Source organism: Corynebacterium sp. HMSC074H12, from assembly GCF_001813755.1.
GTDB lineage: Bacteria > Actinomycetota > Actinomycetes > Mycobacteriales > Mycobacteriaceae > Corynebacterium > Corynebacterium hiratae.
This window is the reverse complement of sequence record NZ_KV813889.1, coordinates 1-54,398: the sequence shown is the minus strand read 5'-3', so window position 1 is coordinate 54,398 and position 54,398 is coordinate 1. Positions and strand designations below refer to the sequence as shown.

Here is a 54,398-nt window from a genome sequence, read left to right as displayed (position 1 = left end):
ATCGTAGATATCGCACGCGAGAAGGCCCTGGAGCAGGGCATCGGCCTGAACGAAGAAGAGCTGCTGCAGGTCCTTCAGATCCCGGATGAGCAGCTGGAAGAGATTGCGGACATCGCGCATCAAACCCGCCTCAAGTGGTGCGGCCCGGACGTCTCCGTGGAAGGCATCATCTCCATCAAGACCGGCGGCTGCCCGGAGGACTGCCACTTCTGCTCGCAGTCGGGCCTTTTCGAGTCCCCCGTGCGTGCCGCGCGCCTCAACATCCCGGAGCTGGTGGAGGCCGCCAAGAAGACCGCCAAGACCGGCGCCACGGAGTTCTGCATTGTGGCGGCCGTTAAGGCCCCAGACGAGAACCTCCTGTCCCAGGTTGCCGAGGCCATCCCGGCCATCCTCGATGAAGTTGATATCGAAATCTCCCTATCCCTGGGAACCCTCACCCGCGAGCAGGCCCAGCGCCTCAAGGACATGGGCGCCCAGCGCTACAACCACAACCTGGAGACCTCCAAGTCCTTCTTCCCCAACGTCGTCACGACCCACACCTGGGAGGAGCGCAAAGAGACCCTCGAGAACGTCCGTGCAGTCGGCATGGAGATCTGCTCCGGCGGCATCATCGGAATGGGCGAATCACTAGAAGACCGCGCCGAGTTCGCCTACCAGCTGGCCCAGATCGAGCCCTGCGAGGTGCCGATGAACTTCCTCGACCCGCGCCCGGGCACACCATTCGCGAACTACCCGTTGGTCCCGCTCGGTGAGGCACTGCGCGCAGTGGCCGCATTCCGCCTGGCCATGCCGTCTGTAACCCTCCGTTTTGCGGGCGGCCGCGAGCTCTCCCTGGGTGATGACGGAACCGAAAAGGGGCTGCTCGGCGGCATCAACGCCATCATCGCCGGCAACTACCTGACCACTCTGGGCAAGCAGATTGAAAAGGACGTCGACATGCTCGGCCGCATCGATCTGCCCATCAAGGCGCTCTGATGAACAGCTCGACGGAGTTGGCCGCCGCCGTCCTTGCCGGCGATGAGCCGCTGTTCCACCCCAACACGGGGAAACCACTAAGCGAGGAATTCACCTTGCACCCGGCGGCCGCGGCGGGCCTGGACGTCCCGCGCTATTGCCAGCTGTGTGGGCGCCGCATGGTGGTGCAGGTGCGCCCGGATGGCTGGAACGCGCGCTGTTCGCGCCATGGCGAGCTCGACTCAGATCATCTCTACGAGGAGGCTCTCCCGTAAGCTGGGGCACCATGGATCCCGCCGTTGCCCACGCTCACCAGTCCGCGTTGCGCTCCATCTCCCGGGTCGTCGCCGAGATCGCTGAGCCGACTCCCCCACAACAAGCACTGGACGCCGTCACCGATCAACTGCGCCGCGGCAACGTCATGGTCCTCACCGGCGCGGGCGTATCCACGGAATCGGGCGTGCCCGACTACCGCGGCCCGCGCGGTTCCCTCAGCCGGCACCGCCCCATGACCTACCAGGAGTTCCTGCACGATCCGCAGGCCTCGCACCGCTATTGGGCGCGTGCTTTCGTCGGCTGGCGGGTCATGCAAGCTGCACACCCCAACCGCACGCACTACGCGTTGGTCGAACTCGAGCGCGCCGGGCTCCTCACGGGTGTCGTCACACAGAACGTGGACGGCCTGCACGAGGAAGCCGGGCAGCGCAACCTCATTGCCCTGCACGGGGACATGCAGCACGTGGTGTGCTTGAGTTGCGGGTACGAAGAACCACGCGCGGACTACGACGCCCGCGCCGCCACAGCCAACCCGACTTACCTGCAACGCTGGGCAGTCAACAAAGAGGACGTTAACCCTGACGGCGACGTTGCCCTCAGCCAAGAAGCGGTCGAAGAATTTGTCATGCCCGGCTGCGTGCGGTGCGGCTCACAGCGCCTCAAACCAGACGTGGTCTATTTCGGCGAGCCCGTTCCGACTTTTAAAAAGGACGCCGCCTACGCGATGGTCAACGCGTCTGACTCCCTGCTGGTAGCCGGCTCGTCGCTGGCGGTGATGAGCGGCTTCCGCTTCGTTCTGGAGGCAAAGAAACAGGGCAAGCGCGTGGCCACCATCAATGGAGGGCCAGGGCGCGCGGATGACCGCGTGGACACACTGTGGCGGACCCAGGTGGGGCCGGCTTTCGATGCGGTTCTCGACGAGCTGGAGCTCTAGAGCCGCTCCAGTTCCTCGAGGACAAACTGGCATACCCGTTTATCCATGGGCATATCCTCGTGGCGAATAATCGCAAGGCGCTCGATGTCCTGGATATAGACGTTGTGGACATTCGGGCCATTGAGGAAACAGGTGTTTGGTGGAACCACGATGGCGTCGGCGCGCGTGGCGATGCACGTATAGCTCACCCCGGGTTCGACCTCGCTGCCGCGGTTCGTGGCCTCAACAATCTCGCTGCCGGTGACCTGCTGCATGCCGGCGGGGCCAAACCAGCCGTCGATAAGCGAGCGCGCCACCTCCTCCTGCCTCTCGCTGCGAAAGAGGGGGCTGGCGATTCCACCCTGGGTCGTGCCGTGATTGGGAGAGCTGATACACACCACGTGCCGTACAAACTCCGCGCTATCGTGCATGCGCATCCAGTACCGAGCCAATAATCCACCCTGGGAGTGGCCCACGAGAATCACCTGCTCCGCGCCGGTGACGGTGCGGACGGCGTTGATGTAGGCGTCGAGCTGCCGAGCGGATTCCTGCAGGGGGCCAGTGGCGCGGGTCCCGTAGTCAGGGGCGAAGGTGGCCCAGCCAGCGGCGCGGAGCATGTCTGCGAGAACCTGCCATATCCCCTTGCTGTCGCAGGTTCCGTGGATCAAGACAACCGGCCAGGGGCGTTCGGCGGTAGGGCGCGCGGACCAGTCGTCTTCGTAGACGCCGCGTGGGCGTCTGCGGGCACCGAGGGGGAGTGGGGTCATGAAATTTCAGTTTACTCTTGACCCCTATCCAACTTTCGTACTAAGCTAAGGCTTGCCTAATACGGAACGGCGGTGAGCTCCACACCGTACGCGTTACCGGATTAGTCATGGGGATAGGGCCCGCCGCTTCACCGCGGCGGGCTTCTTTCATGGATACACTCGCGGGCATGACCGACCTGCAGCATGTCCACTCCGTCAACGAAGCGGTTGCTCGTCTCTGCGAGCTCTATGACAGTTCCTGTGCGCTGGCACGTGAAGCATTGGCCTCAGGGGACCACGATGCCTACCGCCACGTGGTGTACCCAAAGATCACCGTGCATGTACGCCAGTGGACGCCCATCGACCGCTCCGAGCCCTTCGGTTACGTGGACCAAGAGGGCCGCTACTCGGCGGTGATATCCAAACCATGGCTGATTCGTGATTACCTGACAGAGCAGCTCACGCGGCTCACCAACAACTACCTGTGCGATCTCTACGTCGGTCAATCGGATGAGCGCATCCCGCCGGAATATATTCGGGGGATTACACAGATTCCCCAGGACCGTGGCGACATCCCCCGGCCCACCCTCGATGCGGTGCATGACGGAATCGTGGACGGCGCTTGGAAGGCTTTCCACGGCAAGGAAAAACCACTGTTCCATTTTGGTGCGCAGCGCTTCGACATTGCCTGCGCCCGCATCGAGCACTACACCGGCATCGAGGTGGACACCGTGCAGAAGTACATCCTGTTCACCAACTACGCCATGCACACCACCGAGTTCGTCAAGTTCGGGCTGCGCGAATTGGCGCGGGAAGACTCCCGCTACACCGCGCTCGTGCTGCCCACGGGGGAGACCATCCACCCCAATGACGCGGTGCTTCTCGACGTCGACGAGCTCACCCTCACCTCCCGCTACCAGATGCCACGTTTTGATCTCATCACCGCCGGCGGCGATGGCATCACGATGATCAACATCGGTGTCGGCCCCTCCAATGCCAAAACCATCACGGACTGCTTGGCAGTCCTGCGCCCGGAGGCCTGGATCATGATCGGCCACTGCGCAGGGCTTGATGGCCGCATGCGCATCGGTGACCTCATCCTGGGCAATGCTTATCAGCGCGAAGACCACATCCTCGACGGCACCGTCACCACCAGCAACCCGATTCCCGCCATCCCGGAGATCCAGCGCATGCTGGAGGCCGCCGTCGACGAGGTCTATGGAAAAGACAATTCGCTCATGCGCACCGGCACGGTGCTCTCCACCGATGATCGCAACTGGGAATGGCGCACCTCCCGTGATCTGTGGGAGTGGCTGCGCCACTCCACCGCGGTGGCAGTAGATATGGAATCCTGCACCCTCGCCGCCAACGGCTACCGCTACCGCATCCCTTATGGCACGCTGCTGTCGGTCTCCGATCTCCCTCTGCATGCCGTGCCCAAGCTTCCCGCCCAAGCGCAGGCCTTTTATTCCAATTCGAAGGAGGCACACGTGATGTGCGCGGTGCGCGCGGTGGAGGCTTTGGCGGAAAATCCGGAGCGGCTGCGCACCCGCAAATTGCGCCGAACGGTAGGAGAGGTACCGTTTCGCTGAGGTTGATGATTAGACTGAGGGAAATGCACAATCTGGCGAAGGAGACCTAGACGATGAGCACCCCGGAGTGGTGGAACCCGGAACGCGAGAACCTGACGTGGGAGGTCTTCGGTGAGGCCAGTCGCTCCCTGTCCCAAGAAATCGTGGATTCGGGTTGGTTCCCCGACCTTATCGTGGGCGTGGCCCGCGGTGGATTGATCCCAGCCGGCGCTATTGGCTACGCCATCGGGGTCAAGGAGATGGGTGCTATCAACGTGGAGTTCTACACCGATATCGGTGAGACCCTCCCGGAGCCGATTCTCCTTAACCCGCAGCTGGACACTGATTCGCTCAAGGGCAAGAAGGTCCTCGTCGTTGATGACGTGGCGGATTCCGGCAAGACCCTCGACCTCGTGGTCAACCTGCTCGAGCAGACCGCGTCCGAGGTCAAGTCCGCGGTGATCTACACGAAGCCGACCACCATCTTTGAGCCGGACTTCTCGTGGAAGAAGACCGATCAGTGGATCAACTTCGCATGGTCCGTCCTGCCAGTCATCACCCGCGACGGCTCTTTCAAAGACGGCCACTAGTGTCGGAGCACGCAGCCGGGTCTTTCCGCGCGGCCTTTAGCTCGCCCGCCCGCTTCCGCAAGGAGGTGTTTGGCGGGCTTGCTGTTGCGCTCGCCCTCATCCCGGAAGTTTTAAGTTTCTCCATCCTCGCCGGACTCGACCCCAAGGTGGGGCTCTTCGCCTCCGTCATCATGGCGATGTCCATCGCCATCACCGGCGGGCGCCCGGCCATGATCTCTGCTGCAGCTGGCTCTGTCGCCGTGGTGATCGCACCACTTGCCCACGAGCATGGCCTGCAGTACGTGCTGCTGACCATCTGGATGGCGGGAATTCTCCAAGTAGTGATGGCAGTGCTGGGCGTCGCCAAGCTCATGCGTTTCATCCCCCGCAGCGTCATGCTGGGGTTTGTCAACGCCCTGGGCATCCTCATGTTCACGGCGCAGCTGAGCCACCTGTGGCAGGTGCCGTGGCTGGTCTACCCCCTTGTCGCGCTAGGCCTCGTCATCATGGTGGTGTGGCCGCGGATTACCACGGTGATCCCCGCCCCGCTCGTCGCGATTATCGTGGTTAGCGCACTCACTGTGATTTTCGGCTGGCAGGTTCCCAACGTCGCGGACCAAGGCGAGCTGCCGACCTCCCTGCCCGGTTTTGTTATTCCGGACTTACCTTGGACGAAGGAGACTATTCTCCTCTGCCTTCCCTATGCATTGGGCGTTGCACTCGTCGGCCTTATGGAATCCCTGCTGACCGCCAAGCTTGTCGACGACCTCACGGATACCCACTCCGATAAGACGCGCGAATCCGTGGGCCAGGGCATCGGCAACATGCTCGCCGCGGCCATCGGCGGCATGGGCGTGTGCGCAATGATCGGCCAGACCATGATTAACGTCAAGGAATCCCAGGCGCGCACGCGCTTGTCGACGTTCCTCGCCGGCGTCTTCCTCCTCATCCTCATCCTCGTGTTGGGCGATACCGTAGGAAAAATCCCCATGGCCGCGCTCGTGGCGGTCATGTTCATGGTGTCTTTCCACACCGTGGATTGGCACTCGGTGCGCACGATTCACCGCATGCCGTTGAGCGAAACCCTCGTCATGCTCGTGACGGTGATTGGCACCCTGGTGACAAATAACCTGGCGGTCGGTGTGATCCTCGGCGTCCTGACCGCCTCGATAGCCTTTGCACGCCGCGTGGCGCACCTGGTGTCGGTGGAGCTGGAGGGCAACGTCTACACCGTGCGCGGCCAGCTCTTCTTCGCCTCTTCGAACGACTTGGTCTACGCCTTCGATTACACCCTGCCGGTGGACAAAATCATCGTGGATTTCTCGGAGGCCGATATTTGGGATGCCTCGACCGTCGCGGTACTCGAGTCCGTGGAGAACAAGTACGCAAGCCGTGGCATAGCGGTGGAATTCCGCGGCCTCGATGGCGTTAGCCTCGCGCGCTACCAGAGGATTTCCGGTTTGAGTTAGGTAAACCTATCAGAAAAAGTCTTATGACGTGCGAGTTTGCTTAAGATCGCCTTGCTAGCGTGCCCGAATTTTTTCTGTATTGTGGGTAACACCAAACAGACGAAAGGAATCACTTTCATGGACGAGAAGCTGCAAACCCTCCTTAACGAGCAGGTCATCAACGAGCACGGCGCAGCCCTGATTTACACCCAGCTGGCCTACGAGATGGACAACCTGTCCTTCCCGGGCATGCGCGATTGGTTCTTCAAGCAGGCAGAGGAAGAGCGCGAGCACGCACAGAAATTTGCTGAGCACCTGCTGGACCGCGGCTACCGCGTCGAGCTGGGGGATATCCAGGTCGGCTCCGTCAAGGCCGCCACCCCGCTCGATGCCTTTGAGGCCTCCCTCGCGCATGAGCAGAAGGTCTCGGAGCAGATCCGGGAGATCGCCCGCACCGCGGATGCCGCCGGGGATCTCGATTCCCGCGCCCTCATCAACTGGTTCCTCGAGGAGCAGGTTGAGGAGGAGTCCACCGTGTCCGAGATCATTGACCAGCTCAAGCTGGTGGGCAATGACGGCTCGGGCCTGCTGCGCATCGATGGTTCGCTGGCGCAACGGTAACGAAGCCATATAGTTTGCACGAATTCTCCCACAGCCCCCTGCGGTTGGTGGGAGAATTTCTTTTATGACTACAACGCGCCTGATGCTCATTTGCGGTGCCCTGGCCGGCCTTGTGATCGCATTGGTCGGCGGCACGTGGCTGGCGGCAACGAACATGGCGCTGGGAACCTTCTTCTTTGCTCTTGCCGTCATGCTTGGTCCGTTTGCAGGACTTGCCCTCTTGTTGGGCGCGGCTGCGGCATCGACGGCGCTGAGCCGCTCCTTGTTTAGCGTGGGCGGCTTGTTCCTCGTGGGAGCGATCTCGACGTTGTGGGCCCACGGCACGCTGTCGCTTCCGCTTTTCGTGGCGGGCACCCTGACCGGCGCTATTGCGGTCTGGCTACACTGGGCGCATGGCCACTTTGCTCTTCGACCTCTACGGCGTGCTCATGCGGCCCGCTGGGAACGCTGAGCTGGAGGATTATCTCCGTCCCGAAAACCCGGAGCACTTTTGGTCGCTCTATGAGGAGTTTCGCCCAGCTTATAATTCTGGGCACCTGAGTGATTCGCAATATTGGGGGCGCATCCGCGCGCTGACTGAACTGGACTCCTTTGACGTCAGCCACGCGACCGAACTGGACACTGAGCGCCTGCTGGTTGCCGACTCACAGGTAGTTCGTGCGGTGCTAAACCTCATCGGTCAAGGCCACAGCGTCGGCATCCTGGCGAATGTGCCGGCGGTACTGGGAACCCGGATCCGCCAGACGCAGACCTGGCTTCAGGAATGCGCCGCCGTGACGCTGAGCTGCGATATCGGGGTAGCTAAACCAGACCCGGAGGCCTACCTCGTGGCCGTCGATGCCCTGGGCGCGCAGGCCAAGGACACGCACTTCTTCGATGATCGGCCCGACTTCGTCACTGGCGCGCAGCGCCTCGGGCTCAAGGCTCACCTTTTTACGGGCATCAATTCGATCCCTTTTTAGGCAGCTTTCGCCTCGCGGCCGAGCTCCAGCGGTACGCGCAGCAGTGGATCGAGCGCCACAGCGCGGGTGCAGGCGCGAACAATTTCGGTGTGCGAGGGGATCATGCGCAGCTCCACTGGGTGATCGGTGGCCTGGCGCACGGCGGAAGCAAAGAGCTTCGGGGCCGCCGGATCATCCGAGAAGGCGCCGCCGGCCACAACGAGAGTATCGGGCGTGTGCTCCGTCAACAGCTCAGCGGCGGTGGTGCCGAGGGAGCGCGCGCGATCGTCGAGAAGCGCTCGCGTTTCTTCATCAGCATTCGTCACCACGTCTGGGAACGAGTCTCCGCCGGTCTCATTAAGCATCGCCTGCGTGGCCAGGGCGTGAGCCCCGTCGATTTCGAGCTGCACAATTTCATCGCCGACTGTGAGCGCAGCACCGACGGAGTCATCCGCGTAGAGCACCATGACGGGCTTTTCCGCGCCCAGCTCCGCGGACTGCGTCTCGGATCCCAGGATGGCGGGGATGACGGAAGACACGACAACCGGAACGCCGAACTGGTACTCCAGACGACTAGCGATGTCCATCTCGTCCCAGCCCAGGTTGTGGGCAGTGATGCGTCCGGCCTCGTTGACGCTTCCGGACGTGGTCACGCCGACTGAAACTAAACGGAGATCCAGGCCGGTCATCAGGCGATTGACACCAGCGATGATGTGCTCGATGACATCGCTTGCACTCAAACGCGAAACCGGGGTAGCCACGTCTTCCTCGCGGAGGGTGCGCCCCTTGGTATCGAAGAAGGCGATGTGGGTAAAGGCGGTACCAACCGCAATGCCGGCGAGCATCCAGTTATTATCCGCTACCTCTAGGGGCACGGTGGGGCGCCCGCGCCCGCGGGACTGAGTCAAATCCGTGCGCTCGCGAATCAGCCCAGCACCCAGCAGCGCGGCGGTGGCGCGGGTAATCGTCGGCTGGGACAGCCCCGTGGCTTCGACAAGTTCACTGCGGGTCACAACGGGATTGAGTCGAATGATGTGGAGGCACTTCGCCGCCGGGGTGCGGGGGCGAGTGAACACGGGACCAGATTTAATCATGGCGCAAGTATAAATTCACCAGACCGCATTGTCTAATAGAAATTGGGATTCAGTAGACATCATAGTCTAGAAGTGTGCCTGCGTTAGAGTGGTGTTCATGGATTCTGTTGCTGTGTACTGCGGCTCCGCCGTCGGAAACTCTGAAGCCTATGGCCAAGCCGCACACCTTTTGGGGGAGGAGCTCGCGCGGCGCAACCTCACCCTGGTCTATGGCGGCGGTGACGTGGGCCTGATGGGCATCGTCGCGGATTCCTGCTTGGCAGCCGGCGGCACCGTCATCGGAGTAATCCCGCGGCAGCTCGTCGATTACGAGATGTCACACCAGCGGGTAACCAAGCTCGAGGTCGTGGACACCATGGCGCAGCGCAAGACGCGTATGGAGGAACTCGCGGATGCCTTCGTGTGCCTGCCGGGCGGCGTGGGAACTCTAGAGGAGCTCACCGAGGTGCTTACCCTGCAACAATTAGGCAACCTTGATGGCCCGGTGGGCCTAGTAGACGTCAACGGTTTCTGGCAGCCGTTTATAAACATGTACTCCGCAATGGTGCAGGAGGGGTTCGTTCAAAAACGCTTCCTCGACGCGCTCGTGGTCAGCCCGTTTCCAGCTGAAGTCCTGGATCAATTTGCATCATGGACGAGCCCGGGAAGTAAGTGGAGCAACAATTAGCTAACAACCTGGTAAATAAGGCGGCGCTGGGTTGGCCCAACCCCCTGGATCTTCGTTAGACTTCGCCCTTATGAGTTTTGACCAGAACGCAGAGCGCCAGCCTTCGCTGCTGGACGCGTCGTGCGATAACTTCGTCCACGACCTCGCGCAGCTCACGCCCACCGATGCCACCGCGTGGGGAATTCCCGGCTTCGATGGGGAGCTGGAGGATTTCTCCCCGGAGTACTACTCCTCCGTGGCGGATCGCACTCGTGAGATGATGGCGGATCTCGACGCCCTCGATGACACCACCGACGAGTCTGATGATGACGATGACTTCGATGAGGTGGACTACGTCACCGCCGCCGTCTTGCGCGACCGTCTCTGCCTGGATCTTGACCTACACCATGCCGGTGAGGACATCCGCTGCCTTAACAACATTGCCTCCCCGGTGCAGACCATCCGCGACACCCTCATGCTCATGCCGAAGGACACCCCGGAGCAGCTTGATGCGTTGCGCTCGCGCCTGTCGAAGGTGGCGGCCTCCCTCAACGGCTACAGGGAGTCCCTCACGGAGGCGGCGTCGCGTGGCATGGTGGCGCCGCAGCGCCAGATCTCCGATGTCTTCGTGCAATGCGAGCGGCTTGCCGACGCCGGCTCCATGCTCGAGGACCTTGGCGTTGAGGGCCCAGAGGTGGACGCGGCCAAGGAAGCCTTCGGCGAGTTCGCCGATTGGCTCTCAAACGAGCTGCAACCACAAGCACCATCGCAAGACGCGGTGGGTCGCGAGCGCTACGAGCGCTTCTCCAGGCTCTTCGTCGGCGATGTCGTGGACCTCGATGAGGCCTATGAGTGGGGCATGGACCAGGTGCGCTCCATCAAGGCGGAACAAGAAAAGATCGCCCACGAGCTCTATGGCTCCGACGTCACCGTGCGCGCAGCTATGCGCAAACTCAACGAGGAGGAGCGTTACCAGCTGCACGGCACCGACGCGTTAGTGGAGTGGATGCAGTCCACCGCGGACCGCGTCATCAAGGACCTCGACGGCACCGCCTTCGACATCCCGGAGGCGGTTAAAGAAATCGAGTGCTGCATTGACCCGGCCGGCACCGGCGGTATCTTCTACACCTCGCCGTCTGATGACTTCTCCCGCCCCGGCCGCATGTGGTGGTCCGTACCGGCTGGCCAGGAGCTTTTCCACACCTGGCAGGAACTAACCACCGTCCACCACGAGGGCGCGCCGGGCCACCATCTGCAGATTGGTGCCGCGCTGACCCAGCCGGATCTCAACCTATGGCGCCGTGCGGTGACGTGGAACTCCGGCCACGGTGAGGGCTGGGCTCTGTACGCTGAGGCACTCATGGCGGAGCTGGGATACATGGATGATCCGGGCTTCCGCATGGGGCTTCTCGACGCCCAACGCTTCCGCGCCGCCCGCGTCGTGGTGGACATCGGACTCCACTTGGGCAAGGCGTTGCCGGAGTGCACCGCGTCCGGTGTCTGGGACAAGTCCCACGTCAAGACCTTCATGCGTGAGAACACCGCGATGGACGATGCCAACCTCTCCTTCGAGGTCACCCGTTACCTGGGCTGGCCGGGCCAGGCGCCGTCTTATGCCTTGGGCCAGCGCCTGTGGCAGCAGACCCGCGACGCCGCAGTCGAACAGGGGATGGACGTACGTGATTTCCACTCCCAGGCATTGGCTCTGGGCTCAGTGCCGATGTCGATCCTGCGCGAGACGATTCTGGACTAGCTGTCAGACTCTTGGATTTATCCACACCTGACTCTTGGATTTATCCACTAGTGACTCTGTAATTTATCCATGTTTCGGACTAGGGTACCTGGTATGTACCTGCCGCGAATTGTTGATGCAGAAGTAGAAAGAGGCCTTCGCGTTGCCGGAGCCCTCTTCCTGAAAGGCCCCCGCGCGAGCGGCAAAACGTCGACGGCGCGCCAGTTTGCTAAGTCTGTCATTCAGCTTGACCGTGACACTCCTGAAGCAAACGTTGCTCGCATGCAACCGGCACTAGGGCTTCAAGGGGCGCGGCCCCGGCTTATCGATGAATGGCAGGTTGTTCCTGCTATCTGGAACGAAGTGCGTCATGCGGTCGATGACTCGCGAGAAAAGGGACAGTTCCTCCTCACGGGTTCCTCGACACCCGATGACGATGCCACCCGCCATTCGGGGGCTGGGCGTATTCGCTCGATTCAGTTGCGTACGTTGAGCCTGGCAGAGCGTGGAGATTTGGCTGAGCGCGTATCACTAGGCGCGATTATTTCCGGCAATCAGGATCCCACGGCTGGGACGGACGCCACCGTGGCGGATTATGCCCGCTGGATCGTTGCCGGTGGCTTCCCAGAGTTTTTCGACCTTGATCCTCTAGATGCCCAAGAGGGGATGGAGTCTTACCTCACGGAGATGAGCGAGCACGACTACCCGGAACTTGGGGGTCCGCGCCGCGATCCGCGCCGTTTCCAGTCTTTTCTTCGCGCCTACGCGGGGCTAGTTGCTCAACCGGCCACCGCTGCAGCGATTCGTAAACGCATTGGCGAGCTCAGCAGTGCTACTCCTATGCCGGCAGCAGAAACCGTCAACGTTATTCATGATTTTGCTACACGTTTGTTCCTAGTTGAAGACCAGCCCGCGTGGTCACCAAAGACGAGATCTAAGACAACCATGGTTCAGATGCCGAAGCGTCAGCTCGCGGATCCTGGCTTGGCAGCTGCATTGTTGGCGGTTGGGCCAGACAAACTGCTTGGTGATCTAGAGACTTTGGGCATTCTCTTTGAGGCGCAACTGGTGCACGATCTGCGCGTTTATGCTCAAGCATTAAGGGCACGAGGCGTCTTCCATCTGCGGGATATGAAGGGCCGCGAAGAAATTGACGCGATAGTGGAACTCAGGGATGGCTCGTGGGTGGGATTTGAAGCGAAACTTTCGCACAACGAGGTCGATGCCGCGGCGGCACATTTGTTAAGAGTGGCAGAGAAGGTCTCCTTGCCACCGGCCGCTCTCATCGTGGTTATTCCCAGCGGACCAGCTTTCCAACGGTCAGATGGAGTGTGGGTGGTTCCACTAGCGGCGCTTGCGGAATAGCCGCAAAATCTGCGGCAGGTAGCCGGCGATGACCAGCACGATGATGAGCCGGATAATCTGCACGGCCACCACGGCTGGGCCCGCGCCTCCTTCCGCAGACAGCGCAAGCACCGTCTCCAGCGCGCCGGGTGAGGTGGCGAGGTAAGCCTCGAAGTAGGTTATGTCCAGCCATGCGGTCAGAGGCAGTGCGGTCAATGCGCACACGCCGATCACGACAACGATAAAGAGGATCGTCGCCGGTAGCTGCTTGGCGAAGGCCCGCAGTGCCGGTACCGAAAGCCCACCACCGCAGACCCAGCCGATGGACATAAAGGCCATGATCTTGAACACGTAGAGCGGCTCCAGTGTGTGGCCGGCTGGAATAACCTGCGCAACCAGCACCGTCACGATGAGCGGCCCCAAAACAGCAGCAGCTGGCAAACGCACCAGCTTGCCCAGCTGTTCACCAACCACAGCGATGGCGAGAGTCAGCAGTACGATCCACCACGTGACCTCGCCGTCAACGCTCATGTCGACACCGTGACCAGCGGGGGCATCCAACAACGACACCACCAAAGGCAGCGACACCGACACCGCCAGAAGGCGCAGGTATTGCGTCAGCGCCACGTAGCGGTAGTCCGCGCCGAGCTCGCTAGCTAGTGCCGGCATGAGGGAGGCCCCGCCCGGCAGCATCGACAAAATACCCGTCTCCCAGGAAATATCCTTCGGCTGCGAACGATGCAGCAGAACACCGCCAGCGACGCCGATTAAAACAGTAATGAGTGACATCGTCACCGCGGCTGGCACAAAGCCGATGAGGGTGGAGGCAGGAACTAAGGTCAAAGGTATGCCCGCCATCATTCCGATGAATCCGCGGGCGACAGAATAAAAGTGCTCGTTAACGGCGAGTTCTTTGCCCGTCGTCAAGGCCATGGCTCCCGAGACCACGATGGCGCCGAGGATCCAGGCTGCGGGTACGTGAAGGTAGCTCAACAGCGCCCCGAGAGTTGCAGACCCCGGGGCCACGATGAGCCACCTCGCACGAACTGACATGCAATCGAGTTTAATGATGGGCATGGACTTTGGATTGAGCGGTTGGGCAATTCTTACCATGGGCGCTGCTGTGGCCGGGTGGGTAGACGCCGTCATTGGCGGCGGCGGGCTCGTGCTCATTCCGCTCATTCTGGCCGTGGCTCCGCAGCTCGCACCCGCGACGGCGCTGGCAACGAACAAGGTGGCGGCGGTGTCGGGAACGGCGTCGGCGGCCGTTACCTTAGTAAAGAAGGTGCGCCCACCGAAAGGCGAGCTTATTCGCATGGGACTCATCGCGCTCGTGTGCTCCGGCCTCGGCGCGGTGGCAGCCGCACTCATGGACAAGGACGTCATGCGCCCGGTCATCATCGTGCTCATGGTGGCCGTTGGTATCTTCGTGGCCTTTCGCCCGGATTTTGGCAGCGGTGACGGCCAGGGCCTGCGCGGCGGCTGGCGCACGTGGGCAGCACTGGGCGCTGTGGCTGCTATCGCCTTCTACGATGGCATCTTCGGACCCGGCACCGGCATGTTCCTCATCATGGCGTTTACCGCCATCTTCTCCCAGAATTTCCTCACCTCAGCGGCGATGGCGAAGGTGGTCAACACGTGTACCAACGTCGGCGCCCTCGTGGTGTTTATCGCGGGCGGCCACGTGGTGTGGGCGCTGGCCCTCGTCCTCGCGGTGGCCAATATTATCGGCGCGCAGCTAGGGGCGCGGACAGTGCTTGGCGGCGGCGCGAAGCTCATCCGCTATGCGCTGCTGGTACTCGTCGTGGTGATGAGCGTGTACCTGTCCTGGCAGCAGTGGGGCTGATTTCTACATTCGGTTCTTCGTCTTCGCCGTAGCCACCGCGTTCCACGGATCTTCTGTCCACGGGTGTTTGGGATAGCGCCCGCGCATGTCGGCGCGCACGCCGGCATAAGGCCCAGCCCAGAAGCTCGCTAGGTCATCGGTGACGGCGAGCGGGCGGCCGGCGGGGGAGAGCAGGTGAAACTGTACGCGGTGGCCGCAGTATTCGGGGGATTCGGCCAAGCCGAAGCATTCTTGCAACTTGATGGAGACCACGGGGCGCTCGCCGGACCAATCGATGCGCGCGTCGCGCCCTGAGGGCACCGGCAAGCGTTCTGGTGCGAGCTCATCGAGGCGGCTAGCCTCGGGCCAGGGCAGGAGGCGTTGCAGTGCTGGGTACATGTCCGGCTTGTGGCCTTCTGCTAGCTCACGTAGTTCTGGCTCGAGCCACTCCAGGCTGGCGCTGGCATTTTCGACGTCCGGCCACGGATCGCCGTAGGCTGCCCGCAGGTGGCGCATACGTTCCTGCAGGTTCTGAGCCTTCTCACTGAACTTAAACAGTTCGAGGCCGTGGCCCGAGTTGCGCAGGGCCGCAACGGCTTCATCTCCGGAGACCTTCACCGGGGTTTCAGAAAGCACGATGGCGCCGGCCGCGCGTACGCGCACGCCGCGGACCTTGGAACCCTCGAGGAAGGCGCGGGTCTCCTCGGTAATGCCGACGATATCGAGGGCGTCATTCTCCGCGATGGGCTCCGCCGCGCGGATGATGGCGTTGCCGGCATTCGACAGGGAGACCTCGGCGACGGCGAGCCACGGTGAGCCCGCTAGACCGGAATCCAGGAGCCGGGCACGGGTCCCACTCGCCAGCAGATACTCCTTCTCGCCCACGCGTTTGGCCACGAACTCGGGGAAGGCGGTTGCCACCACCACGCCTGGGTCCACCGGGCCCTGGTGAGGCACGAGGCGGGCCAGTCGCTTGGGATCAGAATCATCGAGGCGCGCGATTGTCTTTGCTGCCCCCGCACCATATTTCAGTAGCGCGGCACCCCACCGCGGATGTGTCGGCAGCAGCGCGAGCTCCTCGGTGGCGTTGAGGGCACGGAGGGTGCGGTGGGCGTCGGCAAGCGCGGCGTGGGGCGGCTGATCGAGGAGTGGGAAGTCCGGGCCCGCGCCCCAACAATCCATGAAGAGTGCTGCCTGGGTGAGGTCCGCAGAGAGGATCTCCGGGGTGACGTGCGGGGAAAAGTGCTGGTAGTCATCCTGTGAATAACAGCGGATGACAGTGCCGGGAGCCTCACGCCCGGCGCGGCCGGCGCGTTGATCGGCGCTGCTTTTCGACGTCGACACCGTCACCAACCCACTCATCCCGCGCTGCGCATCGCGCTTGGGAACGCGCGCAAGACCTGCATCGATGACGGTGCGCACGCCCGGCACGGTGAGCGAGGACTCGGCGATGGAGGTGGCCACGACGATGCGCTGCTCGGCTGTGTAGAGCGCGGCATCCTGCTCCTGCGTGGTCTGGCGGCCATGTAGCGCGAAAACGTTATGACCAGCGAGTGCCTCGCACACCAGGTTGACCTCGCGTACGCCCGGCACGAAGACCAGGGTGGACTCGTGCTGCCGCGCGGCAACCCTCGCCACGCCTTTCCAAAAGTCTCGATCTCCCGCAGCGCGCCCCGGAATCGGTTCATAGGAGATGTTGAGCGGATATGTAACGGCCTCAGTGGAATGGATCGGCGCCCCTCCCATGAGCTGGGAGAAGCGGGCGGCGTCGACAGTCGCGGACATGGCGATGACGCGGAAATCATCGCGGAGCTGCGCCAACTCCAAGCACATGCCGAGTACGAGGTCAGTATCGAGCTGGCGTTCATGCACCTCGTCGATGGCTACGGCGGAAATTCCTTCAAGTTCCGGATCCCGCAGCAGGCGGCGCAACAAAACACCTGGGGTAACAAACTCGACGTCTGCGCCTTTGCGGGAATCACCGCGCACCGCATAGCCGATGCGCTGGCCTGACAACTCTTGAAGGCGGTTTGCCGCAGCACGCACAGCTACGCGGCGCGGCGCGGTGACGAGAACCTTGCCCTCTACTTGGTTAGCCAGCGCCGGCGGAACGAGCGTGGTCTTACCTGTGCCGGGCGGAGCCTGGACTACGACGTGACCGGCGGAAGGCAGAGAATCGATGGTCTCCAGGACGGGTAGCCCCTTGCCGATCGCCTTGAGATCAAACATCGAGATCCTGGCGCTCCCACCTATCTTCGTTGTCCTCCAGCGTGCGCACCACACGACCGGGTTGACCCAGCACCAGTGACCTATCCGGGATATCTGTGGTGACCAGTGTGTTCGCTCCAACGACACAATCCTCGCCGATGGTCACGCCCGGCAGCACCGTGACGTTGGCGCCGAACCACGTGTTGCGCCCGACGCTAATGGGCTTCGCAATCTCCCAGCCCTCCGCCCGCATCTCATGATCGTTGACGGGGTGGCCCACCGTGATGAGCGAGCAATTCGGCCCGATCATGACGCGGTCTCCGAGGGTTACAGGCGCCTGCGCCAGGATTGTCGCACCAAAGTTGATGAACACGTCTTTTCCGATGGTCACATTGCAGCCATACTCGACGTTGAGCGGCGTGTGCAGCCCGGGAACCTCGGACTCGGGCGACAACAGTTCCCGCAAAATCTCCTTCGCGCGCTCTGGGTTGGTGTTTTGCAGCTCATTGAGCTCCTTGGCCAGCAGGAAGCCGCGTCGATGTTCGGCGCTAACCTCCTCGTTGACACTGGGCATGAACCACTGCCCGCTGGTCATGCGTTCAAAGGATCCTTCGTCTGGGTGATGCATGTCAGCCATCCTATTCCCTCCTCTTAGTCTCGAGTCAGAACATCGAGAGCGGCACGGTGAAGGAAAACCTTGGAGCGGCCTTGTTGGATTTCTTCTAGGATTCCTAAATCTACGAGATGCGCCAGCCACGCGCTGGCGGTTTGGCGTTTGACGAAGCCCGTCTCTACCACGTCAGTAATGCGTACATAGGGCTTGATAAGAATGAGCTCGGCCATCTCGAGGGGATGGTTAATCACGCCCGCAGAACGTATTCGTTGCGCAGTGTTTTCCTGGATAGCCCGAAGCTGGGTAATCATCGAGGAGGCGTCGGCAGCCGCTGCGTGAACGCCGCGGATCATAAAAAGAAGCCAGTTTTCCCATGCTCCCTTAGCTGTCACAGCGTTGAGATGGCGATAGTAGTCTGCTTTGTTTCCGACGATATACCCGGACAGGTACAAAACCGGCAGCTCAAGAAGATCTTCTTGGATGAGGTAGAGGACGTTAAGGATTCGTCCAGTGCGCCCATTGCCATCGTAGAAAGGATGGATTGCTTCAAATTGATAGTGAAGCAGTGCCATCTTTACAAGGGAATCAACGTCGTGGCTGCAATATATATAGTCCTCCCACGCTGCGAGATGGTCCTCGATAATCTCCCTTCCTTCAGGTGGGGTGTAGAGCCTCTCCTTCGTTACAGGGTTACCGATAAACGTGCCCGGAAGTGAACGCACCTCGGCCTGAGTATCTAGAAGGGTGCTGCATACGATTTTTGCTGTCTTTTCTGATAGAGGTCGCTGCGATAGTGAGGAAAGTCCAGCGTGGAGCGCGGCGTTATAGCGAAGAGCCTCCTTGGTGGCAGGAGTCGGCTCGGCATCGACGTGCCACGCCGCACGGAAGAGCTCGTCATTAGTGGTGACGATGTTCTCAATCTCGGAGGAAGCACGAGCCTCACGCAGTGGAATCGTTGAGGTGATGATCTCCGGGTTAGGGATGAGCTGGCAGGCCGTACGCAGTTCAGCCAGTTTTTCCTTAGCATCGATGATGGCCTTAAGCACGGGAACGGTTTCCACCACTTCTGCAGGGGGGAGGGGTGGAAGCTCATTGTAGGGGGTGTCCGGGCTATAGGTTGGCATGGTAAAAGAATAGACATGTTGAGCAGATATGTCGATTTTTTTCAGAATTTTCGACATATCTGGATGACTTGTCGATTGCGTCGACATATCGGCGTACCCTCAGACGTTGACGTGTTAACAAATTAAGAAAGGCATCCTTATGGCGAAAATCGGCATCATCCTCGGCTCTACCCGCGACGACCGCGCCGGACTGGCCATCGCCCAGTGGGTCACCGACCTCGCTCAGGGGCGCGACGTGGACTACGAGCTCATTGACCTCAAGGCCTTCGACGTTCCGATCCTCACCACCTCCGTCATTCCTATGGCGGCAAACAAGAATTACGAGGATCCGCAGGTGCAGGCTTGGTCCGATGCTGTCGATTCCTGCGACGGCTATATCTTTGTCACCCCGGAGTACAACCACTCCGTGCCGGGCGCTTTCAAGAACGCCGTCGATTCCCTCGGCGCCGAGTGGGTAGGCAAGCCGATTGCGTATGTGGGCTACAGCTTCAGCGGCGGCATCCGCGCGGTAGAGGCGTGGCGCCTCATCATGGCGAACTTCTCTATGAAGCAGCTGCGCACCCAGCTGGATATCTCGCTGAATACCGACATGAAGGATGGCACCTTCACCCCGGCTGATTTCAAGGCCGGGATCGTCGAAAACATCTGCGCCGAGCTGGAAGAAGTCCTATCCTAGGGCGCATGGAAAAGGTAGCAGTCGTCACAGGAGCATCGTCGGGGATCGGGGAGGCGTCGGCAAGAGCGTTGGCGGCCGACGGTTGGCATGTTGTCGTCGGTGCGCGTCGCGTAGAGCGCCTTGAGGCCCTCGCGAAGGACATCGGCGGCGAGGCGCACGCCCTCGACGTAACCTCGGACGAGTCCGTGGCTGAGTTCGTCTCCCACCTCGACCGCGTGGACCTCTTGGTCAACAACGCCGGTGGCGCGAAGGGCTTGGAACCTCTCGTGGAGACCACCGTAGAGGACTGGCAGTGGATGTACGACGTCAACGTCCTAGGCACTGTCCGTATGATCCAAGCCCTCATGCCGAAGCTGCGGGGTGGGCTCATCATCAACATGGGCTCCGTTGCCGGTTGGAACGTCTACGAGGGCGGCTCCGGCTACAACGCCGCTAAGCACGGTGTGCGCGTGATTTCCCGTGCACTTCGTATCGAGGAGCACGGCGTTCGTGTCACCGAACTCGACCCGGGCCGTGTAGCCACGGCGGAGTTTTCCCTCAATCGTTTTCGGGGCGACACCGAACGTGCTGCACAGGTGTATGACGGCGAACTCAACCTCACCGCAGAAGACATCGCTGAGGCCGTGCGTTGGGTGGCCTCGCTGCCGGAGCACGTCAACATTGACACCATGACCATTAAGCCGCGCACGCAAAGCTAAATTACCTGTTTCGCTGCAGGTGAGACGCCTCTTATAGTGGCATGCGTTAGTGAAAACACATGTGAGTATGGGGGTGTTAGATGGCATTCAGCGCCATAGTGGCCTTAATGGGTGTGTGGTTCGCGGCGATGGCCTCGCCAGGACCAGACGTGGTGCAGATTATTCGTTTGGGTGCACGCTCTACGCGCGCGGCGGTGTGGGCCGCAATCGGTAGCACCACCGGCTTGATGATGTGGACCGTTGCTTCGCTAGCGGGGCTTACCGCATTGATTTCGGCGCACCCGGAAATCCTGGTGGCGCTGCAGGTTGCCGGCGGCAGCTATCTGCTGTGGATGGCTTTTTCTGCCATCAGCGGTGGCATCAAAGAGCGCCGTGCACCGGCAACTATGAACCCTCAACCGCGCGGGTTCACCCCGGATGGCATCATCAGACTCGGCACGGCGTACCGCATGGGCCTGGTCAGCGACCTTTCCAACCCCAAGGTTCTGATTTTCTTCGGCGCTATCTTTGCCAATTTTATCGATCCGGACATGGGCTTGAGCGCCAATGCCACGGTTGGTTCTGTGTTGGTTATAGAAAGCCTCATTATTTTTGTTGGTGTCGCGCTGTGTACTCGTGCGGTGTCGAAGTGGATGGCGAAGAACTCCGCCAGTGTCGATATCTTTAGTGGCGTAGTGTTTGCCCTGCTTGGCGTCATCATTCTGGTGGAGGGACTGCTCAGTGCAGCCGCTGGGTATGCTGGTCAGCATGCTAGAAGTCTCAATTAAGGGAGAATCCATCAAGCTCGGCCAGTTCCTCAAACTGGCATCCTTGGTCGCCACCGGGGGTGAGGCCAAAGAACTTATCGAGCAAGGCCAGGTCACCGTCAATGGGGAAGTGACTAAGCAGCGCGGTGCAACGCTGGCGCTTGGCGACGTCATCTGCGTCTCCGACACCTGCGCCCGCGTCGTCGAAGACGACGACGATTATTTTGATGAGGCCACCGCCGATGATGACTTCGACCCGGAGAAGTGGAGGAACCTTTAATGCCCGCCTTTGAAGCAGAAGTAGGAATGCCCTACTGGATTACTCTGGCTAGCTCCGACGTGAAGGCTTCCGAGGAGTTTTATTCCGCCGTGTTGGGCTGGGAATTCGAAGAGGGCATTGCCCGTCTGGAGGGCCTGCCGATCGCGGAGATCGTCCCTGGCCAAGACACTTGGGCAACGTACTTCCTTTCCCGCGACTTGGAAGCCGACTGCGCCCGGGTAGAACAACTCGGCGGCAAGATCCTCGCATTAGGCGCGCCGTTGGCGCTTGTTCTGGACAACAGTGGTGCCATGTTTGGTTTGACGCAGCCGGAGCTCGACCGCTTCGTTGCTGGCGGCGAGCCGGGGACCCCGGTATGGCACGAGCTGACGGTCTCGGAGAATTTCCACTCGACGTTGGACTTTTATGGCGAGCTCTTCGACTGGGAAATCCGTGGTGATGAGCACTACGCGGTTGCAGAGGAGGAAGGCGCTGCCTTTGCCGGGTTCTGGCACGCGGAGGGCTTGCCGAGTTTCTGGCAAACCTACCTGGGCGTGCGGGATATCGACCAAGCGGCGAAGGCTGTGGTGGATAACGGCGGAAAAATCATTCGCGAGCCCCACGATTCACCATTCGGCCGCCTGTGCCTGATCGAGGATTCCACGGGCGCGACTCTGACCTTGTGTGAGGTCGAGGATGCCCCCGAAGAACCCATCGAACTCTAGGGTTACGGAGGTCGTGCGCCGCATACCGCCCGGCAATGTCTCCACATACGGAGAGATCGCAAAAGTGGCGGGCGTCGGCCCGCGGTATGTGGGCTGGGTGATGTCGAAAAGCACAGATCTGCCCTGGTGGCGGGTGGTTAACAGTACCGGCCGCGCCCACACTTCCGCCGCCCAAGTCCATTGGGATGAAGAAGGTATCCCACACCGTGGGGACCGCGTGATCCTTTCGAAGTGCGGTCTGGATGCGGCGGATCTGGGAGGGTGAAAGTGCGCGCTTGGCTCTTTTTGACCATTGCCATCATCAGTGAGGTGGTGGCGACTTTATGCCTCAAGGCGGCGCTAGAGCACCCCGCGGTCTATGTCGTGGTGGTGGCGGGCTACGTCGTCGCTTTTTCCGCCCTGCATCAAGTGTTGCGTTGCGGCATGCACGTGGGTGCGGCCTATGGCATCTGGGGTGCAACCGGCGTGGTGCTTACCGCAGGGTTGTCCGCGTACCTCTTTGGCGAACAGCTCACGCCGCTCATGTTGGTGGGCATGGGGTGCATCATCGCCGGCGTGGTCTGCGTTGAAATGGGCGGCAGGGAACCGAAGACCACGCTCGTGGAGGTGGATCCTTGATCTGGTTATCCCTTGCCATCCTCATCGAAGTCGCCGGTACATTGGGCCTGCGTATGCTGGCCGTTCATGGGCAGAAGGCGTGGGTAGCGTGGGTCGTCGTGGCCTATGTGTCCTCCTATGTTTTCTTGTCGTTGGCTCTCCGTCAGGGCATACCGCTAGGTGTGGCCTATGGAATCTGGACTGCCTGTGGCGTGGCGCTTACTGCTCTTTTATCCTTCATGCTTTTCCGCGAGCCTTTCACTTGGCTTAAGGGTTTAGGGGTCGCGCTGATCATTGGCGGAGTGCTCCTAGTGGATATGGGGTAGAGCCGGCTATCCCATTCGTCGTTGTAAACGACGGATCCTTCCTAGAAGGGGATTTCTTCACCGCCTTCAGATTTTTTGTTCTTCGCCTTTTCTGTTTGGCGTGCGGCTTCTCGTTGTTCTTTGTCTAGCTCGGCTTTAAGCTCCTGAGCCTCGCGATGCTTCCTGGTGCGATATCCTTCAATATCTTGTGCGATGCTCCGTGCCCAGCGCTTGCGCTTAGGAGCCAGCGGCCCGGAAGGCTCTGTGATTGCCCAAGTTCCGTCCTCAAAAAGCCAGACCACATCCCCGGTATCAGGGTCCAAGATATAAAAGGCCCGTCCATCGGTTTTCATATTGTGGTGGTGCTGGCACAACGCCACCATGTTGTCCGGATGCGTTGGCCCACCATCGGCGTAGTTAATCCGGTGGTCTAACTGACACAACCACGCCGGCATTCCGCAGCCAGCGGCACGGCAGGTGCCATCGCGGCCTTCAACGTATTTGCGAACCATCGTGGCTGGTCCGTAGCTCTTAGAGGCCTCCGGCTTGGTGCTCAAATCTCTTACCGTTGTGGACTGAGCCGGGATGTCTCCCACTTGCCAGCCATGTCCTTCCACGTACACTGGGGCGTCCTCTACATCGTCGGCTTTATATGTGTGGAGCACTACTCGGGCAGCTTCTGGCTCCACCTTTCCGGTAGTGAGGAGGATCAGCGCTTCCGCCATGGACACCTCATGCTTTTCGGCTGCTGCCTTAATTGCTTCATGGATGATGATTCCGACGCTGCTGTCCACCTCGAGTTCTAGGGTGGCGCGCTGGGCACGGGTCATCATGGAGTACCGATTCTTTGGGCGCTTATCTTCCACGGCGATGGAGTCATCATGAACCTTGACGAGGTCGCGTATCCGGCGGCGAATCTGCGCGGTGGTGGGAAAGACCTGATTTGGCTTAGTCGGGGTAAACCACCGAGCTAATGAGGCATCAATTGCGGCGACCACCTCCTTTGAAGGCTGGCCTAGGTTAGCCATCACCTGATCGATGGCAATCAAAGCCGCTAAATCCAGCAAATGGTTGGCATCTTGCAGAGCCTTTACTTGAGGAAGCTCGGTAAGGCGGTGAAGGCCCATGATAATGCGGGCTACCGCGCCAGCAGATTTACCGGTCTTTATCCCAAGGCGCATGCAGGCCGTATCGGCGTCCTCGTCAAGTGCGGGAAGAACGCTGGACCAGAATTCATAGTCTGCCTGGCGTACACCTTGACCTGCCACGCAGACCGGATCATTTGGATTGGAATGAGAAAAATAGGACGCATTAACAACGTCTGTAGTGGAAGACACGAAACGCGCAACCCCCCTCTTTCTTAAGTGAATTACTGAGAGGATCCGAACCCCCACTGTTCGAAACCCCTTTCGAAGAACGAGTTTATGCCACCCCCTCGACGATGTCTACCCCGGAAGAAAAGTTGTTAAAGGGGAGGCAATTGAGGCGGCAGATGCTGGCGAGGTGTGGTTTTAGTCGGTCTCCCGCTCGATGCGGGTCGCGCGGAAGTCCCCTGGAGTGGGACGTATGTTTGGTTAATGCACCCTCGCTAGGGGTTGTTAAAATTGTGACTTGAGTTAATCTATGCACGTGCTGAAACCTACCCCGCTCATCGTTGGCCTTGCTCTAGCGGCTCTCACCGCGCCACCCGCCCATGCCCTGACGTTCGATCCTGAAAAGGTCCCACCACGCACCCAGATGACCGTGCGTTATGCCGACGGAAACTCAGTCTCCACCGGAAATGGCCATGAGTCCCGCGCCGCGCTATCCCTGGCCAAGCTATATCTCGGCATGTGGGTGCTGAAGTACGGCGCGCCGGAGGATAAAGCCCGCGTGGAGAACATGATTCGTTTCTCTGAGGACGGAACTGCCAGCGACTTAGAGCGAAAATATCCGCAGGCGATTCCCTCCATCATCGGTGAGTATCAGCTGGGGGAGACCCACCACAACGGCTACTGGGGAAATGTCACGACGTCGACGGAGGATCTCACGCGCTTCATCGGGGTGATTTCTGGCGATCCGGTTGCCGCGCCGATTACGAAGGGCATGGCGACGGCAGCGCCCGCAGCGGCCGACGGTTACCGCCAGGACTTTGGCACCGCACGAATCCCGGGCATCATCGGCGCGAAATTTGGGTGGTCGGATGATCGCCAAGTTCACGCGAGTGCCTCTTTTGGTCCGGGTTATAGTGTGGCGGCTAATACCTATGGTTCCCCGGCGGATCTCACGACGGATGTTCTCGGTGCGGTGGAGGTTTCTCCGCAGGCGCCGAGCTTGCCGACGCCCCTCCAAGATGCGCGCGATAGGGCGTGTGCGGAACTGAAGCGCGCTGTGCCGAGCTCGTCGCAGGTGTGCTGACCAACCAGGAAATAAGCTAAGAAGTACCTTTGCGCTTGCTAAGAAATCAATATATTCTCGGCTGTCAACGAAGCAGTTGCTAGCCCGAAAGGTATTTCTGATGCGCAAGACGTTGTCCATTTTGACCATTGCTGTTGCAGCTTTGAGCGCTGCCCCAGCAGCGACTGCGAAGAGCGACCAAACCCGTTCGCTTATTTCCCCAGGCACGTGTGCCACCATTACCAAGTTGGCAAATGAAGGAAAGCCCGTTCCGGATCCGTCTATTCTGCGCGATGCCGATTCCGTTCCTTCTTACTTCCAGAGCGGGGTCCTTAAGTACAAGGTGGCGGATGATTTCCCCTACCGCGAGCAGCTCGATGCCGCGGTAGCTGAGTGGAACGACGCGCTCGACGGGAAGGCCTCGCTTAAGGAAGTAGCGCCGTCCGAGGCTGATGAAGACACCATCGCCATCATCTACAAGCCGGAACCGAACGGTTACGTCCAAGGTACGGCCTACCCGGACCATGGGATGCTCTTCATCAAGACCGCTAACGCTCAGTACCCAGAGGCGCTCCAAGGCACTATCGCCCACGAGCTCGGCCACATGATGGGCGCGGGTCACTCCTGCGCCCACGCGCTCATGGCCGGTGCGAACCAGAATCCCATTTCTTATCATGTGACTCCGCTCGATGCGGTGGCTGTCCTGCAAGGACAGTTCGACTAAGTCACCGCAGGCTGGCCGCGCCCGGCGAATGCGAATAGGTGTCGTCGGTCTTGGCCAGGCGGTGAGCGCGGATTCCCAGGTAGATGACCGTCGGGTACATGATGAGCGCCACGAGGACATACTGCGTAACGAGCTGCCAGGTTTCCTCCCACATGTAGTTCCACGCGAAGTGGAGACAGAAGGAGAAAAACAGCGCGCCCACGCCAATGCCAAGGCGCCACCACCATGGTTTATGCGCGGCGTAGATAGCCCAGCCGATGCCAAAACCTGCGATGGCAGAGAAGCACATGTGCAGGCACGGGCCTGCAACAAGGCGCAGACCCCACATCTGGAGCATGCCGATCCAGTCTGAGGTCGGGTGCATCAGTGCACCCATCGCGGAGTACAGGCTGTTTTCCAGGACTTCGAAGCCCCAGCCCACGAGCGCACCGACGATGAAGCCGTGCCAAGGCCGGTTGAGCTGTCGGAAGCTGAGGAGGATGAAGACCACGCCGAGGGCCTTGGCAAATTCTTCCGGATAAGCACCGGCCCAGGACATCATGGATTCCTCCCAGCCCAGGCCCACGGAGAGGTCGGTCAGTGGGGAGGCTGACAGCAGCGCCAAGGTCACAGCAGCGCCGGCTCCCCAGAGCACGCTTGCCGACGCCCACCCTTTCCCCGGCCTTGCCCACATCGGACTGCGACTCCACAGGAACAGGCCCAGCGCCAAGAAACCGACGCCGAGGATCAAGCTAACGAGGCCCGGCAGAGGAGCCACGAAGAAAATGCCGAGCAGATTAATCAGGGAAATCGGCAGGCAGAGACCAATGATGATCCACAAGGTAACGCGGAAGATTTTGCTCATCAGAAGGCCTCCATAAATTGTTGGGCAAGGTCGGTCGGGTCACCATTGGAGAAGACGATCTGATAGTTGAGATCGCCTTTAGCCACGCTGAAGGCGAAGACCGGAATAAAGCCATCTGTTTCAAGAGTGAGAATGCCTCCGGCATCTTTAACGTCTTCTTTCTTCGGCATGCCCTCGAAGCTGGTTGCGCGCACGGCGCGGCGCAAAGCGAGCGCATCGTCCTCGACGCCTTCGGTGACATAGGCCTCGACCAAGGTATCGCCGCAGTCCCAGGCCTGGTTGGCCATGGAATCATGATTTACGCTGCACGTAAGGCCCTCGATGGGTTGGCGCCACTCAGGGTCATCGAGCACCACTTCTTCCATTTCAGGTTCACGTTCCGGCAAGGCCAAGCTCAGCACAGCGGGCAGCCCAAGGACGAGCAAGGTTGCCCCGAGCACGGCGAAGAAAGGTCCCGTCATCTTCGCCGGAGGGAAACGATAAGAAGTCATGCACACCACACTAACGCGTGCTTCTGACATAGAGTGAAGTGCATGAAGGATCTGTATCAATTTGTTAATGGCCCATGGATTGAGTCCCACGTTATCCCCGATGATCGCGGTGTCGACGGCACCTTCCACGCGCTGCGCGACGAAGCCGAGGAACTCGTCCACGAGATCGTTAAGGAAGACGCTGGCCGTCCCGGGATCGTGTATTCCTCTCACATGGACGTTGAGGGAGTCAATGCTGCGGGGACGGCGCCACTTTCCGAAGATCTGGACAAGCTGGTTGCGGCTGATCCGGAGGAGCTGGCGCACAACCTGGGTGTTCTGGAGCGCGAGGGCGTTGGTGCCCCAGTGACCTTCTGGGTAGAAAAAGACTCCGGCTCTGAGGACGCGGTGGCCTACATTATTCAGTCTGGTTTAGGTCTGCCGGATGAGGCTTATTACCGCGAAGAAGCTCACGCGCAGACGCTCGCTGACTACGAGAAGCACGTTGCGGCGATGCTGGGATTCTTAGATCCCGCTCGCCTCTTCGGGCTGGGCGCGGAGGTTGCAGCTACCCGCATCGTGAACCTGGAGAAGGAAATTGCGGCTGGGCATTGGGATGTGGTGGCCTCCCGTGATGCGGTGAAGACGTATAACCCGGTGGACGTCGCCAATCTGCCCAGCATCACCCGCGCCATCCTGCAGGGTGGGGGACTGCCGGAGCACCGCGTGGTGGCCATGATGCCGTCCTACTTTGAGCACCTCGAGGGCCTGTTCACCGCCGGCCGTATGGCGGATTGGCAACTGTGGGCTACGTGGCACATTCTGTTGTCGCGTGCCCCCTACCTCACCGAGGAGATCGGTAAGAAGAACTTCGAGTTCTATGGAACTAAGCTCTCGGGTGCTACTGAACAGCGTGCACGTTGGAAGCGCGCCGTCGGGCTGGCGGAAAACATGGTGGGCCAGGAAATCGGCAAGGTCTTCGTGGACAAGCACTTCCCGCCGTCCTCGAAGTCCGAGATGGATGAGCTGGTGGAATACCTTACCGCCGCCTACCGCGAGAGGATTTCGCAGCTGGAGTGGATGACCCCGGCTACCCGCGAGCGCGCGCTGGAAAAGCTCTCCCAGTTCAAGGCCAAGATTGGGTACCCGGATACGTGGCGCGACTACTCTGACCTGGAGTTTTCGCCGAAGGGTGCGGACTTGGTGGCCAATGTGCGCGCAGGCAACGCGTGGAACCACGATTATGAGTTGGCCAAGATTGGCAAGCCGGCGGACCGCGATGAATGGTTCTCCACCCCGCAGACGGTGAATGCTTTTTATAATCCGGTGGTCAATGACATCACCTTCCCGGCGGCTATTTTGCGCCCGCCGTTCTATAACCCAGAAGCTGATGCCGCGGAGAACTTCGGTGCTATCGGCGCGGTGATTGGCCACGAGATTGGGCATGGCTTTGATGATCAGGGCTCGCAGTATGATGGCCAGGGCAACCTCAACTCTTGGTGGACGGATGAGGACCGCGCGGCCTTCGAGAAGTTGACCGCGAAGCTGGTGGATCAGTTCCAAGGCCAGGTGCCCAAGGTACTGGAGGGCACTGATTCCGCAGGCGTCAACGGCAGCTTCACTCTGGGTGAGAACATCGGTGACCTGGGCGGATTGGGCATTGCCGTGGTGGCCTACAAGAACTACTGCGCCGACAAGGGCCTGGACATCAACGGTCAGGTCGCGCCCTTTGAGGCAGAAGGTGCTGAGCCTGAATTGGCAGAGCACGAGTACACCGGTCTGCAGCGCTTCTTCCTGGCGTGGGCGCGCGTGTGGCGTACTGCTATTCGTCCGGAGATGGCTACGCAGTACTTGGCTATTGACCCGCACTCGCCGGCGGAGTTCCGCTGCAACATCATCGCCGAGAACATTGACGAGTTCTACGAGGCTTTTGATGTCGAGGATGGATTGGTCCCAGAGGAGCGCGTCACCATCTGGTAGTACCCTTGGGGGCCATGAGTGACTACCAACTAAGTCCGGAAGAACAGCTCGAGCAACTCTCCTCCTACATGGAGGTGCACTACCCGCTGCCGGACTTCCGTCCGCCGTGGGCAGGTGGAGGTTCGCCGGAGGCGGACCGCTACTGTGCGCTGCTGCCGGATCGCATCGTGCAGGCCTCGATGATGGTGCTGGGTACCGCGGTGGATCACTCGCTGCCTGGTACTGCCTTCACGGAGGGGGTGCGTGTTGAGGAATCTGAGGTCGGAGCGATCTTTGTTCCCTCGGAACAGAATGGCCGTTGGGCAGTCTCGCTGCACTCCGGTGGCTGGTGGCGCGGTGACGGCAAGGCGCTAGAGATGCAGTGGCGGCCCGAAGTGGCTGCTGCGGCGCAGCTGTCGGGGACCACGATCATTGATGTGGATTATCCGTTGGCGCCCGAGCACACTGTGGCGCAGATGGTGGAGTCGGTTCAGGCGGCCGTCGATTATGCGCGCGCCCAGGGGGCAGAGCGCGTGACGGCGTGGGGCTATTCCTCCGGTGGCGCGCTCGCAGCGCTGGTGCCTGCCGACGCCCTCCTCCTCACCTTCCCCGACTTCGGTGCGCTGGCCAAGCTGCCGGAGGAGATCCGCGGCGACTATGTTCTCGATGTTGAGAAGCTGCCGGGGCTGTATTCCGACATCTTGGTCCAGACCGCGGCGCAGGACGAGATTGCTGAGCCCGTGGAGATTCCCGGTGCACAGACCGCGGAGTACGTGTCGATGCACCGTATCTCTACCCCGGCCGTGGCGCGCCAGCGGGTGCGTGACGCTGCCAAGTTCCTGTAGGGCTATTGCTCGCCCTCTGGGCGAATCTTCATCTCAGAGTTCTTCCACCAGCCGGAGCGCTGAATGATTTCTTGGTCGATCTTCGCCTCCAGCGGGGCCTCGCCTTGGGAGTTGGTGCGCAGCTCGTACTTTTCAATAGAACCCCAGTCCCGCGCCCAATCGTTGTTGAGGTAGCTCGGGATCTCATAGGAGTAGTTCACTGCCTCCGCGGTTGCCAGCGCGCCACCACCGGAGAAGGACTGGAAGTCCGTGAGGGAGGTTTGCGCGGCGGCGTCGGGAAGAATGCGGAACTGCGGAATTTCGGTTACCCCGGCGTAGTGGTCAAAGGTGCGCTGGCAGGGGAACTGCAGGGCGACGGACCAGTCAAGGAGTGCCGGGGTGGAGGAATCGAATTGCGAGTTGATGGTGGCAAGCTCCGGCACGCGCGGCGGGGTAAACGCCATCCAATCATCCTCATCGGTGGAGTCGTCTACCGCAACGAGGCGCACGACGTTGGCCTCCTCTGGAAGATCTTTGAGTGCGATGCGGAGGTTGCGCCATTTGGGGGTCGCGCCGACGTCGGAAAGCTCGGCCTCACCCTTGTTGGTGACCTTGCCGTCCTTGAGGGTGCCGTACTCCAAGGTGAGCTCGGTGCCCTCCTGCTCCACGCCGTTGACGTCGTGGTGGTAAATCTTGCCGGCAGCAGAGACCGCGAGGACAGGGGTGTTTTCGGTGGAGTCCGGCAGGTTGTACCACTGGGTGGTGATGGTGGCGGTGGAGCGCTGCGACTCATCGTAGGAGCCCATGACCGGGACCTTCGTGTAATCCAGGTTGAAGGGCAGGTGCATCTCGGAGCCGTTGACGCCCAAGGTTCCGCGCACGCCGCCGGCGGAAGAGTCGGTGACCTCGGTGGCCTTCTCCTCGGTCTCGGTGAGCTCCTTTTGCTCGTTAGAAGACGCAGAGGAATCACCGGTGGTGTTGGCAATGGCGCCTACCGACGCCGAGTTGAGGTTCTCCGGTTCAATATCCTCCTTGATCATGTTCGGGCCGAAGCCGAAATTGTCTTCCTTCGGATCCACCAGGGAGTCTTTGAATTCGCCTGTAACCGGAGTGAGGAAAGCGTCGTTGGTGTTGGTTTCCACCAGCGTGGCATCCGCGAGCGAGCAGACATCGCCGCGTAGGGAGGCCAGGTTGCCCTTGCCCACGGAGTAAGAATCCGCCTGGGCCACGTAGCCCTTGGCAAAGGAGGCGCAGGAGAAGGCGACGATGAGGATGCAGGCCACTGCGATTGGTGCGGACATGGCGCCTGCCCAGCGGGACACCTCAGCCTTCCGGCTGTTGTGAGTAAGTGATTGGTAGAGGCCAATCGCCAGCACCACCATGCCGATGGCGAGCACCACGGTATTGGCCTCAATAGCCTTGAATTGCACCGTGCGGTCCCACCACGGGATGCCGAAGGAAGACACGTACCACCAGGCGTTCCAGCCGCCCAGGGAGATGGCCATGAGGAAAATCACCGCGGCGATGGAGAAGGTCCGGGCGCGCGGGGAGCGCATGGCGATCTGGGAAAGGACCACCGAGCCGAGCGCGGCGATAACGCCGGCGACACCGGCGTAGATGCCGAAGTGGTGCGTCCACTTCGTCGGCGTGAACATGAGGAAGAAGGCCGACAGCGCCATGATGGCTAGCAGGCGCTTGGTGGGATCTGCCTCCGCGCCCACGACGCGGTGGTCCTTAATGAAAGCGTAGATAATGAGCGCCAGGCAGAAGAGCATGGTGAACATGGCGAAGCGGCGCGTCAGGGAGCCATCCACGGAGGGCTCAAAGAGCGTGGAGTAGCGTACGAACTCCGAGTACCACGGCAGGGACGGGCCGACCGCGGAACGAACGCGAGTGGACTCGAGCACGGACGCTAACGTTTGATCCCCGAAGGCGGCAACCATGACCGCAGTGCCGCAGGCCAGGAACGGGGCGATGAGAGCTGTCCAGCCGACCTGGGAAGCGCGCGTGCCCATGATGCGGAACAGCGCGGGCAGGCAGACCAAGAAGATGCCGACCGCGGTAAGGCCAGTGGGGCCCGCAGCCAGGGTAATGGCGGCAATGATGGTGCCCACGGCCGCTGGTAGGAGGCGCTGGGTGGAGATGGCGCGCTCGAAAGAAGCCCACGTCAGCATGACGCCGAGGGCCACGATGGGCTCCGGGCGGATGCCGTTGTTATACGGCAGCCAGAAAGCCAAGAACATGAAGGCCGCGGTCCAATGCGCCAGGCGGCGCTCGTTGACGCGAGCACCGAAGCGCGGGAGCATCTCACGCGACAAGACGAACCAGATGATGAGCGCCGAGATAAGGGAAGGTAGGCGCACGATGATGGAGGCGCTGGAGAATTGCGCCAGCCAGGCCACCAGGTCGTAGTAAGGCGCGCCGAACGGGGCCTCGGGGACGCCGTACCAGCGGTAGTAGTTCGCCATGTAGGTCGCGTGATCGGAAACGCGGCCCATGGTGAGGATGAAGCCATCATCGGAGGTGTTGGCGCCGAAGATATACCACCAGCCGAGTACGGCAGCCACGACGCCATCGAGCGGGCGGATCTGCTTCCAGGTCTCCGGCATGAAGCCGAAGCGTTTGCCATCGAGGCGGTCAATTCGCCACAAACACACCAGGCTGATGACCACCATGGCCAAGCCCAGCCACATGGCGATGAGCTTCAGGGCTGTCGGGGAGGAGGTGAAGCGCGAGTTGATCTCGACGTGGATACGGAGGTCATCGCCCAGCTCTGTGAGGTTTTCTGGGGTGTCGTCGATTTCGGTGTAGACGCCGGTGACCTGCGGGCGCAGATCCTCATCGGAAGTTTTCTTGTGCTTGCCCAGGGTCACCGTGGTGCCGTCACCGGTGGACTGGATGCGGAGGGTGGCGTCGTCAGGCAGCTTCGCCACTTGCTCGGCAGTGAGCGAGAAAATGACCTCATCGAGGCTGGTGACCGAGAGACCGCCCTCGCCGGCACGGACAAACATGCCGCGGTTGGATGCCTTCTTGGACTCCGGGGGCACGGTGCCGTAGAGCAGGTCCTGGCCATCGCGCAGCTTGTCGACGGCGCTCAGCGGGATCTCTGCGTCAATTTCTTCCGGCGCCACCGAGATGAGCGGGGCGTTGATGGATTGCAGGGAGCCCTGCTGGGGCCAATCGAAGGAGGATTGGGTTTGGTTCACCGGCAGCAGCGGCGTGGCCACAAAGCACAGGAAACCGATGAGTCCCGCGATGATGGCGGTGAGCCGCAGCGATTGCGGTGCTCGCAGTGAAGAGGTATTCCGATCTGACACGGCGATCAGTGTACGTCACCGACGTGCCTTATTAAGATCTGGCCGCGACGACGAAGGGGCCGATCTGCTCGACTTCCCAACCCTTCTCAAAGACTTCCGGGTTGAAGAACACCGCGCGGTAGCGCACGTTGGGCTGGTTGGGGTAGATGTCTTCTGCCAAGTGGGTCTTGTAACCATCACCGGGTTCTTCCATGTCGCCGCGGAAAATGAGGACGTCGGGCCCGCGCCACGGCGCAGACTCGAGAGACTGCGCGAACTCCTCCGGAGTTTGTTCCCAGGACTTAGAGGCCCACTCCTCGATTTGCAGGTTGCGGGTGCTGAACTCTCCCAGCGGGTTGGCGTAGTTGCTGGTGAAGGCGTTAAACCCGTAGTAGGGGTTATACGCCATGAAGAGCTTTTCATCCGTCAGGACAACCGTGTCGGTGGCGTCGTAGCCCTGGGAGTCGATGAACTCGCGGATCTTGGCGTAGTTGGCGGAGGAATCGCTGGTGTAGCGGTCCGCGCGCTCACCGTAGCCGTCGGTATCGGTATAGGCGTGGTCCAGGGCGGTCACGTTCGTCGCCGGGATCTGCTGGGCATAGTAGATACCGCCAAGGCCCATGATGATGGCGAATACCAAGGTTATGCGCCTGCTCGTGGTCTCGGTGAAGCGCGCCGGGTAGAGCGTGGGAAGGCCCATGAGGCGGACGTCGGCCAGCGCGAGGATGCCAGCAGTGGCGAAGAGCACCGCGACGATCAGCTCGAGGCGGAAGCCCAGCAGCGTGCTGCCGGCGAGGGTCATGACCATAGAAGCCAAGATCCACAGGTAGGTGCCGACGATCGCGGTGCCCATTGACTTGATGTCGGGTTCGTCGATGCGTAGGACGAGGTAGATCAAGCCGATGAGGCTGAGAATGCCGATGACGGACAAGGAGAGGAAGGGGGCCGGGATCTGGGTTCCCTCCTCCGGCAGGTAATGCTGCGCGGTGGATTCCAGCGGGGCGGTGGCATGCAGAACCGCGCGCAGGTATGGCGCCCAGGCGATCGCGGCGATGGCCAGGGAACCGGCCGCGATAGTGGCGAGGTGTATCAGGGGAGTCCATGTACGTTCGGCCATGCAGGTGACGAGCGCAATGAGACTGACGATGGTCAATGCCACGGCACCGGTATAGAGCGTGTAGAAGCAGGCGGAAACTCCCAGGTAGATGGCAATTCCGGCGGTGGAGAACCAGGAGGAGCTGTGGAAAGCATGCGAGCACAGCACGGCCACGGCCGGCACCCCCATGGCGATGACCGCGGAATACGGCTCCTCAGCGCCGATGGCCAACGTCACCGCTGTGGTGGTGAGGGCAATGGCGGCGGCAACCGGAAGGGAACCGGACAGCCGTTGCCACAAGGGAACCAGGATGCACCCGGACACGGCCAAGGAGATGAGGCTCCATGGTTGGTATACCTCCCAGCCAGGCATGTTGAGGAGGTTGGCTAGCCGCCCGCCCATCCAGAACCAGCCCAGTGGGTAGAAGGTGGGCAGTCCCTCGTAGTTCATGTCCGCATAAGAGCTGGCCTCCGTGGCGCGGGTCAGGAATTGGGTGCGGAAGACCTGGTCTACCTGGACGCCGTCGAGCCACAGGCGGGAGGCCGAAAGGGGCAGACCGATGCTGGTGAGCGTGAGCAGCGCTGGGGAGATATAGCACACAGCGGTGGTGAGCCACGTCCGCCAGCGGGGGCGCGGGGAGGTACCAATCACCCACCACACGCATAACGCGCCCACCAGGAGAACGGTGAGCGCAGTTCCCGCAGTGCTCAATGCGCGGGTCACCATCGACGTACTGAACGCCGGAAGGGAGACCGTTTTGAAGGCGAAGAAACCAATGAGCGTGATAAGGCCACCACCTACAGCGGCGGCGGCCATTCCCACGAGAGTGGCGCGACGCGTCAAGCGGTCGACGTTATATTCCACGGTGGGGGACATAGACGACGTGGCGGGAGACTCAGTCATGCACTTAGTCTCCCACACGCCGTGGACATAGCGGAACTTTAGAAAGGCAGCTTCCGGAAGATGGCCTGCGGGATGAACTTGAATCCCAAGGACACGTACTCAAAGAGCGGGTGCACGAAGATGGACTGCTTGCCGTCGAGCACTGCCTTGACGGTGGCCTTGGCCACGTCGGAGACGTTAACGGTCAGCGGTGCCTCGCCGGCCTCCGCCGACATCTTGGTGCGCACCTGACCCGGGCGAACCACCAGCACCTTGGCGCCGGAGCCGCGCAGGGCTTCGCCGAGGTTGATGAAGAAGCCGTCCACGCCGGCCTTGGAGGCGCCGTAGACGAAGTTGGAGCGGCGCACGCGCATGCCGGCGACAGACGAGAGCGCCACGATGGTGCCGTGGCCCTGCTGCTGGAACTTCTGGCCGAGTAAGACTCCGAGGGAGACCGGTGCGGTGAAGTTGGTCTGGGCCGAGGCAACTGCCTTAGCCTGGTCCTGCCAGAGTTCCTCCTGGTCACCGAGGGTGCCGAAGGCGATGATGGCGACGTCGACATCGCCACGTTCAAACGCGCGCTGGACGACGTCCGGGTGGCCCTCGAAGTCAGTCGCGTCAAAGTCCAGGACCTCGACGTCGCCACCGCGGGACTCGATGGTGGCGCGGGCCTCCGCGATACGCGGGGAGTCGGCACGAGCAGCCAAAGTGACCTTGGCCGGGCCGCGCTCGAGGAATTCCTCGACGATGCCGAGGCCGATCTCGGAGGTGCCGCCGAGAAGGAGGATGTGTTGTGCTTGGCCTACTGCATTCAGCATGAGGTTAATCCTTTCTAGTGCAGCTCGAGGCGGCGGGACATATCGGAGGCGAAGACGCCAGTCGGGTCGATGTCGTTGCGGGTCTTGAGCCAGCCCTCGAGGCCCGGGTACATCTTGTGGAAGTTCTCCGCCGAAGTGCGGGACTCCTTGGCCAGGTAGAGGCGGCCACCGAATTCCATGACGCGCTTGTCCAGATCGTCGAGGAAGGTGCCCAGGCCCGGCTTGATGGGGAAGTCCACGCAGACATTCCAACCCGGCATCGGGTAGGACAGCGGGGCCTTGTTACCCGGGCCGAAGAGCTTGAACACGTTGAGCGCGGAGTAGTGGCCGGAGCGCTGCATGTCCCGGATGATGTCCTTGAAAGGCTCGACGGCGTCGGTCGGCACCACGAACTGGTACTGCAGGAAGCCGTTGGAGCCGTAGCCGCGGTTCCACTCGCCGATGAGATCCAGCGGCTGGTAGAACTGCGTGAGGTTCTTGACCTGGTTACGAGCCGGGGCGCCCATGAGGTAGTAGGCCTCGCCGATAGCCATGAGCGAGAGCTTGTTCATGGTGAAGTTCGGGAAGATATCCGGAACGGTCATCAGCTGCGGGGCGTTGAACTTCAACGGATCCTTCGCCAGCTTCGGGTTCAGCTCCTCCAGCTGCTCCAGCGTGGCCAGGGAGCCGCGGGAAATGGTGGAGCGGCCCAGCTTCGGCTCCGGGGAGATGACGTCGAACCACGCGGAGGAATACGTGTAATTGTGCTCGGAGCCATCGGAGTGGAAGGCGATGGTTTCCTCGAGGTTATCCGTGCGGTCGGTATCCGCGATGAAGTAGGCGGTTTCCGTCTTCGTCATCTTGATCTTGGCGCGCAGGATGATGCCGGTCAGGCCCATGCCGCCGACGGTGGCCCAGAAAAGATCTCCTTCTGGATCCTCATCTGAGCCCTCTGGGCTCAGATGTAGTACGCGGCCATCGGCGACGAGCAACTCCATGGAGGTGACGTGGTTACCAAAGGAACCGGCGGAGTGGTGGTTCTTGCCGTGGATATCCGGGCCGATAGCACCACCGATGGTGACCTGGCGGGTGCCCGGCAGAACCGGAACCCACAGGCCATAAGGCAGGGCGGCCTTCATGAGCTGGTCGAGGGTGACTCCACCGTCGACGTCGACGATGCCCGACTCTGGGTCGATGGAGTGGATGTTGTTGAGCGGTTGCATGTCGATGACGAGGCCGCCGGCGTTCTGCGCGGGGTCACCGTAGGAGCGGCCCATACCGCGGGCGATGACGCCGCGGCGCAGGTGGGAAGGCTTATCAGCGTTGTCCTCGGCCACCTGGGCGACGGCGGTCTTGATGACGTCGACGTCCGGGGTGGATAAAACATGGGCGGTTGTCGCCGCCGTGCGGCCCCAACCGTAGAGGGACTTCTCAGTAGTATGCAGTTCCATCTCTTACTCTTTAAATCGATGTGATGGGTCGGTTTTCTACACTACCTAGGCGGCAGTGGCTGTGGCGGGAGTGAAAACGTGAGATTAGGTACAAAAGCCAAGCAAACGGAACATTTGTGCCGTCCGGTTGTATGGTTTTCTATGGCTAGTACAGATCCATGATCTGCCGGATTTCCTCGGGAAGTTCATCCTGCGAGGTGATCTCAGGGCCTTCATAAGAACGCAGGATTTCATAGACACGGCCGCGCGAGGTGGAGTCAAGGATGGGCAGTTCCTCGGCGATGAGCCGCGTCATAAAACCATTGAGTGGCAGTGAGGTGTGCTCGGTGGCGAGGAAGTGACCGTGGCGCTTGTCGTCCTCGGCGCGCTCATCTTGCGCCGCGCGCTGTGCCGGAGTGAGGTGCTCTTTTTTGGAGGAGTACATGCACGGTAGCCTACCGCCCGCCTAAAGTGGTGCGGTATGACTTCTCCCAAGCAAGATAATTATGCGTTGGATGACACCCTCGCCGGACGTATCACCCAAGCTGCGGCCGTGGCGATCATGACTTCTTATCCAGATTGGATCAAGAACAAGACTGCGCTCGTGTCCGCCTATGTCCTGTCTTTCTTAGGCTTTGGTGCACTCGTGGCCATTACTAATGCCGAGAGCCACGAGGGGCAACCGGAGCCGGAGAAGCCGGAGGTGCCGCTGTGGGCGCTTCCGGTTGGCCTTGGTGCGCTCGTGGTTGGCGGCTGGTTGGGGATTAAGGCACAGCGGGGAATCGTTGGCTTTATCCGCCGCCGCGGCGTGGCAAAACCGTGGACGGTGTGGGGCGGAATCGGGGCCGCCATCGTGTTCATCCTCAGCGAGCTCGAAGCGCGCGAGAACGCCGCCCGCAACTAAAAGTGCGTATGGTGGGGCACATGAGCTCACAGGTCACAGATTTGGCGCAGGTCCGCGCCAAACGTGGTGATTCTGCTCGAACCCTGCTGTGCCAGGTGTCCAACGTCCGCGCGGAAGCCGAGGTGCACCGCCAGATTGGTTTCTCGGATGCACTCACGCTGGAAGAGCTTCACCATATTCTCGAGGTCTGCTTCGGCCTGCCTCAAGAGAATTCGCCGTGGCACTTTTTTGAACATACCGATGCCCGCGGCCAACGAATCGATCCGAGCCATACCGTGCGCGAATTCTTAAGCCGCGAAGGCGAGCAGATTGATTATGCCTGGGGGCTGTGGGATTTCGAGATAGTCGTGGTGGAGACCTATCCGCGCGATAACGGCACGCCGGAGGCTCTGTGCGTGGGTGGCTCCGGATCTTTTCAGACACCGTTTGATCTCACCGCCGTGAATGCTGAGCTCACAGGCCAGGAAACCATTGATGAAGTTCTGGATCTGGTGGTTAGTCCCGTCCGCGCGCTCATTGAACGAACCCGGCTCTATGACTTCGTTCCGCTCCTCCAAGCTTTGGATTTGAATCGCGAAGTCAGCATTGATGCTCGGGCGTACCGCCAGCTGCGTACTCTGCCGCGAGAAGTAACAAACGAAGGCAAGGACGCCTTTTGGTCGATGGCGCTAGCGCTGTCCTGTATGGGCGGGCGCGAGCTGACGGATTCCGTGGTGGAGACCGCCATGGCGGCGTTAGGCTGGGTCGACGATGACGGCGAGGAGCTTCGCGGTGCTGAGATTCGGGAGCTGTGCACGGCCTCCCTCAAGGTTCTTTCCTCCCTCGGCGCCTATGGTGAAGACGCCGTCGCACCCGTGGACCGCCTGGACATTTACCGCGCCCTCATCCGCGGGTAGAGTATTCCGCCGTGACTGAACCTACTTCCACCCTAAAGACACAGCTCGTGCGCTTTGTCTCCGTCGGTGTTTTCACTGCGGCCATCGACTATGGCCTCACCCTCTTCCTGACGTACCTAGGCCTGCACCGCTCCCTGGCCAAGGCGATCGGTTGGGTTTTCGGTACCATCGCCGCGTATGTGGCCAATGCTCGCTGGACTTTCGGTGCGCAAGTGTCTGGTCGTACCGCCGGTGCCGTGGGCATGCTGTACCTGTCTACCTTCGCCGTGCAGAATTTTCTGTATTGGGTGCTCAACGCTCCGCTGATCAGTCTGGGCTTTGAGGGTGCACTGAAGGACACTATCGCCTTCGTCATCGCGCAGGGCGTGGCCACGGTGACTAACTTCGCCATTCAGCGCGTGTTCATTTTTAAGGGCAAGTAACTATGGCAGGTCGCGCCGAACGCTTCTCCCAGTCGAACTCCTTGCATGCGCAGGGCGCGAAGTTCGCCATTACGGGAGCCATTGCCGCGCTTATCGACGTCTCCCTGACCTGGCTCTTCCAAATCGGATTAGGCGTATTCGGCGACGTGGGCTCCCGAACTATTGGCTTTGCTGTGGGCACCTTCGTGGCTTATCTGCTGAACCGGCGCTGGACCTTCAACGCGCGGGCCTCGAAGCGCCGCTTCGCTGCCGTGTTTGCTACCTACGCCATGACCTATGCGATCAACATTCTGTTGTATCGCTGGGCCTTTCCCTTCTTTGATCACACGCTGGACTGGCCCTCGTCCTGGGCACTGGCGGTGGCTTTCGTGATAGCCCAAGGCACCGCCACACTCATCAACTTTTTTGTGCAGCGCTGGGTGATTTTCCGCAGCACGCGCAAGTCCTTTGAGTTTTAGGGCCTGCGGAAGTCTTCCTTGCGGCCACGGTTGTGCAGGCGCAACCACTCTACAAAGCCCTTCACGTCATGTTGCTGGACCAGGAAAAACCAGCCAAAACGTGCGAATTCCTGCGGCAGCAGCTTGCGCATGCCGCGCTGCCACAGAAGGTAGCCGCGGTTGCGGTAGGTAAAGAAGCGCTTGAACTCGCCCTCCGGATATTGCGTATGCATTTTGCCACCGAGGATGGGCTTGAACTCGTCGGAGCCGTCCGGGTGCAGGTAGCTGGTGGTCAGCGCAGTGCCGAAGCTCAAGCCCGAGTTGACCAGGCGGCGGTGGTACTCCACCTCATCACCACGGATGAACAGGCGGTAATCTGGCACGCCGATGATCTCCATGGCCTCGGCGGAGATGAGCGCGCCGTTAAAAAGCGAGGCGATACCGGGCAGAAAGTCGCCCTCTAATTCGCTCATGTAGCGCCGCCATATCAGTCCCTGGCGAAGAGGGAAGGCGAGCTTGGCGGGCTCATTGATATTGCACACGGCGGGGGAGACTTCGTGGAGTGCGTTGTTTTCCGCAACGCGGTAGAGCTCCTCCAGCACGTGGTGGTCGGCGGGGCGGCCATCATCATCAGCGCACCACACTGCGTCCGCGCCGAGGGCGAGTGCGGTGAGGAATCCCAGCGCGAAGCCGCCGGCGCCACCGAGGTTGGTTTCGGAAGGCACATAGACGCCGCGCTCGCCGGCCAGTTCGTGGAGGAGATCCTCCACGGATTGTTCCGCACCGTTATCCACCACGATGACCCACTGCACCGGGTGTGTTTGGTTCACCACCTGTTCAAGGGAGGCGCGCAGCAGCTCCACGCGCTGGTGGGTGACGATCACAGCGGCCGTCGTTCCGGCCTGGGACAGGGTGGCAGTCATGGGTTCTATTGTGCCACCCGTGCTGAGCTATACGATGCTAGCCATGGCTGTAAAAGGTATTGAAGAGATGTGGGCTCCTTTTGGGATTTCCGTACAGGTCGGCGAGCTGACCTTGCGGGTGCTGCGCGATAGTGACATCGCCGCCATCCACGGTGTTAGCGCCGCTGCGATATTTGGTGAGCCGCTTCCGGAGTACACGTTCCCCTGGCTGAAAGAGAAACCGGACCCGAGCTTCCGGTGGGCGCACCGCGCGCAGATGTCCCCGGAAGAATGGTCGCTCGACTTCGGAGTGCATCTTGATGGTGAGATCATCGGCTCGGTGGATCTGCGGGCGAAGAATTTTCCCGATAACCATGAGGTTGTAACCGGATCGTGGATCTACCACCACCTTCAGGGCCGCAGTATTGGTACGCAGATTCGTCACGCCGTTGCGGTCTTCTGCTTTGATTACTTGGGCGCGCGCCAGCTGCGCTCCGAGTGGGAGCCGGGCAATGAGGCGTCCCAGGCTGTATCACGCAAGCTGGGCTACACGATCGAAGGCAACAAGGCAGTGCTGCGCAAAGAGGATTACCAGCCGGGGCCGGCAGTGACTGTCAGTGGCATGAGCGAGGAGTTGGGCGCGATGTTGGGAATTAACTTCGCACGTTGACGGAGGTTTCGTGAAACTGGGAGAGTTTCTACTCATTTTCACGGAAACTTGTAGAATGTTGGCATGCTTGACGCGCGGATCATCTCAAAGATCGACACTCTCCTCGAGCAGTATGCGACGTTGCGGGAAGACGCCCCTGAGGCCATCGCGGAGATAGCACGCGCAGAGGTGGCCGAGTCAGTGTATAACTCGAACGCCATTGAGAATTCCACGCTGACTTTGGAGGACACCGAGAACATTCTGGCCGGGCTTACAACTAGGGCGCATGATTTGCGGGAAGTCTTTGAGGCCAAAAACCTGGCGGACGTGACTGAGGAACTTATTCGGGGCGTCGGTAAGCTCGATGCACACCTCATTCTGCGACTGCATGGCATGTTGCTTCGCGGCATCAATGACGACTGGGCGGGGCGCTTTCGTCGAAGGGGAGAGTGGGTTCGCGTGGGCGCTCATATGGGGGCCAACCCTGAATACGTGGACAGGCTGGTGGACACAGCCATTGCCGAATACTACGAGGACACTAGCTTCTTTGTTGACCGAATCGCGCGGTTCCACGCGGAATTTGAAACCATCCATCCTTTTTCAGATGGCAATGGGCGCATCGGGCGCGTCATTATCAATCAACAACTCTTAGAGCTAGGGGCGCCACCCATCATCATTCCGAACAAAGGAAAAGAGCGCCACTACTACCCAGTGTTCCGTGGCTACCCGGTGAGTGGGGACTTTTCTGCATTGAGCACACTTATCGCGCGGCAACTCGTCGAGTCCTTGCACAAGCGCATCACGCTGCTGACCGCGCCGAGGGTAATTCGCCTGTCGGAATGGGCAAAGGTTAACGGTGTCTCTGGGTCCGTCGCCGCCAATAAGGCGGCGCGGGGTACCATTCCCGCCTTCCGACAGCGCGGAACGTGGATGATTGACGCGCAATATGTCAACGAGGCAGGTAGCAGGGGCTAAACGTTCTCCTCGTTATCGAAGCGCTTGCGCAGATCGCGTACATATTGGCCTACCTCTGGGCCTTCGTACTCGCCGACGACCTCGGAGACCTCGCCCACCGAGCGGATCTGGCCGTGGTCGATCCATAGGGCGGTATCGCACAGCTGGGCCAGGAAGTCATTGGAGTGGGAAGCAAAGACCAGGATGCCGGAGCGCTTCACCAAGTCCTGGAGGCGCACGCGGGCCTTGGCCATGAAGGCGGCGTCGACGGCGCCGATGCCTTCGTCGAGAAGCAGGATTTCCGGCTCAATGGAGGTCACCACGCCCAGCGCTAGGCGTACGCGCATACCGGTGGAGTAGGTGCGCAGCGGCATGGAGAGGTAATCACCCAGCTCAGAGAATTCCGCGATCTCATCCATCTTGGCCTTCATCTGCTTGATGGTCTGGCCCAAGAAGAGGCCGCGGATGATGATGTTGTCATAGCCGGAAACCTCCGGGTCCATGCCCACGCCGAGGTCGAAGACTGGGGCAACGCGCCCGCGGACGTCGGCAGCGCCGCGCGTAGGTTCGTAGATGCCGGACAGCAGGCGCAGCAGAGTGGTTTTGCCCGCGCCGTTGTGGCCGACGAGGCCCACACGGTCGCCCTCGCGCAGGTGGAGGTTGATGTCTTTGAGTGCCTCCACCATGACCACGTTCTGGTCATTTTTGCCAATGGAGCCACCGGCCGTGGAGAGCATCGCCTTCTTGAGTGAACGGGATTTGGCATCAAAGATGGGAAAGTCCACGCAAGCGTTATACGTATCAATGGAAACCATGGACGATCCTTTCTAGACCCAGTAGGAGACACGGAAGCGCCACTGGCGCATGGCCAGTCCGGCGATGAGCAGGCCGGCGACGGTGCAGCCGATGACGATAAGCCAGTGATAACCGGCAACGGGTTCACCAATCATGGGGGCGCGGATGATCTCCATGTAGTGATAGAGCGGATTGATCTCAGCGATGCGCGCGCGGCTGGCCACGGCACCTCCCTGTTCCTTCAGGGTGTTGGTCATCCACACGATAGGCGTGACGTAGAAGAGCAGCTGGGTTAGAGCCTCCAGCAGAGGGGCGACGTCACGGAAGCGGGTGGCGATGATGCCGAAGAACATGGCGACCCACACGCCGTTGACCAAGAAGAGTCCTAGCGCCGGGATGAACAGGAAGAACTCCCAGCCCAGGTGGCGCGGGAAAATAATGATGAGCAGCAGCCAGATGATGAGGTTGTGGCCCAAGAAGAGGGTTTGCCGCCACACTAAGCGGTAGACGTGCACCGATAGTGGTGCGGGCAGCTGTTTGATCAAGCCCTCGTTGTCGATGAAGACCGTCGAGCCTTCCTTGATGGCGCCGGAGATGAAGTTCCACATAATCAGGCCCACGGTCACGTGGGGCAGGAACTCTGCCACGGGAATCTGGAAGAGCATGGAGTACAGCAGGCCCAGGGCCGCGGCCATCACGCCGGTCGCGATCGTGATCCAGAAAGGACCCAGCACCGAGCGGCGGTAGCGCTGCTTGATGTCTTGGATGCCCAGCTTGAACCACAGCTCGCGCTGGCGCGCGCCTTGCAACAGATCGGCGAAGGCCGCCGACATGGTCATGGAACGCGAGGCCGGCTCCTCACCGGGTGCAGGCGCGGAGGTCATGCGGGCGACGTCGTCACGCAGGTTTTTCTTGTCTTGCACGCCCTTCACCCTAGCGCGCACATCCGCCAAAAACCTACACACACGCCCTTAACCTGGGAAAACACGAGCGAGCTGGGAAAATCTCGGGTTAGGAAAGATTTACGTAGGGCGTATAGAGTAGGGAGTCGATCGGACGATTCGAGGAAGGGTTGAAGCATGACGGAACAGTATGACGTCGCCAGCGTGCGAGGTCTTTACACTGGGCTGTCCGATGGTTGGACCTACCTGAACGCGCACGCCGCGCCGCAGATTGCGGAACGCGTGGCCTCTGGTGTTGCCCGTTCTTTCCGAATGTCCGCCACGGTGAAGCCTCTGGAGGATGCCGTGGGCGCGCACTCGGCGCACCACGACCCAGGGGAGCTCCACGCGGCGGACATGTATGACTCCGCGCGCCGGGCAGTGGCGGATCTCACGGGGGCGACAGCGCAGCGCGTCATCCTGGGCCCGTCGCTGCCGGTGCTGTATCAATCTCTGGGAGTCGCACTGCGCCCGCTGTTGCGCCGCCAGTCCTCGGTGGTGCTCTCCCGTTTTGATTCTCCAGAGCTCACGCGCCCGTTTGCGCACGTGGGCGCCGATACTCGGTGGTCACAGCCAGACCTGGGCACGGGCGAGCTGCCGGCGTTCCAATACGCTGATCTGGTGGATGGCTCTACGCGGTTTGTTGCTTTTTCGGCTGCCCATGAGCTGCTGGGCACGGTCACGCCGGCGTCGGAGATTATTGATACGGTCCATGAGCGCTCGCGCGCCTGGGTGCTTGTCGACGTCTCCTCGATCGCCCCCTACCGTCTCCTCGACTTTGATGCGATTGGGGCGGATATCCTCGGCGTGGATGTGGGTGCTCTCGGTGGCCCGCAGATGGCAGCGCTGGTCTTCCGCGATACCGCGATGTTCCGCCGCCTCGATGAGCTTGTCGTTGGCCCGGTTTCCGCGGGCTTGGCGGGTGGCGTTGGCCCCCTGGTGGACCATTTGGCGGAACTCGCCGGCGGGGAGCGGGGTTCGCGCCGCGTGCGCCTGACGCGTTCGATGCAAGCTCTCTCCGGCTATATGGAGGATCTCACCGGGGATCTTTACAGCTTGTTGGGCACGCTGCCGGCCGTTCACATCCTGGGTGTGACCGGTGAGGCAGCTGCCGACGCCTCCGATGACCGCCTCCCGCGTCTCACCTTCGCCGTGCGCGATGTTCCGGCGGATGTGATTCACCGCCGGCTCTTCGACAATGGCTTGGTCATTACGATCGCCCCGCACACCCCACTGCTCACGGAGATGGGCGTGGAGGAGGTCGGCGGTGCCGTCACGGTCTCGCTGAGCCCGTTCAGCACGTACCACGACGTAGAGCACCTCACCCGCGTCGTGGCGTCGCTGGCTTAGACCTCGAGGACGAGCTTGCCCGTGACCTCGCCGGAGTCGAGGGCTTTGTGGGCTTCGGCGGCGCGAGCAAGCGCATACGTCGCGTGCAGGTGGTGCTTGACGCTGCCGTCTTCCAACCAAGGCCAGACATTTTTGACGGTGTCCGCAACGATGGCGGCCTTGCCCTCCAACGAGCGGGAGCGCAGCGTGGTGCCCTGCAGGGTCAGGCGCTTGTTAAGCAGAATACCCATGTTGAGCTCGGCCTTCGTGCCACCCTGCATGCCGATGGTGACCATGTGGCCACCCTTGGCTAGCGCGATGAGGTTCTTTTTGAGGTACTTCGCGCCCATGATGTCGAGGATGACATCGCACTGGTTCTTCAGTTCCTCGGCGAAGTCCTGCTCGTTGTAGTTGATGAGGATGTCCGCGCCGAGTTCCTTGCAGGTCTCGAGTTTTTCGTCCGAGCCAGCCGTCACGGCGACGGTGGCGCCCAGTTGCTTCGCCACCTGGATGGCGAAGGTGCCGATGCCACCCGCGCCGCCGTGGATGAGGATGGTCTGGCCTTGAGTAAGACCAGCTTCCATAGCGATGTTGGACCAGACCGTGCAGGCCACCTCGATGACGGATGCGGCCTCGGCAAAGGAATAGCCGGTGGGGATGGGCAGCAGCTGGCCTTGGGGCACGGCCACGTACTCGGCGTAGCCGCCGCCGGCCAGCAGGGCGCCGACCTTGGAGCCAACCGCGACGTCGGTGTCGCCTGCGTCGACGACTTCGCCTGCGACTTCGAGGCCGATAATCTCCGAAGCGCCCGGCGGCGGTGGGTAGTGCCCGCGGGCCTGGAGCAGGTCGGCGCGGTTTACGCCGGCGGCTTTGACTTTAACGAGGACTTCGCCGGCAGCTAGTTCTGGTGTGGCGACATCCCCCAACTCCAGCGAGTGCGGGTCTTCCAGGTTGGTCTGAATGATGGCTTTCATGCCACACCACCGTACTTAAATCCAATCATCCTCGACGAGGAAGCCGTTGACCGTGATAGCAGCAGCATTGGCCTGGCCCATGGCCATCGCCACCTGTGCGCCTGGATTGACCACGTTGCCCACCGCCCAGACGCGCGGGTGGCTGGTGGCACCGGTGAGATCAGCCTCGATCAGGCTGCCGCCCATCGCCGGTGGCGGGCTATGGCGCTCGAGGTTGAGGTCAGCGAGGAACTCATCGTGGGGGCGGGGAATGGGCATGTAAAACAGTGCATCGACGGCATGCTCGTCGCTTTCCAGCAGGACTTTTCCGTCTTGGAAGGCGGTGACGGGGCCGTCGATAAGCGCAATGCCCCGCCGAGTCAGGTCCGCGCGCTGCTCGTCGGTGAATTCCATTCCATTGGTGAAGAAGGTGATGTCCTTCGACCACTGGCGCAGAACCGCGGCATGGTGGAAGGAGAACTCGCCGATGCAGAGCACGCCGAGCTTCTTGTCCGCCACCTCGTATCCGTGGCAGTAGGGGCAGTGGAGGACCGTATTTCCCCAGTTTTCTTCCAAGCCCGGGATGTTGGGGTGCTCGTCGTCCACGCCGCTGGCGACGATGATAGAGCGGGCAGCGATGGTCTCACCGTTGCTCAACGTGGCGGTGAGCGTGCGGTCATTATCGGTGACGGAATCCACGGTGGCGTTTAGGATCTGCGCGCCGTAGCTGCGCAGCTGTTCCTTGCCGCGCTCCTGGAACTCAAGGGGTGGCGTGCCCTCGAGGGCAATGACTCCATGAATTTCATGGGCGAAACGGTTGCGGGGAGTGGCGGAATCAACAATGAGGACACTGCGGCGGGCGCGGACCATGACCAGTGCTGCCTGAAGGCCGGCCGCACCACCGCCGATGATGAGGGTATCTACTGTCTGCATGGCCGCGAGTAAACCAGAGGAGGGTTTATATGGCAATGGTTTTCATTAATTTGTGGCAGGCGTCACGCCCAACCCTGACTTGGCCAAGTTAGTGTCGAAGGGTTGGGGTGTGGTGGGAATTCGTCAACATGAGGCATCGGCCAGAATTGCGAATGCGGCCCGTCGAAGGATGGCGCCTTGTGTATCCTTTGGATGTCGTTGAGCTTTTAAGGAGCAAGAAAGTAGCATGACCTACCCCTCCACCGTCTCTAAGGTGGGCATCCGATCGCGTGCCCTGCGTTTCGCACCGCGCCGCTCGGACTGGTCCCGCGCGACGATCGGGCGCGACCTTTCGGCAGGCCTCATGGTGGCCCTCGTCGCACTGCCCCTCGCGCTCGGCTTCGGCGTTGTGTCCGGTGTTGGCGCCGCAGCCGGAATTACGACGGCCATCGTCGCGGGCATCTTGGCCGCGGTCTTCGGTGGTAGCAATGTTCAGGTAAGCGGCCCGACCGGCGCAATGACCGTCGTGTTAATCCCCATCGTGGCCGACCATGGTGCCGATGGGGTGCTCGTTGTCGGCGTGCTGGCGGGACTCATGCTGCTCTTACTGGCATTCACCGGCGCTGGCCGCGCGATGAAGTACATGCCTTTGCCTGTCGTCGAAGGTTTCACAGCCGGTATTGCGGTGATCATCGGCCTCCAACAGCTGCCTGCTGCACTCGGTGTTGACGTCGACGGCGAGAAGGTCCTCGGGTTGGCGTGGGGCGCAATCAAAGCTTGGTTAGATGCCCCGGGATGGCAGGCGCCAGTGATGACCCTCGCGGTGGCGGCCGGAATCGTGGTTGCGGCGCGCGTTCGTAGTGGCTTTCCCGCGGCGCTGGTGTTGGTAGCTGCCGCGACGGCCATCAACATGCTGGCAGACAGTAACCTGAAGACAATCGGCTACATCCCGTCGACGTTGCCTGCTCCGCGCTTGCCGCACATCCCGTGGGAGCACCTGGATTCCTTGCTGTTGGCAGCGGTCGCCGTCGCAGCGCTCGGTGCGTTGGAATCGTTGCTGTCAGCGACGGTTGCCGACGCAATGACTGTCGGCGACCGTCACGATCCCGACCGCGAGCTCTTTGGGCAGGGCGTGGCCAACGTCGTCGCGCCCCTGTTCGGCGGGATCCCCGCAACAGCCGCGATCGCCCGAACTGCCGTCAACGTGCGGGCCGGCGCAGGTACGCGCCTGGCGGCGGTGTTCCATTCGCTGCTTTTGCTCGTCGCAGTGCTCGTCGCGGCCCGGTGGGTGGGCGAGATTCCTCTCGCTGCGCTTGCCGGCGTGCTTATCGCCACTGCGATCCAGATGATCCATCCGCGGAACCTCCGCTCGGTGATGCGCGCCACCAAGGGCGACGGGGTCACCCTGCTTATTACGGCTGCCGCCACCGTCGTGTTCGACCTTGTCGTCGCCGTGCTCATTGGCCTTGTAATAGCGGGCTTCTTCGCGCTGCGCGATACCGCCCGCACGGCGGTGTTAGAGGCCGCTCCACTGGAGACAGGAGACCACCGCGACAAGGAACGCGAACTCCTCGATGAGCACATCGCCGCCTTCCGCTTGGAAGGCCCACTCTTCTTTGGCGCAGCGCACGATTTCCTCCTCGATCTCGCTGATGCTTCGTCGGTCAAGGTTGTCGTGCTCCGCATGCGCTATGTCACGACGATTGACGCCACTGGCGCCCAGATGCTCGCTGACACGATCGGGCGCCTTGAACGTCACGGCACCCGGGTCCTACTCTCAGCCACGAAGCCCGAACATGTTCCGGTGTTGCGCGAACTCGGCGTATTTGACCAGCTTGCGCACGAGAATCACGTCTTCGACGACACTCTCGACGCCATCGCCCACGCCCGACTGCATGTCTCGCGCATTCAGCATGAGGAGTCGGATGGCGCACCCGCGGCGTCGCAAAGCAATCAGTAGGACGAGTAGCACTGGCGAAGAACCAAAACCGCACCACTTCAGCACCGATGAAGTATTCGCTGAGCTCGACTCAGCGTCACTTGTCGAAAAGCAACTCGATCGGCTCCGTTTCCCGCGATTCGTGGTCCCAAACGTAGAAGCTGTCATCGCTTGGCAGGAGAACAATCGCGTTGCCTTCCTGATCCTCTGCGACGACGATGGCGTCCTGCGGGAATCCGTCGGCCTGGGAGCGCCACGTTTCGGTTTCCTTGACCACGTGATTCGCCGAGCGCGCGAGACGGCGGCGGTCAGAATCGTCGTACACCGGGTAGAGGAACCAGTATCCCTCGTCGGCATCGTCGATTTCGCCGCCGTTCTCCGACATCAGACGCTGCCGCAAGTCGTCCGGGAAGGTGCGGCCCAATGCTTCCTCAGCAGCGCGGATTCGTGATTCATCAACCGGGAATGCCATGCGAGCAGTGTATCTCGAAATCCCAGTCCTCCGCTACACACGTCCTACCGCAGGGCGGTCTTATTGCAACCGCCTGGCACCCCTATGCGAAGACACGTAAGCTGAGCGACAAATACGGCTTGCTACGGGCAAAGGGCACTGGCTTGGAGGCGTAGATGGAAAGGGTTTTCTCCAGAGAGACCACGCTCGTGGACAACCGGCTCACGCTCGCACTCGCGCCCGGGCTGGGGCTTGATGGGCCCACCGCGGCCCCAAGTTTCTTTCACGGATTCGCAACCCACCCGCAGGTGCTCGCACGCGGGCTCGTAACACTAGCGGACATCACCGCCACCCGCTATTACAACTTCTCCCCGATGTCGGAGCGCGACCCGATCCTTTCCGCACACGGCGATCGTCTGCGGGCTGAGTGTTTTTCGGGGTGCAACGCCGTCTATGCGTGCTTTGAGGTGATGAGCTCGGGCCTTGACGGTGGAGACATCGGGCGAGGCACCACCAACGTCGACATCGGCCCAAAGTCCAGAGTGATGCTGTCCAATCTGCCGCGCCATGAACTCCTGCACGTCGACGTCGGCACAGAGGGGCTGCGGGCGGCGACGCTGACAGCGTCCACGATTGAGCGCCCCGTAACCATGCCATCACGCTGGGTGCCCGCACTAGGAAACGCGGCGCAGTCACAACAAGGTTTCGTCGAGGCGTTCCGAGTGCCGGCCTCGGGTGCACGCCGATTCCTTGCCGGATTGCCGCCCGCGAGTGCGTCCGGGCATTCAGCCTGGCTGTCCTCATCCCGTGGCGCGATAAAGGTCAGTGCGGTGGCGACGCCGGGAGCGGTGCTGGTCAGCGGCCTGCAGCGGCTAAGCGCCTTGAAACGGCTATTGCCCCACGCACAAGGACTCATCGTCCACGGCCCCGCAGACGAGCACACCGTTGGCGCAATGATCACGCTGCTGCTTCCGTGCGCCCGGCTCACCTTGGGGCTCACCGACAAGGAATGGCGCGGCTACTCCGGCGAAGGCTCCCTACTGGCCTCCCTGGCCGAACTGAACGTCGCGGAAGACGCCGACTTAGTGAGCGCCGTGTTGGCCTTTGAGCCAATTATCGACGTGCACCGCCTTTCCAAGGACACCGCGCTGCCCGAGGCCCGGGTGAAGTCCGCGCTGGCGCTGCTCGCGGCCTCTGGCCGCGTGGGGTGGGACGTCAACGACCAAGCCTATTTCCATCGCGAACTGCCAGACACGCCCGAACGGGTGGAAAAGGACAATCCGCGGTTGATCGCAGCTCAGAAGCTCGTGTCCGCCGGTGCCGTGCGCAGCTCCGGTTCGGATGCCTGGATCGTCAGGTCTGACGACGCCGAATACGGAGTGCGACTCGGCCCCGATGCTGGCGCCCCCGAGAAGGGTGCCACCTGCAGTTGCACCTGGTATCTCTCACATGCTGGCGACCGTGGGCCGTGCAAGCACGTTCTCGCCGTCATGCTGACACAAAAATCGACCAGCCCCACCGAGCGTTAGGAACCCGAATGGCAGTGAACCCGAGGCTGAAAGAGGCCCTTGAAATCTTCCGCGAATTAGGTTGGGACAAGGCTGATGTCGCCGATGCACCAACGCTGCCGCTAGGCACGCAGGAACAACAGAAAGCGGCCCTCGCCGGACTAGAAACCGGCGACTGGGGGGAGTACCGGAGAATCAAATCCAACTCTTACCGCTGGATCAGCGTGGTGAACGTCAATGAAACCATGCTCGCCCTGTTTGCGTTGCGCCTCGGCGTAATCCCGCGCAGGGCAGCGTCGTTGCTGCAATACACCGACGATGTTGTTTTGGCTAGATGTGTTGCCCAACGCGGCAAGGCTTACGCCTCCACATTCATCGATGAGGTGTGCATCCCTCGCCTGAGGGTGTCTGAGCACTCCCTGTCCGCACATGGTGAGGCAGCCGTCCGATTGGTATGCGAGATGGGGCTACCCGCCCCAAACAAGGTCGGCTACCTCCAAGACTGGTCCATCGTTGCGCTCGCGGCACTTACTGGTGACGTTGACAACATCACGTTTCCTGAAAAACATGCGCTCCCGACCTTTGAAGAACTGCGTCCTTCGTTCGAGGAGCACTGGCAGGCCGCGCTGCATTCGGAAGTGCCGATGACGGGGACCTTCGGCAAGCTGCTTGCGGCTGCGGTCAAGGCAGGGCTGATCCAGCGCGACGCGGGAATAGAGCAGCTTTTCATGTCTTTGGATGCGGCAGCGCGTCCTAGTGACCGTAAAGAACTCACGTCGTTGATCGTGAACGACATAGCGGCGACCGACGATGAACTGGTCGCCCGCACCGACGCGCTGATCCCCGTCCTAAGTCATGGTGAAGGGCCGGTCGTCGAGGGCTTCGCTCCTCGACTGATTGCGAATGTGGCCGACGATCTGGTGGGCGAAGTAGCTCTCACTTGTCTTTACGCGAAGACGAAGAAGGCAGTGCGACAAGTGTTGACTGCTTTGAAGCAGCGAGACTTTCCCGGACAGCCGAGTGCTGAACTACTGCACGAGAGGCTAAGTGAACTCGCCCAGTCCTCCGACAAGGCCACGGCGAAGCTGGCCGAGGCGGTGCTGGCACATTGGAACGTGACCCCTGCGGCCCCAAGCGAAGATCCCGAAGTCACCGGGCTGTGGCAGCCCACTCCAGAGCTGTGGAACGTCCCGAGGTTTGAGCTGGGTGAGGTCACCCCGGAGGCATTGACCGAAGCGCTTCGAGTGTTGACATCTCGCGGTGACGTTGCTGCGTTCGGCTTGGAGGCAGACCGGTTCCTGGCCCTGGCGGTCGCGCTGGCGAACCACAACCTGGACGACACCCGCAGGGCGCTCACTGGGATCTCTTCGGTATCCTGGGCACACGTCGTCCGTAACTGGTTGGCAGGCGAACCAGCCCGTCCCCGTTGGCAAGCAGGAAGCTTCTTGTGGTACATGCGTGTTGAAAGCACGTTTGATCATCTGGGGCACATCCCCTGTCTGCTGTCGCAGCCATCGCGGGTGGATCTGAGTGTCGAGTTCGAGGATCTGGTTGCGTCCCTGGAAAAGTATGCGGTCGCGGGCGTCCCTGTGCTGCAAGCTGACCTGGTTTTGGCGCTAGCTCGCCTGGATGTGACGAAGGCGGACGCTAACGCGGACCTGCCCGAGGTCCGGGTGAAGTTGATGGACGGCAAGCTGTTGGTTCGCAGCGCGGACCGAGTAATCACGTCCTACCTGAAGCGACCATTCGTCATTCCGGAGGCGCCTTTTGCCTCGCCAGACCGCAATGGCATATTGGCCTGGCCCAAGTCGTTGGTCGGGTTGGACCGCAATATGGTCGTCAATGACCGGGCCGGGAGATACTTCGGGGTATTCCCCAACTGGGGTGATGCCCTGAATATCGACCTTGATCGACGACTCTACCTGGACGTGGCGTCAGTCATGGCCCGGCAGCTGGCTCGTAGCGCCAAGCCGCTTGGGCCGGGCGGAGCGGTGAATTTGCTGGCCGTACAACGTCACGGACGCCCACAGCATGCCACCGAGTCAGCGTTGGCGCTGCAAGAAGCCTGGGAGCGCGGGCTGTTAGTGCCCGGCGTGGCCGATATCGACTACCTCGACTGGGACGGGCAGCTGCGCAACATCGGATCATTCGTCGAGTCATTGCGCGAGGCAGCGGATCGCGGCATGTTGTCAGTTGTCTGGCCGCTTTTCGACGACCTGCTCGTCGCCTCTGCCAAAACCCCACGGATGTTGGCGGGCACCGCCGAGGCGTCCCAGGCAATGCAGGACTACGTCGGCGAGGTGCTGGCTGCGGTCGCTGCGGGTGTTGCACCGGCGTCAGCGTTGGACGTGCCGGGGGTACGCGCGTTGGCGGCTCGGAAAGGTTCTTCAAAGGCGGTTGACGCGGCCAGGGGCGTCGTCAAGCAACTGCCCGACGAGCAGGCGGAACCCTAGTATCCCGCTGCGCCTTCCCTCGACACGGCGCTTTTTGAAAAGATCTGGCCGGCAGCGGCCGGGACCAAGCCGAACATCCCGGATGGGGTGACGTACTCGCTGCGCGAGGCAGGTTCGAACACAAAGCAGCCCCACCTGCAACTCGACATGGTTGTTCCCAGCTACCCGGCGTCCGTATTCGAGATTAAAAGCCTGACCAGATTGTTCCTTGAAATCCGGGAAGAAAGGCAGGCCAGTTCCAAGCGCGTGAACCAGGACGAGCCGGAAGGCAAGGAAAGCTGGCTCTATTGGGACGGCAACGCCCTGGTTGCAGACGATTCCAGAAACCGGAGCGAGGCTACACCTGAGCTTTCCGACGCGCTTATTGCGGTATTGATCGCTTACACAGGGGTTCGCGCCGACAACGTCCACCAGAAGCGGGAATGGGCAGCGGAACGACTACAAGAATTGGCCGAAAAAGAGGCGTACGGCTCCGCTGCTGTGAAGGCCGCCACGATCGGGTTGCTGCCGTACCACGAGGTGTGGAGCCCGGCGCGGGTGGTGTACACCCTGGAAAAACAGCCTGAAATGCTGCCGTTCCTGTGGCCAACGTTGAGCGAACCCCTGTGGTTCGCCGGAAATCAG

General features: G+C 61.2%; 55 protein-coding genes and 1 pseudogene (1 of these 56 running past the window's edge). 36 read left to right on the top strand and 20 right to left on the bottom strand.

The genetic code is table 11. From position 1 onward, the window contains the following. The 3 genes in view from bioB to HMPREF2932_RS03200 are tightly spaced (at most 11 nt apart) and all read left to right on the top strand, a layout consistent with a single transcriptional unit that may run on beyond the window. Positions 1-975: the 3' portion of a biotin synthase BioB gene (gene bioB, locus HMPREF2932_RS03210; RefSeq protein WP_046648630.1), read on the top strand. It extends 6 nt beyond the left edge of the window; the window shows 975 of its 981 coding nt (coding positions 7-981); its start codon lies off the left edge, out of view; the stop codon is at positions 973-975. Then, positions 975-1,229, top strand: coding sequence for a biotin synthase auxiliary protein BsaP (locus HMPREF2932_RS03205; RefSeq protein ID WP_046648628.1), 255 nt, complete (start codon positions 975-977; stop codon positions 1,227-1,229). Before bioB ends, HMPREF2932_RS03205 begins: the two co-directional genes overlap by 1 nt. A gap of 11 nt (positions 1,230-1,240) precedes the next feature. Continuing rightward, complete coding sequence (locus tag HMPREF2932_RS03200; protein ID WP_049156682.1) at positions 1,241-2,164, top strand: Sir2 family NAD-dependent protein deacetylase; 924 nt, start codon at positions 1,241-1,243, stop codon at positions 2,162-2,164. On the opposite strand, the gene HMPREF2932_RS03195 is transcribed toward HMPREF2932_RS03200, so the two are convergent. Continuing rightward, positions 2,161-2,910 (bottom strand): esterase/lipase family protein, encoded by a 750-nt coding sequence (locus HMPREF2932_RS03195; protein ID WP_049156683.1) that lies wholly within the window; start codon positions 2,908-2,910, stop codon positions 2,161-2,163. The genes HMPREF2932_RS03200 and HMPREF2932_RS03195 overlap by 4 nt on opposite strands. A gap of 167 nt (positions 2,911-3,077) precedes the next feature. Between HMPREF2932_RS03195 and amn the strand changes: the two genes are divergently transcribed. From amn to HMPREF2932_RS03165, 6 genes are all read left to right on the top strand, one after another. Continuing rightward, the gene (amn, locus tag HMPREF2932_RS03190; RefSeq protein WP_049156686.1) at positions 3,078-4,481 is read left to right on the top strand and encodes an AMP nucleosidase; all 1,404 of its coding nucleotides are present in this window, start codon (positions 3,078-3,080) and stop codon (positions 4,479-4,481) included. Positions 4,482-4,534: 53 nt separating this feature from the next. Then, positions 4,535-5,050 carry a phosphoribosyltransferase gene (locus tag HMPREF2932_RS03185; RefSeq protein ID WP_049156689.1) on the top strand — a complete coding sequence of 172 codons (516 nt, stop codon included), beginning with the start codon at positions 4,535-4,537 and terminating at the stop codon, positions 5,048-5,050. Then, positions 5,050-6,498, top strand: a complete 1,449-nt coding sequence (locus tag HMPREF2932_RS03180) for a SulP family inorganic anion transporter (RefSeq protein WP_049156692.1) — start codon at positions 5,050-5,052, stop codon at positions 6,496-6,498. The genes HMPREF2932_RS03185 and HMPREF2932_RS03180 overlap by 1 nt, the downstream gene beginning before the upstream one ends. A gap of 117 nt (positions 6,499-6,615) precedes the next feature. After that, a complete protein-coding gene (locus HMPREF2932_RS03175) occupies positions 6,616-7,098 on the top strand; it encodes a ferritin (protein WP_046648618.1) in 483 nt (160 codons plus the stop codon). A gap of 64 nt (positions 7,099-7,162) precedes the next feature. Continuing rightward, positions 7,163-7,549, top strand: coding sequence for a hypothetical protein (locus HMPREF2932_RS03170; RefSeq protein ID WP_046648617.1), 387 nt, complete (start codon positions 7,163-7,165; stop codon positions 7,547-7,549). Next, positions 7,491-8,060, top strand: a complete 570-nt coding sequence (locus tag HMPREF2932_RS03165) for an HAD-IA family hydrolase (RefSeq protein WP_049156695.1) — start codon at positions 7,491-7,493, stop codon at positions 8,058-8,060. Before HMPREF2932_RS03170 ends, HMPREF2932_RS03165 begins: the two co-directional genes overlap by 59 nt. Here HMPREF2932_RS03165 and HMPREF2932_RS03160 read toward each other — a convergent pair. After that, positions 8,057-9,133: an ROK family protein gene (locus HMPREF2932_RS03160; RefSeq protein ID WP_071409592.1), complete on the bottom strand. Its 1,077-nt coding sequence runs from the start codon at positions 9,131-9,133 to the stop codon at positions 8,057-8,059. The genes HMPREF2932_RS03165 and HMPREF2932_RS03160 overlap by 4 nt on opposite strands. A 97-nt stretch (positions 9,134-9,230) precedes the next feature. Here HMPREF2932_RS03160 and HMPREF2932_RS03155 point away from each other — a divergent pair, with 97 nt between their 5' ends. The 3 genes from HMPREF2932_RS03155 to HMPREF2932_RS03145 all read left to right on the top strand — a co-directional run bounded on the left by HMPREF2932_RS03155 (position 9,231) and on the right by HMPREF2932_RS03145 (position 12,876). Next, complete coding sequence (locus HMPREF2932_RS03155; RefSeq protein ID WP_049156802.1) at positions 9,231-9,800, top strand: LOG family protein; 570 nt, start codon at positions 9,231-9,233, stop codon at positions 9,798-9,800. Positions 9,801-9,870: 70 nt separating this feature from the next. Further along, positions 9,871-11,532, top strand: a complete 1,662-nt coding sequence (locus HMPREF2932_RS03150; protein WP_070510676.1) for a DUF885 domain-containing protein — start codon at positions 9,871-9,873, stop codon at positions 11,530-11,532. A 93-nt stretch (positions 11,533-11,625) separates the two neighbouring features. Further along, positions 11,626-12,876, top strand: coding sequence for an ATP-binding protein (locus tag HMPREF2932_RS03145; RefSeq protein ID WP_070517082.1), 1,251 nt, complete (start codon positions 11,626-11,628; stop codon positions 12,874-12,876). Here HMPREF2932_RS03145 and HMPREF2932_RS03140 read toward each other — a convergent pair. Then, complete coding sequence (locus tag HMPREF2932_RS03140) at positions 12,856-13,908, bottom strand: AbrB family transcriptional regulator (protein WP_246818611.1); 1,053 nt, start codon at positions 13,906-13,908, stop codon at positions 12,856-12,858. The genes HMPREF2932_RS03145 and HMPREF2932_RS03140 overlap by 21 nt on opposite strands. A gap of 22 nt (positions 13,909-13,930) precedes the next feature. Here HMPREF2932_RS03140 and HMPREF2932_RS03135 point away from each other — a divergent pair, with 22 nt between their 5' ends. Beyond that, positions 13,931-14,701, top strand: coding sequence for a TSUP family transporter (locus HMPREF2932_RS03135; RefSeq protein WP_071409590.1), 771 nt, complete (start codon positions 13,931-13,933; stop codon positions 14,699-14,701). 3 nt (positions 14,702-14,704) lie between these two features. On the opposite strand, the gene HMPREF2932_RS03130 is transcribed toward HMPREF2932_RS03135, so the two are convergent. From HMPREF2932_RS03130 to HMPREF2932_RS03120, 3 genes are read right to left on the bottom strand one after another with little or no spacing between them, the layout of a single operon-like run. Further along, on the bottom strand, positions 14,705-16,909 hold the full coding sequence (locus HMPREF2932_RS03130; RefSeq protein WP_071409589.1) for an ATP-dependent RNA helicase: 2,205 nt from the start codon (positions 16,907-16,909) through the stop codon (positions 14,705-14,707). Further along, complete coding sequence (locus tag HMPREF2932_RS03125; protein ID WP_369816117.1) at positions 16,902-17,516, bottom strand: sugar O-acetyltransferase; 615 nt, start codon at positions 17,514-17,516, stop codon at positions 16,902-16,904. Before HMPREF2932_RS03125 ends, HMPREF2932_RS03130 begins: the two co-directional genes overlap by 8 nt. 23 nt (positions 17,517-17,539) lie before the next feature. Further along, a complete protein-coding gene (locus HMPREF2932_RS03120; RefSeq protein ID WP_049156716.1) occupies positions 17,540-18,682 on the bottom strand; it encodes a Fic family protein in 1,143 nt (380 codons plus the stop codon). 82 nt (positions 18,683-18,764) lie between these two features. On the opposite strand from HMPREF2932_RS03120, the gene HMPREF2932_RS03115 reads away from it, so the two are divergent. The 8 genes from HMPREF2932_RS03115 to HMPREF2932_RS03085 all read left to right on the top strand — a co-directional run bounded on the left by HMPREF2932_RS03115 (position 18,765) and on the right by HMPREF2932_RS03085 (position 22,652). Beyond that, positions 18,765-19,301 (top strand): NADPH-dependent FMN reductase, encoded by a 537-nt coding sequence (locus HMPREF2932_RS03115; protein WP_046648604.1) that lies wholly within the window; start codon positions 18,765-18,767, stop codon positions 19,299-19,301. Between the two features lie 5 nt (positions 19,302-19,306). After that, positions 19,307-19,999 (top strand): SDR family oxidoreductase, encoded by a 693-nt coding sequence (locus HMPREF2932_RS03110; RefSeq protein WP_053089091.1) that lies wholly within the window; start codon positions 19,307-19,309, stop codon positions 19,997-19,999. Between the two features lie 80 nt (positions 20,000-20,079). Beyond that, positions 20,080-20,766 carry a LysE family translocator gene (locus HMPREF2932_RS03105; RefSeq protein WP_046648600.1) on the top strand — a complete coding sequence of 229 codons (687 nt, stop codon included), beginning with the start codon at positions 20,080-20,082 and terminating at the stop codon, positions 20,764-20,766. Further along, positions 20,747-21,025: an RNA-binding S4 domain-containing protein gene (locus tag HMPREF2932_RS03100; RefSeq protein ID WP_046648682.1), complete on the top strand. Its 279-nt coding sequence runs from the start codon at positions 20,747-20,749 to the stop codon at positions 21,023-21,025. Before HMPREF2932_RS03105 ends, HMPREF2932_RS03100 begins: the two co-directional genes overlap by 20 nt. Continuing rightward, positions 21,025-21,729, top strand: coding sequence for a VOC family protein (locus HMPREF2932_RS03095; protein ID WP_070517092.1), 705 nt, complete (start codon positions 21,025-21,027; stop codon positions 21,727-21,729). Before HMPREF2932_RS03100 ends, HMPREF2932_RS03095 begins: the two co-directional genes overlap by 1 nt. Next, positions 21,701-21,994: an MGMT family protein gene (locus HMPREF2932_RS13010; RefSeq protein ID WP_080975120.1), complete on the top strand. Its 294-nt coding sequence runs from the start codon at positions 21,701-21,703 to the stop codon at positions 21,992-21,994. Before HMPREF2932_RS03095 ends, HMPREF2932_RS13010 begins: the two co-directional genes overlap by 29 nt. Before the next feature lie 2 nt (positions 21,995-21,996). Then, complete coding sequence (locus tag HMPREF2932_RS03090; protein WP_070510682.1) at positions 21,997-22,347, top strand: DMT family transporter; 351 nt, start codon at positions 21,997-21,999, stop codon at positions 22,345-22,347. Next, on the top strand, positions 22,344-22,652 hold the full coding sequence (locus tag HMPREF2932_RS03085; RefSeq protein WP_046648595.1) for a DMT family transporter: 309 nt from the start codon (positions 22,344-22,346) through the stop codon (positions 22,650-22,652). Before HMPREF2932_RS03090 ends, HMPREF2932_RS03085 begins: the two co-directional genes overlap by 4 nt. A 41-nt stretch (positions 22,653-22,693) precedes the next feature. On the opposite strand, the gene HMPREF2932_RS03080 is transcribed toward HMPREF2932_RS03085, so the two are convergent. After that, positions 22,694-23,968 carry an HNH endonuclease signature motif containing protein gene (locus tag HMPREF2932_RS03080; RefSeq protein ID WP_071409630.1) on the bottom strand — a complete coding sequence of 425 codons (1,275 nt, stop codon included), beginning with the start codon at positions 23,966-23,968 and terminating at the stop codon, positions 22,694-22,696. Between the two features lie 292 nt (positions 23,969-24,260). Between HMPREF2932_RS03080 and HMPREF2932_RS03075 the strand changes: the two genes are divergently transcribed. Together HMPREF2932_RS03075 and HMPREF2932_RS03070 are read left to right on the top strand one after the other, a co-directional pair. Further along, on the top strand, positions 24,261-25,028 hold the full coding sequence (locus HMPREF2932_RS03075) for a hypothetical protein (protein WP_141756279.1): 768 nt from the start codon (positions 24,261-24,263) through the stop codon (positions 25,026-25,028). Between the two features lie 100 nt (positions 25,029-25,128). Further along, complete coding sequence (locus HMPREF2932_RS03070) at positions 25,129-25,731, top strand: zinc metalloprotease (RefSeq protein WP_046647030.1); 603 nt, start codon at positions 25,129-25,131, stop codon at positions 25,729-25,731. Between the two features lies 1 nt (position 25,732). Here the strand turns inward: HMPREF2932_RS03070 and HMPREF2932_RS03065 are convergent, their stop codons facing one another. Both HMPREF2932_RS03065 and HMPREF2932_RS03060 read right to left on the bottom strand, forming a co-directional pair. After that, the gene (locus tag HMPREF2932_RS03065) at positions 25,733-26,575 is read right to left on the bottom strand and encodes a PrsW family intramembrane metalloprotease (RefSeq protein ID WP_049156732.1); all 843 of its coding nucleotides are present in this window, start codon (positions 26,573-26,575) and stop codon (positions 25,733-25,735) included. Continuing rightward, positions 26,575-27,066: a hypothetical protein gene (locus HMPREF2932_RS03060; RefSeq protein WP_049156735.1), complete on the bottom strand. Its 492-nt coding sequence runs from the start codon at positions 27,064-27,066 to the stop codon at positions 26,575-26,577. Before HMPREF2932_RS03060 ends, HMPREF2932_RS03065 begins: the two co-directional genes overlap by 1 nt. A 42-nt stretch (positions 27,067-27,108) precedes the next feature. Between HMPREF2932_RS03060 and HMPREF2932_RS03055 the strand changes: the two genes are divergently transcribed. Then, the gene (locus tag HMPREF2932_RS03055) at positions 27,109-29,025 is read left to right on the top strand and encodes a M13 family metallopeptidase (RefSeq protein WP_071409587.1); all 1,917 of its coding nucleotides are present in this window, start codon (positions 27,109-27,111) and stop codon (positions 29,023-29,025) included. A gap of 14 nt (positions 29,026-29,039) precedes the next feature. Then, positions 29,040-29,849 (top strand): alpha/beta hydrolase, encoded by an 810-nt coding sequence (locus HMPREF2932_RS03050; RefSeq protein ID WP_141756278.1) that lies wholly within the window; start codon positions 29,040-29,042, stop codon positions 29,847-29,849. Between the two features lie 2 nt (positions 29,850-29,851). Here HMPREF2932_RS03050 and HMPREF2932_RS03045 read toward each other — a convergent pair whose 3' ends face one another. From HMPREF2932_RS03045 to HMPREF2932_RS03025, 5 genes are all read right to left on the bottom strand, one after another. Continuing rightward, on the bottom strand, positions 29,852-33,145 hold the full coding sequence (locus tag HMPREF2932_RS03045) for an arabinosyltransferase domain-containing protein (RefSeq protein ID WP_071409585.1): 3,294 nt from the start codon (positions 33,143-33,145) through the stop codon (positions 29,852-29,854). A 31-nt stretch (positions 33,146-33,176) separates the two neighbouring features. Next, positions 33,177-35,123 carry a galactan 5-O-arabinofuranosyltransferase gene (locus HMPREF2932_RS03040; RefSeq protein ID WP_071409584.1) on the bottom strand — a complete coding sequence of 649 codons (1,947 nt, stop codon included), beginning with the start codon at positions 35,121-35,123 and terminating at the stop codon, positions 33,177-33,179. A 38-nt stretch (positions 35,124-35,161) separates the two neighbouring features. Further along, the gene (locus HMPREF2932_RS03035) at positions 35,162-35,920 is read right to left on the bottom strand and encodes a decaprenylphospho-beta-D-erythro-pentofuranosid-2-ulose 2-reductase (protein ID WP_046647037.1); all 759 of its coding nucleotides are present in this window, start codon (positions 35,918-35,920) and stop codon (positions 35,162-35,164) included. 14 nt (positions 35,921-35,934) lie between these two features. After that, positions 35,935-37,350, bottom strand: coding sequence for a decaprenylphosphoryl-beta-D-ribose oxidase (locus HMPREF2932_RS03030; RefSeq protein WP_046647038.1), 1,416 nt, complete (start codon positions 37,348-37,350; stop codon positions 35,935-35,937). A gap of 145 nt (positions 37,351-37,495) precedes the next feature. Beyond that, positions 37,496-37,774, bottom strand: a complete 279-nt coding sequence (locus tag HMPREF2932_RS03025; protein WP_046647039.1) for a hypothetical protein — start codon at positions 37,772-37,774, stop codon at positions 37,496-37,498. Positions 37,775-37,810: 36 nt separating this feature from the next. Here HMPREF2932_RS03025 and HMPREF2932_RS03020 point away from each other — a divergent pair, with 36 nt between their 5' ends. The 4 genes from HMPREF2932_RS03020 to HMPREF2932_RS03005 are packed head-to-tail and all read left to right on the top strand — an operon-like array spanning position 37,811 to position 40,009. Beyond that, positions 37,811-38,233, top strand: coding sequence for a hypothetical protein (locus HMPREF2932_RS03020; protein ID WP_046647040.1), 423 nt, complete (start codon positions 37,811-37,813; stop codon positions 38,231-38,233). 20 nt (positions 38,234-38,253) lie between these two features. Beyond that, positions 38,254-39,129 carry a plasmid pRiA4b ORF-3 family protein gene (locus HMPREF2932_RS03015; protein ID WP_071409583.1) on the top strand — a complete coding sequence of 292 codons (876 nt, stop codon included), beginning with the start codon at positions 38,254-38,256 and terminating at the stop codon, positions 39,127-39,129. Positions 39,130-39,140: 11 nt separating this feature from the next. Next, positions 39,141-39,551 (top strand): GtrA family protein, encoded by a 411-nt coding sequence (locus tag HMPREF2932_RS03010; protein ID WP_046647042.1) that lies wholly within the window; start codon positions 39,141-39,143, stop codon positions 39,549-39,551. Between the two features lie 2 nt (positions 39,552-39,553). Further along, positions 39,554-40,009, top strand: a complete 456-nt coding sequence (locus HMPREF2932_RS03005) for a GtrA family protein (RefSeq protein WP_046647043.1) — start codon at positions 39,554-39,556, stop codon at positions 40,007-40,009. On the opposite strand, the gene HMPREF2932_RS03000 is transcribed toward HMPREF2932_RS03005, so the two are convergent. Continuing rightward, a complete protein-coding gene (locus HMPREF2932_RS03000) occupies positions 40,006-40,911 on the bottom strand; it encodes a galactofuranosyltransferase GlfT1 (protein WP_046647044.1) in 906 nt (301 codons plus the stop codon). The genes HMPREF2932_RS03005 and HMPREF2932_RS03000 overlap by 4 nt on opposite strands. A 43-nt stretch (positions 40,912-40,954) precedes the next feature. Between HMPREF2932_RS03000 and HMPREF2932_RS02995 the strand changes: the two genes are divergently transcribed. Both HMPREF2932_RS02995 and HMPREF2932_RS02990 read left to right on the top strand, forming a co-directional pair. Continuing rightward, positions 40,955-41,560 (top strand): GNAT family N-acetyltransferase, encoded by a 606-nt coding sequence (locus tag HMPREF2932_RS02995; protein ID WP_084738960.1) that lies wholly within the window; start codon positions 40,955-40,957, stop codon positions 41,558-41,560. A 63-nt stretch (positions 41,561-41,623) separates the two neighbouring features. Then, the gene (locus HMPREF2932_RS02990) at positions 41,624-42,514 is read left to right on the top strand and encodes a Fic family protein (RefSeq protein ID WP_071409582.1); all 891 of its coding nucleotides are present in this window, start codon (positions 41,624-41,626) and stop codon (positions 42,512-42,514) included. Here the strand turns inward: HMPREF2932_RS02990 and HMPREF2932_RS02985 are convergent. Next, positions 42,511-43,308 (bottom strand): galactan export ABC transporter ATP-binding subunit Wzt/RfbE, encoded by a 798-nt coding sequence (locus tag HMPREF2932_RS02985; RefSeq protein WP_010188329.1) that lies wholly within the window; start codon positions 43,306-43,308, stop codon positions 42,511-42,513. The genes HMPREF2932_RS02990 and HMPREF2932_RS02985 overlap by 4 nt on opposite strands. Positions 43,309-43,320: 12 nt before the next feature. Next, positions 43,321-44,172 (bottom strand): galactan export ABC transporter permease subunit Wzm/RfbD, encoded by an 852-nt coding sequence (locus tag HMPREF2932_RS02980; RefSeq protein WP_071409628.1) that lies wholly within the window; start codon positions 44,170-44,172, stop codon positions 43,321-43,323. A 195-nt stretch (positions 44,173-44,367) separates the two neighbouring features. Between HMPREF2932_RS02980 and HMPREF2932_RS02975 the strand changes: the two genes are divergently transcribed. After that, positions 44,368-45,579, top strand: a complete 1,212-nt coding sequence (locus HMPREF2932_RS02975) for an aminotransferase class V-fold PLP-dependent enzyme (protein ID WP_071409581.1) — start codon at positions 44,368-44,370, stop codon at positions 45,577-45,579. On the opposite strand, the gene HMPREF2932_RS02970 is transcribed toward HMPREF2932_RS02975, so the two are convergent. After that, a complete protein-coding gene (locus HMPREF2932_RS02970) occupies positions 45,576-46,532 on the bottom strand; it encodes an NAD(P)H-quinone oxidoreductase (protein ID WP_071409580.1) in 957 nt (318 codons plus the stop codon). The two genes, HMPREF2932_RS02975 and HMPREF2932_RS02970, sit on opposite strands and share 4 nt — an antisense overlap. Before the next feature lie 15 nt (positions 46,533-46,547). Further along, positions 46,548-47,444, bottom strand: a complete 897-nt coding sequence (locus HMPREF2932_RS02965; protein WP_070644686.1) for an NAD(P)/FAD-dependent oxidoreductase — start codon at positions 47,442-47,444, stop codon at positions 46,548-46,550. 226 nt (positions 47,445-47,670) lie between these two features. Here HMPREF2932_RS02965 and HMPREF2932_RS02960 point away from each other — a divergent pair, with 226 nt between their 5' ends. Further along, entirely contained in the window at positions 47,671-49,383 is a 1,713-nt protein-coding gene (locus tag HMPREF2932_RS02960) for a SulP family inorganic anion transporter (protein WP_071409579.1), read from the top strand. A gap of 76 nt (positions 49,384-49,459) precedes the next feature. Here the strand turns inward: HMPREF2932_RS02960 and HMPREF2932_RS02955 are convergent, their stop codons facing one another. Beyond that, complete coding sequence (locus tag HMPREF2932_RS02955; RefSeq protein ID WP_049156773.1) at positions 49,460-49,834, bottom strand: SMI1/KNR4 family protein; 375 nt, start codon at positions 49,832-49,834, stop codon at positions 49,460-49,462. 155 nt (positions 49,835-49,989) lie between these two features. On the opposite strand from HMPREF2932_RS02955, the gene HMPREF2932_RS02950 reads away from it, so the two are divergent. From HMPREF2932_RS02950 to HMPREF2932_RS02940, 3 genes and pseudogenes are all read left to right on the top strand, one after another. After that, positions 49,990-51,342 (top strand): SWIM zinc finger family protein, encoded by a 1,353-nt coding sequence (locus HMPREF2932_RS02950; protein ID WP_071409578.1) that lies wholly within the window; start codon positions 49,990-49,992, stop codon positions 51,340-51,342. Positions 51,343-51,350: 8 nt separating this feature from the next. Then, complete coding sequence (locus HMPREF2932_RS02945; RefSeq protein WP_071409577.1) at positions 51,351-53,774, top strand: hypothetical protein; 2,424 nt, start codon at positions 51,351-51,353, stop codon at positions 53,772-53,774. Positions 53,775-53,861: 87 nt separating this feature from the next. Next, positions 53,862-54,398, top strand: a pseudogene (locus tag HMPREF2932_RS02940) (hypothetical protein); the annotation flags it as partial.

Excerpts from the sequence above, each read along its gene's own strand:
- HMPREF2932_RS03205 (WP_046648628.1), top strand. The coding sequence starts at position 975 with ATGAACAGCTCGACGGAGTTGGCCGCCGCCGTCCTTGCCGGCGATGAG.
- HMPREF2932_RS03200 (WP_049156682.1), top strand. The coding sequence starts at position 1,241 with ATGGATCCCGCCGTTGCCCACGCTCACCAGTCCGCGTTGCGCTCCATC.
- HMPREF2932_RS03195 (WP_049156683.1), bottom strand. The coding sequence starts at position 2,910 with ATGACCCCACTCCCCCTCGGTGCCCGCAGACGCCCACGCGGCGTCTAC.
- amn (WP_049156686.1), top strand. The coding sequence starts at position 3,078 with ATGACCGACCTGCAGCATGTCCACTCCGTCAACGAAGCGGTTGCTCGT.
- HMPREF2932_RS03185 (WP_049156689.1), top strand. The coding sequence starts at position 4,535 with ATGAGCACCCCGGAGTGGTGGAACCCGGAACGCGAGAACCTGACGTGG.
- HMPREF2932_RS03175 (WP_046648618.1), top strand. The coding sequence starts at position 6,616 with ATGGACGAGAAGCTGCAAACCCTCCTTAACGAGCAGGTCATCAACGAG.
- HMPREF2932_RS03170 (WP_046648617.1), top strand. The coding sequence starts at position 7,163 with ATGACTACAACGCGCCTGATGCTCATTTGCGGTGCCCTGGCCGGCCTT.
- HMPREF2932_RS03165 (WP_049156695.1), top strand. The coding sequence starts at position 7,491 with ATGGCCACTTTGCTCTTCGACCTCTACGGCGTGCTCATGCGGCCCGCT.
- HMPREF2932_RS03160 (WP_071409592.1), bottom strand. The coding sequence starts at position 9,133 with ATGATTAAATCTGGTCCCGTGTTCACTCGCCCCCGCACCCCGGCGGCG.
- HMPREF2932_RS03155 (WP_049156802.1), top strand. The coding sequence starts at position 9,231 with ATGGATTCTGTTGCTGTGTACTGCGGCTCCGCCGTCGGAAACTCTGAA.
- HMPREF2932_RS03150 (WP_070510676.1), top strand. The coding sequence starts at position 9,871 with ATGAGTTTTGACCAGAACGCAGAGCGCCAGCCTTCGCTGCTGGACGCG.
- HMPREF2932_RS03145 (WP_070517082.1), top strand. The coding sequence starts at position 11,626 with ATGTACCTGCCGCGAATTGTTGATGCAGAAGTAGAAAGAGGCCTTCGC.
- HMPREF2932_RS03140 (WP_246818611.1), bottom strand. The coding sequence starts at position 13,908 with ATGTCAGTTCGTGCGAGGTGGCTCATCGTGGCCCCGGGGTCTGCAACT.
- HMPREF2932_RS03135 (WP_071409590.1), top strand. The coding sequence starts at position 13,931 with ATGGACTTTGGATTGAGCGGTTGGGCAATTCTTACCATGGGCGCTGCT.
- HMPREF2932_RS03130 (WP_071409589.1), bottom strand. The coding sequence starts at position 16,909 with ATGTTTGATCTCAAGGCGATCGGCAAGGGGCTACCCGTCCTGGAGACC.
- HMPREF2932_RS03125 (WP_369816117.1), bottom strand. The coding sequence starts at position 17,516 with ATGCATCACCCAGACGAAGGATCCTTTGAACGCATGACCAGCGGGCAG.
- HMPREF2932_RS03120 (WP_049156716.1), bottom strand. The coding sequence starts at position 18,682 with ATGTCGAAAATTCTGAAAAAAATCGACATATCTGCTCAACATGTCTAT.
- HMPREF2932_RS03115 (WP_046648604.1), top strand. The coding sequence starts at position 18,765 with ATGGCGAAAATCGGCATCATCCTCGGCTCTACCCGCGACGACCGCGCC.
- HMPREF2932_RS03110 (WP_053089091.1), top strand. The coding sequence starts at position 19,307 with ATGGAAAAGGTAGCAGTCGTCACAGGAGCATCGTCGGGGATCGGGGAG.
- HMPREF2932_RS03105 (WP_046648600.1), top strand. The coding sequence starts at position 20,080 with ATGGCATTCAGCGCCATAGTGGCCTTAATGGGTGTGTGGTTCGCGGCG.
- HMPREF2932_RS03100 (WP_046648682.1), top strand. The coding sequence starts at position 20,747 with ATGCTAGAAGTCTCAATTAAGGGAGAATCCATCAAGCTCGGCCAGTTC.
- HMPREF2932_RS03095 (WP_070517092.1), top strand. The coding sequence starts at position 21,025 with ATGCCCGCCTTTGAAGCAGAAGTAGGAATGCCCTACTGGATTACTCTG.
- HMPREF2932_RS13010 (WP_080975120.1), top strand. The coding sequence starts at position 21,701 with ATGCCCCCGAAGAACCCATCGAACTCTAGGGTTACGGAGGTCGTGCGC.
- HMPREF2932_RS03070 (WP_046647030.1), top strand. The coding sequence starts at position 25,129 with ATGCGCAAGACGTTGTCCATTTTGACCATTGCTGTTGCAGCTTTGAGC.
- HMPREF2932_RS03065 (WP_049156732.1), bottom strand. The coding sequence starts at position 26,575 with ATGAGCAAAATCTTCCGCGTTACCTTGTGGATCATCATTGGTCTCTGC.
- HMPREF2932_RS03060 (WP_049156735.1), bottom strand. The coding sequence starts at position 27,066 with ATGACTTCTTATCGTTTCCCTCCGGCGAAGATGACGGGACCTTTCTTC.
- HMPREF2932_RS03055 (WP_071409587.1), top strand. The coding sequence starts at position 27,109 with ATGAAGGATCTGTATCAATTTGTTAATGGCCCATGGATTGAGTCCCAC.
- HMPREF2932_RS03050 (WP_141756278.1), top strand. The coding sequence starts at position 29,040 with ATGAGTGACTACCAACTAAGTCCGGAAGAACAGCTCGAGCAACTCTCC.
- HMPREF2932_RS03040 (WP_071409584.1), bottom strand. The coding sequence starts at position 35,123 with ATGACTGAGTCTCCCGCCACGTCGTCTATGTCCCCCACCGTGGAATAT.
- HMPREF2932_RS03035 (WP_046647037.1), bottom strand. The coding sequence starts at position 35,920 with ATGCTGAATGCAGTAGGCCAAGCACAACACATCCTCCTTCTCGGCGGC.
- HMPREF2932_RS03030 (WP_046647038.1), bottom strand. The coding sequence starts at position 37,350 with ATGGAACTGCATACTACTGAGAAGTCCCTCTACGGTTGGGGCCGCACG.
- HMPREF2932_RS03025 (WP_046647039.1), bottom strand. The coding sequence starts at position 37,774 with ATGTACTCCTCCAAAAAAGAGCACCTCACTCCGGCACAGCGCGCGGCG.
- HMPREF2932_RS03020 (WP_046647040.1), top strand. The coding sequence starts at position 37,811 with ATGACTTCTCCCAAGCAAGATAATTATGCGTTGGATGACACCCTCGCC.
- HMPREF2932_RS03015 (WP_071409583.1), top strand. The coding sequence starts at position 38,254 with ATGAGCTCACAGGTCACAGATTTGGCGCAGGTCCGCGCCAAACGTGGT.
- HMPREF2932_RS03005 (WP_046647043.1), top strand. The coding sequence starts at position 39,554 with ATGGCAGGTCGCGCCGAACGCTTCTCCCAGTCGAACTCCTTGCATGCG.
- HMPREF2932_RS03000 (WP_046647044.1), bottom strand. The coding sequence starts at position 40,911 with ATGACTGCCACCCTGTCCCAGGCCGGAACGACGGCCGCTGTGATCGTC.
- HMPREF2932_RS02995 (WP_084738960.1), top strand. The coding sequence starts at position 40,955 with ATGGCTGTAAAAGGTATTGAAGAGATGTGGGCTCCTTTTGGGATTTCC.
- HMPREF2932_RS02990 (WP_071409582.1), top strand. The coding sequence starts at position 41,624 with ATGCTTGACGCGCGGATCATCTCAAAGATCGACACTCTCCTCGAGCAG.
- HMPREF2932_RS02985 (WP_010188329.1), bottom strand. The coding sequence starts at position 43,308 with ATGGTTTCCATTGATACGTATAACGCTTGCGTGGACTTTCCCATCTTT.
- HMPREF2932_RS02980 (WP_071409628.1), bottom strand. The coding sequence starts at position 44,172 with ATGACCTCCGCGCCTGCACCCGGTGAGGAGCCGGCCTCGCGTTCCATG.
- HMPREF2932_RS02975 (WP_071409581.1), top strand. The coding sequence starts at position 44,368 with ATGACGGAACAGTATGACGTCGCCAGCGTGCGAGGTCTTTACACTGGG.
- HMPREF2932_RS02970 (WP_071409580.1), bottom strand. The coding sequence starts at position 46,532 with ATGAAAGCCATCATTCAGACCAACCTGGAAGACCCGCACTCGCTGGAG.
- HMPREF2932_RS02965 (WP_070644686.1), bottom strand. The coding sequence starts at position 47,444 with ATGCAGACAGTAGATACCCTCATCATCGGCGGTGGTGCGGCCGGCCTT.
- HMPREF2932_RS02960 (WP_071409579.1), top strand. The coding sequence starts at position 47,671 with ATGACCTACCCCTCCACCGTCTCTAAGGTGGGCATCCGATCGCGTGCC.
- HMPREF2932_RS02955 (WP_049156773.1), bottom strand. The coding sequence starts at position 49,834 with ATGGCATTCCCGGTTGATGAATCACGAATCCGCGCTGCTGAGGAAGCA.
- HMPREF2932_RS02950 (WP_071409578.1), top strand. The coding sequence starts at position 49,990 with ATGGAAAGGGTTTTCTCCAGAGAGACCACGCTCGTGGACAACCGGCTC.
- HMPREF2932_RS02945 (WP_071409577.1), top strand. The coding sequence starts at position 51,351 with ATGGCAGTGAACCCGAGGCTGAAAGAGGCCCTTGAAATCTTCCGCGAA.